Here is a 57,671-nt window from a genome sequence, read left to right on the forward strand (position 1 = left end):
GGTAGCCTCACTGGTCGTCAGCAGGACACGGGGGAGGCCGAGTTGGGAGCCGGAGAGCAGCTGGTGACCGTGGGGGCGGTGCTGATCGGAGCCCTCTCCACGCATGTCACCAACCACCTCATGGAGCGCAGCAGGAACCGTTACCAGCTGCTGACCCGCTGGGACGACAAGAAGATCGAGGCGTACGGCGAGTACGTGGACGCGGCGAAGATGCGGATCGCGTCGTCGGTCCGGCTGTACGAGTCCCGGGAGGGGCTCCGCGAGGAGCACCGGCCCGAGCTGGAGCTGCGCGAGGAACTCGCTGCGGCCTCCAGGCGGTGGGGCTCGGCCTTCGAGCGGGTCATGCTGCTCGGCGGCGACGAGGCGATCGAGGCAGGGCACGAGCTGAACGTGATGCTCGCCGAGATCGACTGGCAGGCCACGGGCCGGATCATCGGCACCCTGCCCGAGTGGCGCGAACGGCACCGGACAGCCTTCCGGCTGATCAACGCCTTCCACGACGCCGCCCGCGTCGACCTGGGCATACAGGGGAACGTCACCGGCGGGAAGCACCCCCAGCGCGACCTGCTGCTGCCGGAGACACACAAGGCCCAGGAGAGCTGACGCCTCCGCCGTGTGTCTGGCTTCTTCACGGCCGGCGTGGCACCCTGCCCGCGCCCGGGAACGAGGAGGCGGAGATGACCGGCCCTTCGGCGGAGACGCTCAGCAAGCTGCACTCCACGCGTGCGCGCAGTGCCTACGAGCGTGCGGTGGCCGTCTGCCGACATGCGGGGATCGGCACCGACGCGGCGCAGACCGTCCCGACGAGCCCGGTCGGCCGGGCCGCGAACGCGCTGCGGCTGTCGGCCCGGTCCCTCGCCGCGCTCGCCGGCACCGCACCCGACCCGGCGGCCGCCGCCCGCTGCGCCCGCAACGCCGCCGCCACTGCGGCACTGGCCGCCCAGATGGCCGGCGCCCTGGACGACCGCCCCGAGACGAGTGCCGCGCTGCGCGCCGCCCTCACCGCGTCACAGGCGGCGGCGAAGGCGGCCGGCGGCGCGGCGGCAGGACAGGACCCCGCCCTGAACGAGGCGGCCGACGACGCTGAGGAGCACGCGGTCCGGACGGCACACGCGGCGGGCTGGACACGACAGGCCTGATATCCCGCCGACCCGTGTCGGCCGGCGGTCCCGTGCCGTTCGGCACCGGTCCCTCCCCACGTGGGGACCGGTGCCGAACGGCGCGGGTGATATCGGGCCGCACCCTGTGGCGAAAGGGCCGCCCGGTCGGCGAGAGCGGCTGCCGTCATCGCGCCACTCCGGCGGGTCACCGCCGGTGGAAGCTGTCCGAGAACATGCGGTGCCGTGAGCCGTCTCTGGCTGTCTCTTCCAACGCTGAGCAGGTCGGCCTGTCCGGGCGCCGCCCGATCACCGCGTTGCTGCGGCGAAATCCTGCCAGTCGAGGTGCATAGCTGAGGAGGCCGACCCGTCCGGTCCGATGCTTCGCCGCAGGTCAGGCGTATAAAGTGAGTTTTCCGGTCCGGATGTCCGGCAGCGGCGGAAGTAAGGGGTGGAGAGCCTTGGGTCCCGACACAGGGGCACGCACAGCTTTCGCGGAACGGCTCGCGCTGCTGTACAAGGAGGCCGGTAATCCTCCACTCAAACGCGTCGCCGACGCGGTCGACCGACTGCATCGCGTCGACGAGCGGGGCCGTCCGGTGCGGGTCTCCGCCCAGCGGATCAGCGACTGGCGGCGGGCGAAGAACGTACCCGCGCAGTTCGCCGCTCTCTCCGCCGTCCTCCATGTCCTCATCCCGCAGGCCCGCCGCTCCCAGCCGGCACCCGTCTCCTCCGGACTGTACGACCTGGCCCAGTGGCAGAAGCTGTGGGAGCGGGCCGTGGCCGACCCGGCCGGCGAACTGCCCGGGCCGGAGACGGCGGAGGAGACGGAGGCACCGCCACCGGTCGACAGCGTCTGCCCGTACCGGGGTCTGGCCTCCTACCGGCGCGAGGACGCCCGCTGGTTCTTCGGCCGGGAGCGCAGCACCGACGCACTGGTCGCCCAGCTCCGCGCCGCGAAGGACGGCGGCGGTCTGGTCGTACTGGTCGGCGCCTCGGGAGCGGGCAAGTCCTCGCTGCTGAACGCCGGTCTGGTCACCGCGCTACAGAAAGGCGCCCTGGCCGACGAGGACGGCAACCCGCACAAGATCCTCCAGCTCGTGCCGGGAGCGGACCCGGTCAAGGAACTGACCCGCCGCATACCCGAGCTGGCCGATGTGGCGGACCAAGGCGACCCCGAGACCGTACGGGAAGCCCTCACGGCCTGGGCCCGCCGTGAAACCGAGGATGTTTCACGTGAAACATCGCCCTCGGCAGCCGCCACCGCCCGTCCGGTCCTGATCGTGGACCAGTTCGAGGAGACCTTCACCCTGTGCGCCGACGAGGCGGACCGGCGTACCTTCGTCCGCCTCCTCCACGCGGCCGGCAGGTCCGCCGACCCCGCGGAACCCGCCCCCGCCCTGGTCGTCCTCGGCATCCGAGCCGACTTCTACGAGCAGTGCCTCGGCTACCCCGAACTGGCCGATGCGCTCCAGCACCGGCACATGGTGCTCGGCCCGCTGACCACCGCCGAGCTCCGTGAGGCCGTGACCGGTCCGGCCAAGGCGGTGGGCCTGGAACTGGAGCCGGGCCTTGCCGAGCTGATCGTCCGGGAGGTGAGCGCCGACGGCCCGCGCGGCGCCCATGACGCGGGAGTCCTCCCTCTTCTCTCCCACGCCCTGCTCGCCACCTGGCAGCGCCGCAAGGCGGGCCGCCTGACCCTGGCCGGCTACCGGGCGGCCGGCGGCATCCAGGGCGCCGTCGCCGCGACCGCGGAGCGCGCCTGGTCCAGCCTCGACCCGGCCGCCCGCACCGCCGCCCGGCTGCTCCTGCTCCGTCTGGTCCGCCTGGGCGAGGACACCCAGGCGACCCGCAGACGCGGCACCCGGCGCCAGCTGGCCGCCGAGTCGACCGACCCGGGCAAGACGGAGGAGTCACTCGAAGCCCTGGTCCGGGCCCGGCTGGTGACCCTCGACGCGGACACGGTCGAGATCACTCACGAGGCGCTGCTGCACGCCTGGCCCCGGCTGCGCGAGTGGCTCGACGAGGACCGCAACGGCAATCTGCTGCGCCAGCGCCTGGAGGAGGACGGCCGGGCCTGGGACGCCTCGGGCCACGACTCCGCGCTCCTCTACCGGGGCTCACGGCTCGAACAGGCCCACACCTGGGCGAAGTCGGCCGATGACACCTCCCTGGCCCGCAGCGCGATGGAGTTCCTGGCGGCCTCGGTACGGCTGCGCCGGCGCACGGTGTGGATCAGCCGGACCGCCGTCGCCGCACTGGTCGTGCTGGCGGTGCTGGCCGCCGGCTCAGCGGTGATCGCCCGGCAGCAGCGGGACGACGCGATGTTCGAGCAGGTGGTCGCGGAGGCCGACCGGTTCCAGTACTCGGACCCCTCGCTCTCCGCCCAGCTCGACCTGGTCGCACACGGCCTGCGCAAGGACGACGAGGGCGCCAACAACCGCCTGGTGTCCATCGTCAACGCCCCGCTGGCCACCCCGCTGCTCGGCCACACCGGCGCCGTCTACCTCACCACCTTCAGCCCCGACGGCAAGGTCCTGGCCAGCGCCGCCTACGACCGCACGGTCCGGCTGTGGGACGTGAGCGACCCGACCCGGCCCAAGCCCCTCGGCAAGCCGCTGCTCGGCCACACCAGCTGGGTCTCCAGCGCGGTCTTCAGCCCGGACGGCAGGACGCTGGCCAGCGCCGGCGACGACGGCACCGTACGCCTGTGGGACGTCTCCGACCCGAAAGACCCGGTGTCCCTGGGCACCCCGCAGGCCGGCCACGACGGCACCGTCTACCTGGTCGCCTTCAGCCCCGACGGCCGCACCCTGGCCGCCGCGGACGAGGACCGCACCGTACGCCTGTGGGACGTCCGCGACCCGCGCCACCCCGCGTCGCTGGGCACCCTGACCGGCCACACCGAGGCCGTGCGTTCCATCGCGTTCAGCCCCGACGGCCACACCCTGGCCGCCGGCGGCGACGACAACCGGATCCTCCTGTACGACGTCTCCGACCCCCGCCGGGCCCGGCGCATAGGCACCCCGCTGACCGGGCACACCGCGACCGTGCACTCCGTGGCCTTCAGCCCGGACGGCCACACCCTCGCCAGCGGCAGCAAGGACGACACCGTACGGCTGTGGGACGTCACGGACCCGAAGCACGGCAAGGCCCTCGGCGCCCCGCTCACCGGCCACACCGGGCCGGTCTGGTCGGTGGCCTTCAGCCCCGACGGCTCCATGCTCGCCGCGGGCAGCGCGGACTCCACGGCCAGCCTGTGGAACGTCGACAACCCGGCCTTCCCCTCCCAGGTGGGCGAGCCGCTCGCGGGCAGCAGCGGTGAGATGTACGCCGTCGGCTGGAGCCCCGACGGGCACACCCTCGCCACCGGCAGCGGGGACGGCAAGGTCCGGCTGTGGTCGATCCCGGGGTCGGACATGATCGGCGGGATCGGGACGTTCAGCCCGGACGGGCGGATCCTGGCCACCGGCGGCGGGGACGGGAGGGTCCGGCTGTGGAACGTGAGCGCCCCGGTCCGGCCCACGTCGCTGGGCGAGCCGTTCTCGGCCGTCGACGTGGACCTGCGGTCCATGGCGTTCACGCCCGACGGCCGCACCCTCGTCATCCTGACCGGCTCCAGCAACACCGTGCAGCTGTGGAACGTCGCCGACCCGGCCCACCCGGTCCGCTACAGCGAGCCCCTGAAGCTGCGCACCCGGTACGCGGGCGCCGACGCTCTGGCGCTGAGTCCCGACGGCCGCACCCTGGCCGCCGACTACGACGACCGCACGATCGAGCTTCTGGACATCAGCGACCCGGCTCACCCCCGGGCCCTGGGCGAGCACCTCACCGGCCACACCGGGTACGTCAACGCGCTCGCCTACAGCCCCGACGGGGCCACCCTGGCCAGCGGCAGCGCGGACGGCACGGTCCGCCTCTGGAACGTCTCCGACCCCGCCCGCGCCAGGTCCCTGGGCACCCCGCTCAAGGGCCATCTGGGCCCGATCAACACCCTCGCCTACAGCCCCGACGGGGCCACCCTGGCCAGCGGCAGCGACGACGACACGGTCCGCCTGTGGAACGTCTCCGACCCGGCCCGGGCGACCCGCCTGGGCGCGGCCCTCACCGGCCACACCGAGGCGGTCGTGTCCCTGACCTTCAGCCCGGACGGCAGGACCCTGGCCAGCGGCGGCAACGACAACACGGTCCGGCTCTGGAACGTGTCGTCCCCGTCCTCCGCACACCCCATCGGCCAGTCCATGAGCCCCAACGCCAAGACGGGCAACTTCCTCTCCTTCAGCCCGGAGAACCACATGCTGGGCGTCTCCAGCGGTGCCGACACGGTCCGCCTCTGGAGCCTGGACGTCGACCAGGCGGTCACCCGCATCTGCTCGGTCACCCACAACGTCCTGACCCCGGCCAAGTGGAGTGAGTACCTCCCCCGCCTCGCCTACGACCCGCCCTGCGACACCTGACCGCGCTTGAGTGATCCCGATCACAACTGCTCACTACGGCCGAGAAGTTGACTCCCACCGCACAGGCCACCTTGTTAGGCTGGCCACAGCCCGATCGCTGGTGCATCCCCCGTCGCCAGCGGTCGGGTCTTTTCGTGCGCCGAACTCAGCCGTCCGTCACGGTCGTGGCGAGGATGTCGCTCTGCGGCGAGTAGTTCGCGGCCGCGTCATAGCTGCGGGCCCGGTACTCGTAGGTGCGCCCGTCGCCGGGCAGCGCGTCGCAGACGGTGGCCGTGGCCGGGTCGAGGCGCGGGTCGAAGGCCTTGTGCAGCACGACCGACCAGGCGGCCGTCCCCGCCTCGCGGCGCTCGACCTCGAAGCCGATGAAGTCACGGATCGGGGCCGGCGTGTAGTCGGTGACGGTCGCCTTCACCCCGCTCTCGCACATGCCCAGGCTCAGGTCCGGGGCGTAGGCGGGGGCGATGCCGTCGGGGATGTCCAGCCAGAGCTCGTTCGTGGCGTTGGCGTCGAGCCAGTTGGGGTTGTAGGTGGTGGTGCCGCCGTCATTGGTGACGAGGACCCGGTAGTGGCGGGTCTCGCCGTCGGCGGTGACGGGACCGGTGGTCCAGGTGCCGGCCTTGGTGGTGCCGAGCGGGACCCACTTGTAGGAGCCGTCCACCCGGTCGTTGCTGAGGACTGTGTAGTGGTCGAACTGCGGCTCGGTGTTCAGGGGCCACTTCAGGGTGACCTTGCCGGTCGCCCTGTCGTAGGTGCCGGTGAGGGAGGTGACGACCGGCAGCGGCTGGACGATGGTGTCCTCGCTGCCCGTCGAGGTGTTGCCCGCCTTGTCCCTGGCCCGGACCTCGTAGTAGTACGGCGTGCGGTCGTCGGGGTTGACCAGGGGGTCGGTGAAGCTGCGGGCGGTGGTCGTGGTGACCTTCGTCCAGGTGCCGGAGCCGACGGGCCGCCGGTAGAGCGAGTAGTTCGCCAGGTCCATCTCCTTGTTGGCGGACCAGGAGACGGTCGTCCTGCGGACCCTGGTGTCGTAGGCGGTCTTCACTCCCGTGGGGGCGAGCGGCTTCGTCCTGTCGTACGTGGCCGAAGTACGGGGCGTGTACGAGTACTTGATCTTCGCGGCACCGGTCCAGTTCACGTGGTCGACGCGGAGGGTGTGCCTGCCGGAGCCGACGGTGAGATCGACGCTCTTCGAGCGGGCGGTGTCACCGGTGTTCTTCCACAGGTCGATCCTGCGGACGCCGTCCAGGTAGACGCGGACGCCGTCGGTGGCCGAGGCGGTGAACGTGAAGGGGCCGCCGGAGCCGAAGTCACGGGTCACCGACCAGCGGACGCCGAAGCCGTTCGACGGCACACCGGAGGCCGGGCTGCCGGACCAGCTCTCGCTGATCCCGCTGTCGCAGTCGGTCCGCACCGGGGATCCGGAGAACGAGGTGTTCTTGTAGAACGTCCGCTTGTAGACGTTGGCGGAACAGGTGACACCGGCGGCCTCCGCCTGCGGAACGGCGGCCAGCAGACCGCCGAGGACGACGGCGGACATGACCCCACCGGTCCGGACTGCGGCACGACTCTTCAGATACACGGAAACCCTTCACGCTGTACGGGCAGGACGCTCAGCGTGAAGACTCACCACCGGAAAACAAGGTTGCACGGCACACCGATGCCGACCGAAAACGCCGAAGGCCCCCGATCCGTCCGGACCGGGGGCCTTCGTACTGGTGGGGCTAACAGGATTTGAACCTGTGGCCTCATCCTTATCAGGGATGCGCTCTAACCAACTGAGCTATAGCCCCGCCGCGCTTTGCGGGGTGTGTCCCGCGCGCTGACTCCTGAAGATTAGCGCACGACCGGGGCAGTCCCAAAATCGGTTGTCGGGGGACCGTCAGGAGAGGTTTGAACCCCGGTTACTCGTCCTCGGCCAAGGTCAGCTCGATGCCGCCGACGAAGCCCGCGGAGAGGTTGTAGATGAACGCGCCGAGGGTCGCCAGCGCCGTCGCGAGGACGACGTCGATGACCGCGATGATCGACGTGAACATCAGGACGTGCGGCAGGGAGAGGAACGACTGCAGGTCGAAACCGTTCGACTCGTTGGAGCCGGTCGCCTCCGAGATCGTGCCGCCGACCGTCGAGAACACACCCATCGCGTCCAGGACCATCCACAGCACCGCGGCTGCCACGATCGAGCAGATGCCGAGCGCGATGGAGAGCAGGAAGCTGACCTTCATCACCGACCAGGGATCCGCCTTGGCGACCCGCAGACGGGCCTTGCGGGTGCGCGGGGCGGTGGGGCGCGCACCCGCACCGGTACGCGGCCGCCGTACCGCCTCCGCGGGCGCCTGCGCGGCCTGCGCCGCCGGGTAGGCCTGCGGCGGGTGGTAGGGCCCGGCAGGCTGCTCCGGGCGCCGCTCCCCGGGCAGCGGGGACGCGGCCTGCGCCGGCTGCGCGGGCGCCGTCCGGTCGCCCGGCGCGGCCGGGCCTCGGCTGTCGGTCACGGTTCCCCCCTGGGTCCCCTCCGCGTCCGGCGCGGCCTTCGCAGGCGCCTTGATCGCCTTCAGCTGGGTGGTGTGCGTGTCCATCGGCTGCGCACCGCCCTCGGTGCCCCCGCCGGACGCGGCGGAGCCACGGCCGCCGCCGTCCGCCTCCGTACCCGTCGAGGTACCGGCCGATCCGGCGCCCGTGGCTCCGCTCACGATGACTCACTCCTCGTGCCTACTCGGCCGAGGGCGCCTCACCCTCGTCCGTGCCGGTGGTCACGGCATCCTCGGCGATCTCGTCCACGGCGTCCTCGCCGTCGACTTCCTCCGCCTCGCTGCCGGCCTCGGCGTTACGTGCGATACCGACGACGGCATCGCGCTTGCCCAGGTTGATCAGTTGGACGCCCATGGTGTCACGGCCCGTCTCCCTGACCTCGTTGACTCGCGTACGAATCACACCGCCGGACAGGGTGATGGCGAGGATCTCGTCGTTCTCCTCGACAACCAGCGCGCCGACGAGCGAACCCCGGTCCTCCACGATCTTGGCGGCCTTGATGCCGAGGCCGCCGCGGCCCTGGACGCGGTACTCGTCGACACGGGTCCGCTTCGCGTACCCCCCGTCGGTGGCAGTGAACACGAACGTACCGGGTCGAACAACATTCATCGACAGAAGTTCATCGCCCTCACGGAAACTCATGCCCTTGACACCGGAGGTGGCCCGGCCCATGGGGCGCAGAGTGTCGTCGGAGGCGGTGAACCTGATCGACTGTGCCTTCTTGCTGATCAGAAGCAGATCGTCGTCGGCCGAGACCAGTTCGGCGCCGATCAGTTCGTCGTCGGAACCGTCCTCGCGCTCACGCAGGTTGATCGCGATCACACCGCCGGTGCGGGGCGAATCGTAATCCTTCAGAGGCGTCTTCTTGACCAGCCCGCCCTTGGTGGCCAGCACCAGGTAGGGCGTCGCCTCGTAGTCGCGGATCGCGAGGATCTCGGCGATCGCCTCGTCGGGCTGGAAGGCCAGCAGGTTCGCCACGTGCTGACCGCGCGCGTCACGGCCGGCGTCCGGCAGCTCGTACGCCTTCGCCCGGTACACCCGGCCCTTGTTGGTGAAGAACAGCAGCCAGTGGTGCGTGGTCGAGACGAAGAAGTGGTCGACGATGTCGTCTTCCTTCAGCTTCGTACCGCGCACACCCTTGCCACCGCGCTTCTGCGCCCGGTAGTCGACCGTCTTGGTCCGCTTGACGTAACCGCCGCGCGAGACCGTGACGACGATGTCCTCCTCGGCGATCAGGTCCTCGATGGACATGTCACCGTCGTAGGGCACCAGCATGGTCTTGCGGTCGTCGCCGAATTTCTCCACGATCGCGGCCAGCTCGGTGCTGACGATCGCGCGCTGGCGCTCCGGCGAGGCCAGGATCGCGTTGTACTCGGTGATCTTCGCCTGGAGCTCGTCGTGCTCCTGGATGATCTTCTGGCGCTCCAGGGCGGCCAGCCGGCGCAGCTGCATCTCCAGGATGGCGTTGGCCTGGATCTCGTCGATCTCCAGGAGCCCCATCAGGCCGGTGCGCGCGATCTCGACCGTCTCGCTGGCCCGGATCAGCGCGATGACCTCGTCGATCGCGTCCAGCGCCTTGAGCAGACCGCGCAGGATGTGCGCCCGCTCCTCGGCCTTGCGCAGCCGGAACTTCGTACGGCGGACGATGACCTCGATCTGGTGCGTAACCCAGTGCCGGATGAACGCGTCCAGAGACAGGGTGCGCGGCACACCGTCGACCAGCGCCAGCATGTTGGCGCCGAAGTTGGTCTGCAGGTCGGTGTGCTTGTAGAGGTTGTTGAGGACGACCTTGGCGACCGCGTCCCTCTTGAGCACGATGACGAGCCGCTGGCCCGTGCGCGACGAGGTCTCGTCACGGACGTCCGCGATACCGCCGACCTTGCCGTCCTTCACCAGGTCGGCGATCTTCTGCGCGAGGTTGTCGGGGTTCACCTGGTACGGCAGCTCCGTGACCACCAGGCACTGGCGGTTCTGGATCTCCTCGACCTCGACGACCGCGCGCATCGTGATCGAGCCGCGGCCCGTGCGGTAGGCCTCCTCGATGCCCTTGCGGCCGACGACCAGCGCGCCGGTCGGGAAGTCGGGGCCCTTGATCCGCTCGATCAGCGCGTCCAGGAGCTCCTCGTGCGAGGCCTCCGGGTTCTCCAGGTACCACTGGGCGCCGGCCGCGACCTCGCGCAGGTTGTGCGGCGGGATGTTGGTCGCCATGCCGACCGCGATGCCGGCGGAGCCGTTGATCAGCAGGTTCGGGAAACGGGCGGGCAGGACGGTCGGCTCCTGGGAGCGGCCGTCGTAGTTGTCCGTGAAGTCGACGGTCTCCTCGTCGATGTCGCGGACCATCTCCATCGACAGCGGCGCGAGCTTGCACTCGGTGTACCGCATGGCCGCCGCCGGGTCGTTGCCCGGCGAGCCGAAGTTGCCGTTGGAGTCGACGAGCGGCATGCGCATCGACCAGGGCTGGGCGAGGCGGACCAGGGCGTCGTAGATCGAACTGTCGCCGTGCGGGTGGTAGTTGCCCATCACGTCGCCGACCACGCGCGCGCACTTGTAGAAGCCGCGCTCGGGGCGGTAGCCGCCGTCGTACATGGCGTACAGCACCCGGCGGTGGACGGGCTTGAGACCGTCCCGGACGTCCGGCAGCGCACGGGACACGATGACGGACATCGCGTAGTCCAGGTACGAGCGCTGCATCTCCGTCTCGAGCCCGACGGGCTCGACACGCATCGCCAGTTCGCCGCCCTCTTCAGGGGTGACGGGAGTGTTCTCGTCGGTCATTGCTGGTGAAGATCCTTCCCTGTGCGGTCAGCTGAGACCGACTCAGATGTCGAGGAAGCGGACGTCCTTGGCGTTGCGCTGGATGAACGCGCGGCGGGCCTCGACGTCCTCGCCCATCAGGACCGAGAACAGGTCGTCGGCCTGGGCGGCGTCGTCCAGGGTGACCTGGCCGAGGACCCGGTGCTCCTGGTCCATGGTGGTCACGCGCAGCTCCTCGGCGTTCATCTCGCCGAGACCCTTGAAGCGCTGGATCGAGTCCTCGCGGACCCGCTTGCCGCGCTGGCGGCCCATCTCGATGAGCGCGTCACGCTCGCGGTCCGAGTACGCGTACTCGACGTCGTCCCGGCCCCACTTGATCTTGTAGAGCGGGGGGCGGGAGAGGTACACGTGCCCGGCCTCGACCAGCGGCCGCATGAAGCGGAACAGGAAGGTCAGCAGCAGGGTGGAGATGTGCTGGCCATCGACGTCGGCGTCCGCCATCAGGATGATCTTGTGGTACCGGAGCTTCGAGATGTCGAAGTCCTCGTGCACACCGGTGCCGAACGCGGAGATCAGCGCCTGGATCTCCTGGTTCTGCAGGATCTTGTCGATCCGCGCCTTCTCGACGTTGAGGATCTTGCCGCGGATCGGGAGGATCGCCTGGTACTGCGGGTTGCGGCCGGACTTGGCCGAGCCGCCGGCGGAGTCACCCTCGACGATGAAGATCTCGCACTTGGTGGGGTCGTTCGACTGGCAGTCGGAGAGCTTGCCCGGCAGGGACGCCGACTCCAGCAGCCCCTTGCGGCGCGTGAGGTCCCGGGCCTTGCGGGCCGCCACGCGCGCGGTGGCCGCCTGGATGCCCTTGCGGATGATGTCCGCCGCCTCGACCGGGTTGCGGTCCAGCCAGTCGTTCAGGTGCTCGTAGACCGCCTTCTGCACGAAGGTCTTGGCCTCCGTGTTGCCCAGCTTGGTCTTCGTCTGGCCCTCGAACTGCGGCTCGCTCAGCTTGACCGAGATGATCGCTGTCAGACCCTCGCGGATGTCGTCGCCGGTGAGGTTGTCGTCTTTCTCCCGGAGCAGCTTCTTGTCGCGCGCGTACTTGTTGATCAGCGAGGTCAGCGCCGCGCGGAAGCCCTCCTCGTGGGTGCCGCCCTCATGCGTGTGGATGATGTTGGCGAACGAGTACACACCCTCGCTGTAGCCGCTGTTCCACTGCATGGCGACCTCGAGGGACAGGCTCTTGTCCTTGTCCTCCGCCTCCAGGTCGATCACCGTCGGGTGCACCACGTCGCCCTTGCGGGAGTTGAGGTACTTCACGAAGTCGACGATGCCGCCCTCGTAGTGGTACGTGACCGTCTTGACCTCGGACTTCTCGTCCGCACCGGCCTCGTCCGCCCCGGCGACGGCCTTCGCCGACTCACGCTCGTCGGTGAGCCGGATCGTCAGACCCTTGTTGAGGAACGCCATCTCCTGGAAACGCCGCGACAGCGTCTCGAAGGAGTACTCGGTGGTCTCGAAGATGTCCGGGTCCGCCCAGAACGTCACCGAGGTGCCGGTCTCGCCCGTCTCCTCGTGCTGCGCCAGCGGAGCCGTCGGGACGCCCAGCTTGTAGTCCTGCGTCCAGCGGTGGCCGTCGGTCCTGATCTCGACCGAGACCCGGGAGGAAAGGGCGTTCACGACGGAGACACCGACGCCGTGCAGACCACCGGAGACCGCGTAACCGCCGCCGCCGAACTTGCCGCCCGCGTGCAGCACGGTCAGCACGACCTCGACGGCCGGCTTGCCTTCGGACGCCACGATGCCGACCGGGATGCCACGGCCGTTGTCGACGACGCGCACGCCGCCGTCGGCCAGGATCGTCACGTCGATCGTGTCCGCGTGGCCCGCCAGAGCCTCGTCGACTGAGTTGTCCACGACCTCGTACACGAGGTGGTGCAGACCGCGCTCGCCGGTAGAGCCGATGTACATACCGGGTCGCTTGCGGACCGCGTCCAGCCCTTCGAGCACGGTGATGGCGCTGGCGTCGTAGGAGGCGGTGACCTCACCGTTCGCGCCGGCGTCGGTGGACGGGATGTTCTCGTTGGGGTTGCCGGAATCGGCCACGAAGCGCCCTTTCTGGCACAGCACGAGCCGGGCTCGTCGGCGGGTTGCCGGAGCGGCTGCGGCATGTTGCGTTGGTAAGCCTTGATCAGCGTTGCTCAGCTTTTCCCGGACGGTCCCCACGTTCGGGGCGGGATTGGCTTCCAGTCTACCGGTAGCGCCGACAGTGATGGGGGTTTGCCGGTACCTGAGTCCGCATGTGCCGCCCTGAACCCGCCTCCGCCGACTCCCGATATGCGGATGGGGGCCCAAAGAGGCTCACGGCGGCACTCAGCGCTTCCGGCTGTCAACCCTTGGCTACTCCGGGGTCAGGTCGCGATTCGCAACCGCGTGTGGTTGTACGACGATCAGCCGAGGGGGCCGCACGACAGCTCCGCACCCGGCTCATGGCGTGACGTAAGTCACCCGTACGTCACCCGTAGGTATCGCCCGGACCCATGCTCCCAGGGGCCCGCAACGGGCCGTAGCGCCGGGTGGGACCCCCCGGATTCAGCACCTTGATCATGCGCACGGTGCCGTGCCCGAGGTCCTCGTTCAGACGGGCCACCAGCGCCGGCGCGAGATGCCGCAACTGGGTCGCCCACGCCGTCGAGTCGCACTGCACGACCAGCACCCGCTCGTCCTCGTCGTACCGCTGCGGCACACAGTGCTTGGCCAGGTCCTCGCCGACGATCTGCGGCCAGCGGCCCATCACCCCGCCGACCGCGGCCGGCGTCTCCCAGCCGCGCTCGGTGATCAGCCGGTTGATGGCGGATCCGAGCGCCATGGGGTCACGGCCGTCGGCACGCGCGCCGGAGCGCAGACCGCCGCCACGGCGCGCCTGCTTCTTCTGCTGCGCCGCGTCACCACGCGCGCGTGCCGCCTCCTTCGCCGCGCGCAGCGCCACGCGCGCGAGGTCGACACCCGAAGGCTCTGTCTTGTCACCCTTGGGGGCGGGTCCGTCGGTGCTCATGCGCGCTCCACCGTCCCGTCCGCCACCGCATACCGCGTCCCCGTGAGGATGTGCGGTACGTCGTCGTCCACAGCGGCCGTCACCAGCACCTGCTCCCCGGGCGCGACCAGCTCCGCCAGTCGCTCCCGGCGCCGGGCGTCCAGCTCGGCGAAGACATCGTCGAGCACCAGCACCGGCTCGTTGCCCTCGGCGCGCAGCAGGTCGTACGACGCGAGGCGCAGCGCCAGCGCGTACGACCAGGACTCGCCGTGCGAGGCGTACCCCTTGGCCGGCAACTGCCCGAGCTTGAGGACCAGGTCGTCGCGGTGCGGGCCGACCAGGGTCACCCCCCGCTCGATCTCCTGCTTGCGGGCGTCCGCCAAGGCCGCCATCAGCTGGCCGTACAGATCCTCGCGGGTGTGGGCCTCACCGGGCGCGGACGGCTTGTACTCCAGCGCGACCGGCCCGCCGCCCGGCGCCAGCTGCTCGTACGCCTTGTCCGCAAGGGGCTGGATCGCGGCGACCAGGTCGAGCCGCTGGGCGAGCAGCTCGGCACCGACCCGCGCGAGATGCTGGTCCCACACGTCGAGCGTGGACAGATCCATGGACCGCCCGCCGTGCCGCCGCGCCAGGGCGGCGGTCTTCAACAGGGTGTTCCGCTGCTTCAGCACCCGCTCGTAGTCGGACCGCACCCCCGCCATCCGCGGCGACCGCGTGGTGATCAGCTCGTCCAGGAAGCGCCGCCGCTCACCGGGATCGCCCTTCACCAGAGCCAGATCCTCGGGCGCGAACAGCACGGTCCGCACGATGCCCAGCACATCCCGGGGCCTGACCTGCGAGGACCTGTTGATGCGGGCACGGTTGGCCTTGCCCGGGTTCAGCTCCAGCTCGACCAGCTGCTGCCGGTCGCCCTGCCGGACCTGCGCCCGGATGATCGCGCGGTCGGCGCCCATCCGGACCAGGGGCGCGTCGGAGGCGACCCGGTGGCTGCCGAGGGTGGCGAGATAGCCGACCGCCTCGACGAGGTTGGTCTTGCCCTGGCCGTTGGGGCCGACGAAGGCGGTGACGCCCGGGTCGAGCGGGACCTCGACCCGGGCGTAGGAGCGGAAGTCGGCCAGCGACAGATGCGTGACGTGCATGGGTGTTTCGCCGACCTCCCCGTGACCTGCTGATTCGTCTCTGCTCGGTACTGCTTCTCGGTGCTACTTCGCCTCTACGGCGTGGCCGCCGAACTGGTTGCGCAGCGCGGCGATCATCTTCATCTGCGGCGAGTCCTCCTGCCGGGAGGCGAACCGCGCGAACAGCGAAGCGGTGATCGCGGGCAGCGGCACCGCGTTGTCTATGGCGGCCTCCACAGTCCACCGGCCCTCACCGGAGTCCTGTGCAAAACCCTTCAGCCTGTCCAGGTGCTCGTCCTCGTCGAGGGCGTTCACAGCGAGGTCGAGCAGCCAGGAACGGATGACCGTCCCTTCCTGCCAGGAGCGGAAGACCTCGCGCACGTCCGTGACGGAGTCGACCTTCTCCAGGAGCTCCCAGCCCTCAGCGTAGGCCTGCATCATCGCGTACTCGATGCCGTTGTGGACCATCTTCGCGAAGTGGCCCGCGCCGACCTTGCCAGCGTGCACCGAACCGAAGTCGCCCTCGGGCTTCAGCGCGTCGAACACCGGCCGCACCTTCTCGACGTCCTCGGCGGCGCCGCCGTACATCAGCGCATAGCCGTTCTGCAGGCCCCAGACACCGCCGGAGACACCGCAGTCGACGAAGCCGATGCCCTTGGCCGCCAGCTCCTCCGCATGCCGCTCGTCGTCCGTCCAGCGGGAGTTGCCGCCGTCGACGACCACGTCACCGGGCTCCAGCAGCTCGGCCAGCTCGTCGATCGTGGACTGGGTCGGCGCCCCGGCCGGAACCATCACCCACACCACGCGGGGCCCGCTCAGCTTGCCCACAAGCTCTTCCAGGCTATGGACATCGGCGAGGTCCGGGTTGCGGTCGTATCCGACGACGGTGTGGCCCGCACGGCGGATCCGCTCGCGCATGTTGCCGCCCATCTTGCCGAGTCCGACGAGACCGAGCTCCATCAGTTGTGATCCTTAAGGTTGCGGTGTGGCAGGAGAGGCACTTGCGTACCAGCGCCGAGCCTAATCGCGACCCTTTGTGCACAGTTGTGGGGTATAGCCGCTCACCTGGGGAAACTCACCGGGTCACGGTGCCGGTCACCCACAAGGAGCGACCCGCACCGTGCACAGCTGTGGACAACTCAGCCGCTGAGACGCACCGGCATGATCAGGTACTTGTACGCCTCGTCCGCCTCGGCATCCAGCGCCGGCTTCCCGCTGAGCAGCGCGGGCTTGGTGGAGGTGGTGAACGACAGCTGGGCGACCGGCGAGTCGATCGCGCTCAGACCGTCCAGCAGGAACGTCGGGTTGAAGGCGATCGAGATGTCGTCGCCCTCCAGCTGCGCGTCCACCCTTTCCACAGCCTGTGCGTCGTCGCTGGAACCGGCCTCCAGGATCAGCACGCCCTGCTCGAAGCTGAGCCGCACCGGGGTGTTCCGCTCGGCGACCAGGGCCACACGCTTGACGGCCTCCACGAAGGGGGCGGTCTCGATCACGGCGACGGAGTTGAACTCGGTCGGGAACAGCGTGCGGTACTTCGGCAGGTCGCCTTCGAGCAGCCGGGTGGTGGTACGGCGGCCGGCGCCCTCGAAGCCGATGAGCCCCTCGCCCGCGCCCGAGCCGGACAGGGCCAGGATGACGCTGTCGCCGCTCGTGAGGGCCTTGGCGGTGTCCAGGAGCGTCTTGGCGGGCACCAGGGCGACCGCGGAGGCCTCCGGGTTCTCCGGCTTCCACAGGAACTCGCGGACCGCGAAGCGGTAGCGGTCGGTGGATGCCAGGGTGACGGTGTCGCCCTCGATCTCGATGCGCACACCGGTGAGCACCGGCAGGGTGTCGTCACGGCCGGCGGCGATGGCCACCTGGGAGACGGCGGAGGCGAAGACCTCGCCGGGGACCGTGCCCGTCGCGTTCGGCATCTGCGGCAGCGAGGGGTACTCCTCCACAGGCAGTGTGTGCAGCGTGAACCGGGAGGATCCGCAGACCACCGTGGCCCGTACACCGTCTGTGGAAATCTCCACCGGTCGGTTGGGGAGCGCACGGCAGATGTCGGCGAGCAGCCGGCCGGAGACCAGCACGGTGCCCTCCTCCTCGACCTCGGTCTCGACGCTGACCCGCGCGGAGACCTCGTAGTCGAAGCTGGACAGGCTCAGCTGGCCGTCCTCGGCCTTCAGGAGCAGGCCGGCGAGGACCGGCGCCGGCGGACGGGCCGGGAGGCTGCGCGCAGCCCAGGCCACTGCCTCCGCGAGTACGTCGCGTTCCACCCGGATCTTCACCTAAGCCGCCTCCTGCTGTTGCCGGCGCTTCTCGCCCTGCTTCGCCTTCGTCGTCTGACTCGGTGTCGTGGTCCCCGGGGAGGGGAAGAACACCGGGGACCAGTCTGACGCACCGCACTGACAGCTGGTGCCTCTCGGGGTCAAGTCGTGACGAGGCGCGGTCAGAGGCCGGAGAGCGAGTTGTGCACAGGGCCCTCTTCGAAACGGATTCCCAGCTCTCTCTAGTTGTCAGTAGTAGTAGGGGCTGTGGATACCGTGGATAACCTCGTTTGCCCAGCTCAGGGGCGGGATTTTGTCCACTGCCCCTGTGGGTGGGACCGGTGGACAACTCGGTGTCTCTGTGGAGAACAGAAAGTTCTGCACACACCATGCACAGCCCGAGGGGACTTCTCCCCAGCGCCGTCCCCAGCTTTACCCACCTTTCCCACAGGCCAACCCGGCACCTTCGTGTGACGCCTTTCACTCGCCTCGGTGAGCAGGCGCGTCGCGTTGCCGAACAGTGGACAGTCATGTGGAGAAGCTGGGGATCACTGGGGACAACCACCCCTCGCCCTGTGGGCTACCGGTGGACAACTTCATACACACCCTGTGGATCATTTCGTCGTCCACAGTCTGTGGAGATCCGTCATCCACGATTCCACAGCCACTTGAGCTGCCCTGATGCTCTTTCAACCCCCAGCCTGTGGACGACGTTCGGGACAACTTCACAGTCCCCAGGGTGTGGACGCAAGAAAGTCGGCAAATCTGTGGAGGACGGCCGTAACCAGCTGAGTATTCGAACAGCGGAGGGCGTTTCCCTCCGACTCCGCGAGGGCAACGCGCCCCGTCAGGGGCGCTGGGGGTACCCCCAGCCAGCCGAAGGCTGGGGGAGGAACTGCGCGACAAGCCCCCACCGGGCCCTGCAGTGACCCACTGCCGAACCGCCCCAGGACACCAAAAGGCGCCCCCGGGATCTCTCCCGAAGGCGCCTGGAGGGCCGTACAGCTACCCGTTCTTGATGCGGTTGGTCAGCTCGGTCACCTGGTTGTAGATCGACCGCCGCTCGGCCATCAACGCCCGGATCTTCCGGTCGGCGTGCATCACGGTCGTGTGGTCCCGGTTGCCGAACTGTGCCCCGATCTTCGGCAGCGACAGGTCGGTCAGCTCCCGGCACAGGTACATGGCGATCTGCCGCGCCGTGACCAGTTGCCGGCCGCGCGAGCTCCCGCACAGGTCCTCGACGGTCAGGCCGAAGTAGTCGGCGGTCGAGGCCATGATGGCCGTCGCGGTGATCTCCGGCGTGGTGTCCTGGCCGCCGGGGATCAGGTCCTTGAGGACGATCTCCGTCAGCCCGAGATCCACCGGCTGCCGGTTGAGCGACGCGAACGCCGTCACCCGGATCAGCGCGCCCTCCAGCTCACGGATGTTGCGGGAGATGCGGGAGGCGATGAACTCCAGCACCTCCGGCGGCGCGTTCAGCTGCTCCTGCACCGCCTTCTTGCGGAGGATCGCGATACGCGTCTCCAGTTCCGGCGGCTGGACGTCGGTGATCAGACCCCACTCGAAACGGTTCCGCAGCCGGTCCTCCAGCGTGACCAGCTGCTTGGGCGGCCGGTCGCTGGAGAGCACGATCTGCTTGTTCGCGTTGTGGAGCGTGTTGAAGGTGTGGAAGAACTCCTCCTGCGTCGACTCCTTGTCCGCGAGGAACTGGATGTCGTCGACGAGCAGGATGTCCATCTCGCGGTAGCGCTTGCGGAAGCTGTCGCCCTTGCCGTCGCGGATCGAGTTGATGAACTCGTTGGTGAACTCCTCCGAGCTCACGTACCGCACGCGCGTGCCCGGGTAGAGGCTCCGCGCGTAGTGCCCGATCGCGTGCAGCAGGTGCGTCTTGCCGAGCCCGGACTCCCCGTAGATGAAGAGGGGGTTGTACGCCTTCGCGGGCGCCTCGGCGACGGCGACCGCGGCCGCGTGCGCGAAGCGGTTGGACGCGCCGATGACGAACGTGTCGAAGAGGTACTTCGGGTTCAGGCGCGCGGTCGGCTCGGCGGGCCCGCCGGCCGGTGCGGGCTTCGAGCCCAGCGAGCTGGGCCCGCCGGCGCCGGGCAGGTCCGGGCGTCCGGGACCGCCCCGGTGTCCCTGGCCGGCCCCGCCGGGGGGCTCGGGCAGGTCACGGCGGCCGGTGTCGCGCTGGTCGTAGTCGGACCGGTCGTAGTCGGGGCGCTTGTCGTAGTCCGGGCGCTTGTCGTAGTCGGGGCGCTTGTCGTAGTCGGGGCGCGGCGGTTCGTACTCGGCGCGCTGCTGTTCGTACGGCGGCCGGTCCATCGGCTGCTGGGGCCGGTAGTCCTGGGAGTAGGAGTCGCCGTAGCCGTCCGAGCGGTAGGTGTCCTGGGACGGTGAGGCATAGGGGTCGCGTTCGGGGAAGCCGAGCCGCGGCTGCTGCCAGCCGTACTCGTCCTGGCCGGGGCGCGGCCAGGCGCCGGGCTCGGGGCGCTGGTACTCGGAGGGGTAGGCCGGGCGGGCGGTGGGGAGCTGGTCGCGTCCGCCCTGGTCGTCGGCGCGATGACGGCCGTAGCCGCCCTCGTACGGGGACGAGGGGAGCTCGGGCTCCTCGTATCGTTGCTGCACGGGCGGGGCCGGCGGAGCCGGGGGCTCGCCGGCCGACTCGTCCACGGTGATCGCGATCCGGATCGGGCGGCCGCACTCGCGGCTCAGGGTCTCGCTGACGATGGGGGCGAGACGGCCTTCCAGTACGTTCTTCGCGAATTCGTTCGGTACGGCGAGAAGGGCGGTGTCCGCGACGAGTGCGAGCGGCTGGCAGCGCCGGATCCAGTGCTCGTCCTTCGACTCCACACCCTGACCGCGGCCCTCACCGAGGAGCTGCTCCAGTACTCGTGGCCACACTGCGGCAAGATCGGCAGGTACGTCAGCCACAGGGCACGCTCTCTCACAGGTCCCACGAACGTGTGGTTCGAGGACGGGTCGGGATGAATATCGGGTCGGGCGGGGATAAAGGAACGAATCGGAGTTCAGCCACGGTAGTCAGCGTGGCGGGTGCGGTTCAAGTTGTTGTCCCCAGCCTGTGGATAGTGTCTCTCCGTCACCGCTGGTTTGACCGAATGGCGTAGCCCCGCGTACCGTAACCAGGTCGAGTTGTCGATGGCTGCTGCCGCCTGCCTCCGATGGGCACAGATCGCTGAAGGTGATCGGGAAGCGGTGCACTCGGGCGTGATGCGAGCTACTCGTGGGCGCACGGTGACAGCCAGGACGGCACCCGCCACCACCGATTTGATTTCTGGAGCCCCCGAGTGAGCAAGCGCACCTTCCAGCCGAACAACCGTCGTCGCGCGAAGACCCACGGCTTCCGCCTTCGGATGCGTACCCGTGCCGGCCGCGCGATTCTCGCGAACCGTCGTGCCAAGGGTCGCGCCAGCCTTTCCGCCTGATCCTGATCAGGTCATGACGTCGTGCTGCCTACCGAGCATCGGCTGAGGCGGCGCGAGGACTTCGCGACCGCGGTACGACGGGGTCGCCGGGCTGGTCGCCCGTCCCTTGTCGTCCACCTTCGTAGCGGTGCCACGGACCCGCACGCGCCTGGGGAGAGCGCTCCCCCGACGCGTGCGGGTTTCGTCGTGAGCAAGGCAGTGGGTGGTGCGGTCGTGCGCAACAAAGTGAAGCGCAGACTGCGCCATCTGATGCGTGACCGAGTCGCCCTGTTTCCCCCCGGTAGCCTGGTAGTCGTACGAGCGCTGCCCGGAGCGGGCGACGCCGACCATGCACAGCTGGCCCGAGACCTGGATGCCGCCGTCGAGCGGCTGCTGGGAGGGGGCGCGCGATGAAGTACCCGCTGCTGGCTCTGATCAAGCTGTACCAGTGGACGATCAGTCCGCTGCTCGGGCCGGTGTGCAAGTACTACCCGTCGTGCTCCCACTACGGCTATACGGCCATCGACCGGCACGGTGCGATCAAGGGGACGGCACTCACGGCCTGGCGCATCCTGCGGTGCAACCCGTGGTCGCTGGGTGGTGTGGACCATGTCCCGCCGCGCAAGCGCCCGCGGTGGCACGAAATGCTGCGTGACGCCTGGCGTGCACGCAAGGGCGGGCCCTCCGCCGCCGAACCGGCCACCGAGGAGAAGGCTCTCTCCGATCTTCCTTCGAGCCCGGCCGCAGAGACTTCGTCCCATGCCCAAGGAGCATGATTAGTGGACACGATTGCCAGCCTGTTCAGCTTCATCACGACACCCGTTTCGTGGGTCATCGTCCAGTTCCATTCCGTGTACGGGAAGATCTTCGGTCCCGACACGGGCTGGGCCTGGGGCTTGTCCATCGTGTCCCTGGTGATCCTGATCCGCATCTGCCTGATCCCGCTCTTCGTGAAGCAGATCAAGGCGACCCGGGCCATGCAGACGCTCCAGCCCGAGATGAAGAAGATCCAGGAGCGCTACAAGAACGACAAGCAGCGTCAGTCCGAAGAGATGATGAAGCTGTACAAGGAGTCGGGTACCAACCCGCTCTCCTCGTGCCTTCCCATCCTGGCGCAGTCCCCGTTCTTCTTCGCCCTGTACCACGTGCTCAACGGCATCGCGACGGGCACCACGATCGGTGTCATCAACGAGTCGCTGCTCGCCAGCGCCCGTAAGGCCCATATCTTCGGTGCCCCGCTCGCCGCGAAGTTCACGGACGGTTCGTCGAAGGTGGAGGCGCTCGGCGCCTCCCTCACCGACGTCCGGGTCGTCACCGCAGTCATGATCGTCCTGATGTCGGCGTCGCAGTTCTACACGCAGCGCCAGCTGATGACGAAGAACGTCGACACCACGGTGAAGACGCCCTTCATGCAGCAGCAGAAGATGATGATGTACGTCTTCCCGGTGATGTTCGCCGTCTTCGGCATCAACTTCCCGGTCGGTGTTCTCGTCTACTGGCTGACCACCAACGTGTGGACCATGGGCCAGCAGATGTACGTCATCCGCAACAACCCGACCCCGGGTTCCAAGGCGCAGGCCGCCTACCTGGAGCGCCTCACCAAGCACGTCACGCACCACGGCAAGACCCGTCGCCGCAGTGAGAAGACCATCATCAAGGCGATCGTCGCCAAGGGCCGCGACCGTAACGAGTTCGAGCGCAAGTTCATCAATGCGCTGACCAAGTCGGGTCTTGTGGCCCAGACCGACGGCACCGTGGTGAAGGGTGAGGCCCCGGCCGTCGAGCAGACCGAGGACGGCGTCACGACCGCTGCCACCGCCAAGCGCCAGCAGCCCAAGCGCCAGACCAAGGCCCAGCGTCAGTCCGGCGGCCCGAAGGCGGCCGACGACGCCACGTCGGACTCTGCGGAGAAGACCACTTCGCTGGAGAAGTCCGACGAGCCGCAGGACGCCAAGCCGGCCGCCGGGCAGTCTCCGAAGGCCGGCTCCAACGGCCGCAGCAGGGCCCAGTCCGGTCAGCGCAAGGGCGGTCCGCAGCGCCCCAAGTCCCCGTCCAAGAAGTAAGAAGGAGCCCATCCCGTGACGGAAGGCACCACCTCCGCCGCTGCCGAGGGTGCAGACACCCTGACCCGCCTGGAGCAGGAGGGTGAGATCGCGGCGGACTACCTCGAGGGTCTGCTGGACATCGCCGACCTCGACGGCGACATCGACATGGACGTCGAGGCCGACCGGGCCGCCGTGTCGATCATCAGCGACGCCGGCGGCCGCGACCTGCAGAAGCTGGTCGGCCGTGACGGCGAGGTGCTGGAGGCGCTCCAGGAGCTGACCCGCCTGGCCGTGCACCGGGAGACCGGTGACCGTAGCCGTCTGATGCTCGACATCGCGGGCTACCGTGCCAAGAAGCGCGCCGAGCTCTCCGAGCTGGGTGCCAAGGCCGCCGCCGAGGTGAAGAGCACCGGTGAGCCCGTGAAGCTCAAGCCGATGACTCCTTTCGAGCGCAAGGTCGTGCACGACGCGGTCAAGTCCGCCGGACTGCGCAGCGAGTCGGAGGGCGAGGAGCCGCAGCGGTTTGTCGTCGTGCTTCCCGCCTGATCGGTCCCCACGTTTCACCGGCCCCGTCTGCCCGCAGGCGGGGCCGAACTTTGTCAGCCTGGTAGTTCTGGTGGCTGGTGCACGGAGCACCGGCGCTGTACGGAAGGACGGTCCCCGTGACGGAGGCTGCGGAGCTCCCCCCGGCGCCCGAACAGGCGCGGGAAGTGTTCGGCGAGCGCTACGCCGATGCGGTCCGCTACGCGGAGCTGCTCGCCGAGGCAGGCGTGCAGCGTGGTCTGATCGGCCCACGGGAAGTGCCCCGCCTGTGGGAGCGGCACCTGCTGAACTGCGCGGTGCTCTCGGAGGCCGTCCCCGAGGGGGTGACGGTGTGCGATGTGGGCTCCGGTGCCGGCCTGCCCGGTATTCCGCTGGCGCTGGTCCGGGAGGACCTCAACATCACCCTTTTGGAGCCTCTGCTCCGGCGGACCAACTTCCTCACCGAGGTCGTCGAATTGCTGGGGCTGAACCATGTGACCGTCGTGCGCGGTCGTGCCGAGGAGGTCATGGGCAAGCTGCCTCCGGTGCATGTGGTGACGGCCCGTGCCGTGGCCCCGCTGGACCGGCTGGCCACGTGGGGTATCCCGCTGCTGCGTCCCTACGGCGAGATGCTCGCCCTGAAGGGGGACACGGCGGAGGAGGAGCTGAAGGCCGCGGCGACCGCCCTGACCAAGCTGGGGGCGGTCTCCACGTCGATCCTGCATGTGGGTGAGGGTGTGGTGGATCCGTTGTCGACCGTCGTGCGTGTGGAGGTCGGGGAGAGCCCGGGCGGTGTGCGTTTCGCGGCCAAGCGGGCGAAGGCCGCTCGTACGGGGAGGGCGCGTAGGCGCCGCTGATCCGTCCTGAGGACGTGACGTACTCCACACAAGCTGCCAAACCTACGCATGACGGAGTGTCGCGGCTTTTCGGTACCGCGCGCTGTGCATCGTGTTTCACGTGAAACGTCGCTCACTGCTGCACGGCATCATCGGTCGGACCCGCGCTGCGGCCGAACCGCGCGACCGAAAGCCTCTCGGGGCCCTCGGGGAAGGGGCCTCCGGTGACACTCCGTCGCCCGTGGGGGGCACGGAGTTGTCCACAGAGGTGGATTTCTCCACAGAACAACAGGCCTCACTGGTTCACGACCCCGAAGACATGGGAGGCTCTGTTCATTGCGAGCCTGAAGTCGAGGAGAGTGAATCCTTGCGGTCCGACGCCAACATCGCGGGACCGATGACCGATCCGGTCCCCGGCCCCCGTACCGAGTCGATGGGGGCGGATGTTTCACGTGAAACACCGCCTCCGATGGACGACACTCCCATCGGTCGTGCTGCCCAACTCGCGGTGGAGGCTCTGGGCCGCGCCGGCGAAGGCCTGCCGCGTCCGGAGCAGACCAGAGTCATCGTGGTCGCCAACCAGAAGGGCGGTGTCGGCAAGACGACGACCACCGTCAACCTTGCTGCATCGCTGGCCCTGCATGGTGGCCGTGTCCTGGTGATCGACCTCGACCCTCAGGGCAATGCGTCCACTGCGCTGGGGATCGACCACCACGCCGAAGTCCCGTCCATCTACGACGTGTTGGTCGAGAGCAAGCCGCTGGCCGAGGTCGTCCAGCCGGTGGTGGACGTCGAGGGTCTCTTCTGTGCCCCCGCCACGATCGATCTCGCCGGTGCGGAGATCGAGCTGGTGTCCCTGGTGGCACGGGAGAGCCGGCTTCAGCGGGCGATCCTGGCGTACGAGCAGCCGCTGGACTACATCCTCATCGACTGCCCGCCCTCGCTCGGCCTCCTGACGGTCAACGCTCTGGTCGCGGGTGCCGAGGTGCTCATCCCGATCCAGTGCGAGTACTACGCGCTGGAGGGGCTCGGCCAGCTGCTGCGCAATGTCGACCTGGTACGGGGGCACCTCAACCCCGACCTGCATGTGTCGACCATCCTGCTCACCATGTACGACGGCCGGACGCGTCTCGCCTCCCAGGTCGCGGACGAGGTGCGCAGCCACTTCGGCGACGAGGTGCTGCGGACGAGCATTCCCCGCTCGGTCCGTATCTCCGAGGCTCCGAGCTACGGGCAGACGGTATTGACCTACGATCCTGGATCGAGCGGTGCCCTCTCCTACCTTGAGGCGGCCCGAGAAATCGCGCTGAGGGGTGTCGGTGTCAGCTACGACCCGACGCAGGCCCATATCGGCGCACAGACGAACCCGAGCATGGTGGAGGGGATCCAGTGAGCGACCGACGGAGGATTGGCTTGGGCCGTGGTCTCGGCGCACTGATCCCTGCTGCCCCGACGGAGCGGACCCCGGCTCAGACCGCTGTGGAGGAGGCGGCCGTCGCTGCCCCCTCAGCAGGCCCGTCGCTGACCGACCGCGGGGTCGCTGCGGCCAAGGTGGCCATGCTGCCGCCTGTTTCTCAGGAGCCCGAGGAGCCGTCGGTGTTCGGCGGGGGCATGGAGACCCCCGCTCCTCCGATGGGAGCCCATTTCGCGGAGATCCCCCTCGACGACATCACGCCCAACCCGCGTCAGCCCCGTGAGGTCTTCGACGAGGACGCGCTGCACGAGCTGGTCACTTCCATCCAGGAAGTCGGCCTTCTCCAGCCTGTCGTCGTACGGCAGTTGGGTCCCGCGCGTTACGAGCTCATCATGGGCGAGCGGCGCTGGCGGGCCTGCCGTGAGGCCGGCCTGGAGGCGATCCCGGCGATCGTCCGGGCGACCGACGACGAGAAGCTCCTTCTGGACGCGCTGCTGGAGAACCTGCACCGGGCTCAGCTGAACCCGCTGGAAGAGGCTGCCGCCTACGACCAGTTGCTGAAGGACTTCAACTGCACCCACGACCAGCTGGCCGACCGCATCGGGCGCTCCCGCCCCCAGGTCTCCAACACCCTGCGGCTGCTGAAGCTCTCGCCGGCGGTCCAGCGTCGTGTTGCCGCCGGTGTCCTGTCGGCCGGGCACGCCCGGGCGCTGCTCTCCGTCGAGGACTCGGAGGAGCAGGACCGGCTCGCCCACCGGATCGTGGCCGAGGGGCTGTCGGTCCGGGCCGTCGAGGAGATCGTGACCCTGATGGGTTCGCGGCCCCAGTCGACACAGCGCGCCAAGGGGCCGCGGGCCGGTGCCCGGGTCTCCCCGGCGCTGACCGATCTCGCGACCCGGCTCTCGGACCGTTTCGAGACGCGGGTCAAGGTCGACCTGGGCCAGAAGAAGGGCAAGATCACCGTCGAGTTCGCCTCGATGGAGGACCTTGAGCGGATCCTCGGCACGCTCGCCCCGGGCGAGGGGCCGGTGCTCCACCAGGGCATTCATGACGGCGACTCCGCAGGCTCCGAGGAGTCCGGGGACTGACCGCCCCGGGTGTTTCCCGCCCGGTGGGTGTTCTGTCGTTCAGAGAGCGGATCGTGTCCGGTGTGTACCGGACACGATCCGCTCTTTGCTTTCAGGCGGTATCGATGGAATCGCTGTGTGGATACGATGCGACGGGTATGGCGCATCCACCTGACAGCTGGCAGCACCTCTGAGTGGGAGGCGGGGGCCATGCGATCGATGAGCCGCATCGGACTGATGAGCGCAGGCCTGGGCTTGGGCGCTACCGTCGGATTCGTCGGCAGTCTGCTCAGGGAACACAGCGCTCTGACAGCCGCTCGTGGCGCTGCGGGCGAAGGAAGCGAGGAACAGCCTTCATGGGGCGTCGGCTCGTACCGCTCACCCTGGACAACCTTCAGGACCTTCCCAAGCGCTGTCGCTCGTGTGTCTTCTGGGAGCTGGACCCCGTCAGCGGCGAGGCAGCGGTAAGGGCGGGCACGCCCGCGATGGAGAAGGAAGCGTGGATCTCCGCCGTCCTGCTCGACTGGGGATCGTGTGGCCGGGTGGTCTACGTCGATGACGTACCGGTTGGCTTTGTGCTCTACGCTCCGCCCGCCTACGTCCCGCGTTCCACGGCGTTCCCCACGAGCCCGATCTCACCGGATGCCGTCCAGCTCATCACCGGCTTCATCATGCCCGGCTATCAGGGGCAGGGGCTTGGACGTGTGATGGTCCAGACGGTCGCCAAGGATCTGCTGCGACGGGGCTTCAAGGCGATCGAAGCCTTCGGTGACGCCCGCTACAAGGAGCCGGCCTGTCTGCTGCCCGCCGAGCATCTGCTGGCCGTGGGCTTCAAGACGGTCCGGCAGCATCCTGCACATCCCCGGCTGCGGCTGGAGCTGCGAACGACGCTCTCCTGGAAGGAAGACGTGGAGCTGGCGCTCGACCGGCTTCTGGGGGCCGTACAGAAGGAACCGGCGCTGCGGCCGCTGTGAGCGGTGTGTCGGAGCGGCCTTGGGAAGCGGTGTTTCGCAGGCGGTGTTTCGCAGTCGGTCTTTCAAAGCGAATGGGCCAACCCGTGGGGGTTGGCCCATTCGTGTTTCACGTGAAACATCACTCGGCGATGAAGTCCTCGAGGTCGCGGACGAGCGCGGCCTTCGGCTTGGCGCCGACGATGGTCTTGGCGACCTCGCCACCCTGGTACACGTTCAGGGTCGGGATCGACATGACGCCGTACTTGGCCGCCGTCGTCGGGTTCTCGTCGATGTTCAGCTTGACGATCTCGATCTTCTCGCCGTGCTCGGCGGCGATCGCCTCGAGCGACGGGGCGATCTGGCGGCACGGGCCGCACCACTCGGCCCAGAAGTCCACCAGGACGGGCTTGTCGCTCTTGAGGACGACCTCTTCGAAGTCGGCGTCGGTCACATGCTTCAGGGTGCCGGCCACGGCGGGCTCCTTTTTCTTGATGGTGCGGTGGGGCGGAAGGGGGATGGTCAGACGGAAGTCTTCTCGGGTTCGGCCTTCTCCTCGTCCGCGAGGGCGGAGAGGAAACGCTCGGCGTCGAGAGCGGCGGAGCAGCCGGTACCGGCCGCGGTGATCGCCTGGCGGTAGGTGTGGTCCACCACGTCACCGGCGGCGAACACACCCGTCAGGTTGGTGCGCGTCGAGGGCGAGGCGACCTTCAGGTAGCCCTCCTCGTCGAGGTCCAGCTGGCCCTTGAACAGTTCCGTGCGCGGGTCGTGGCCGATCGCGATGAACAGGCCGGTCACCGGCAGGTCGGAGAGCTCGCCGGTCTTGACGTTGCGCAGCTTCAGGCCGGCCAGCTTCTGCTCGCCCTGGACCTCGGCGATCTCGCTGTCCCAGGCGAACTTGATCTTCGGGTCGGCGAAGGCACGCTCCTGCATCGCCTTGGAAGCGCGCAGGGTGTCCCGGCGGTGGACGATCGTCACGGACTTGGCGAACCGCGAGAGGAAGGTGGCCTCCTCCATCGCGGTGTCACCGCCGCCGATCACGGCGATGTCCTGGTCCTTGAAGAAGAACCCGTCACAGGTGGCGCACCAGGAGACACCGCGGCCGGAGAGCGCGTCCTCGTTCGGCAGGCCGAGCTTGCGGTGCTGGGAGCCCGTGGTGACGATGACTGCCTTCGCCTTGTGGACCGTGCCGGCGGTGTCCGTGACGGTCTTGATCTCACCGGTCAGGTCGACGGAGACGATGTCGTCCGGAACCAGCTCCGCACCGAAGCGCTCGGCCTGCGCACGCATGTTGTCCATGAGGTCGGGGCCCATGATGCCGTCGCGGAAGCCGGGGAAGTTCTCCACCTCGGTGGTGTTCATCAGCGCACCGCCCGCGGTGACGGCGCCCTCGAACACGAGGGGCTTCAGCGACGCGCGCGCGGTGTAGAGCGCCGCCGTGTAGCCGGCGGGCCCGGAGCCGATGATGATCACGTTACGGACGTCGCTCACGGCTTGATTCCTCGTCTCTGGTCTACGTCATTCGACCGGTGGGAGTTTCTCTCGAAAGCTCTCACCCCACCCAACGGATCCTACGGGGCGCGCATTCCCGGTGTGTCCGGGCACACGGGCCTCCCATACCGTACGGATTTCCGCGCCAGGACGAGGCGATGCGTTCCGTGCTCAGCGGTCGTGCCGGGGAACGCTCAGGGGTATGCCAGAGACTCCGTCAGCAGAACCTTGCCGGGGGAGGCGGACTGCTGGTCGACGCAGGAGGCGTCCACCACGAAGGCCGTCACCCGGGTGTTGTCGGAGCTGTCGGGCAGCACGACGAGGTAGGCGTCCTTCCCCTCGTACGTCCCCTTCTTCGCACCGAGGATGCTGCCGCTCTGGCTGATGCCGTGGCGTACACACACAGGCACCGACGCCGAAGGCTGGATCAGGGTGTTGGGGCTGTTGGTCGAACCGGGACCGGTGGACTGCCCCTCGATGTGGAAATGAGGCTTCTGAGAGCCCCGGGGGGTGCTCTGCCTCGTGCCGAGGAGGTTCTTCACCTGGCTCTGGAGGGTGCTCTCGGAGAAGGTTCCGGCGGAGGTCGTGGGTTTGCCCTGGGCTGTCGTCGGTGCATTGCCGCCGAGCGACTGGAGGAAGAAGGAACCAGCGCCCAGGACGGCGGCGGTGAATACGGTGCCGAGGACGACGGTCCGGCGGCGTCGGCCGCGGTCACGTTCATGGCCCTTGCGGCCGGGGCCGGTGGAGGCGCCCGGTCGCCCGGCGGGGCGGTCTCCCGGGGGTGACATCTCGCGGGGCGATGTTTCACGTGAAACATGCGCCTCGGACGCCGTCTCGGATGTCGTCGTGCTCAGCAGCGCCTCGGCGGCGAGGGCGGCATCGATCCGGTCCGCGATATCGGCCGGCATCCGCGGCGGACCCGGCAGCGTACCCAGCAGGCCCTGGATCTCCTCCAGCGAGGCGTGGACGTCGGCGCAGAGCTCGCACCCGTCCAGGTGCCGTCGTACCTCCGCGGTACGGGCAGGTGGGAGCAGGCCTTCGGTGAGGTCGGAGATCTCCGCGACGTCCGGGTGCCCGGTCGTGTCTGTCGTGGAAGTCACGCTCGCCCACCTCCGCCCTTCACTGCGGCTGAATCATTCGGCCCGGTGCCCTGTGGGCCTCTGTCCTGGGGCCCCGCTGCCGGTGGGACGGATGTCCCCTCCGCCCGGTTCCGTGCCGGGTCCGAATCATTTTCGTCACCGGTGTTTTCCGGCCGAAGGTGCGTGAGCAGCGGCAGGAGTCTGGCTCTGCCGCGAGCGCAGCGGCTCTTCACCGTCCCTGTGGGTACATCGAGGATCCGGGCCGCTTCGGCGACCGGATAGCCCTGCATGTCGACCAGGACGAGGGCGGCACGCTGGTCGTGCGGCAGTGCGCCGAGAGCTTCGAGGAGCTGGCGGTGCAGATCGTTCCGTTCGGCCGGAGCGGAGGCCGATTCATGCGGCTCGAGCAGTTGCTCCAGCCGCTCGGTGTCGTCGACGGGGGAGGTCTTCCGGGAGGCCGCCTTGCGGGCCCGGTCGAGGCAGGCATTCACCGTGATCCGGTGCAGCCAGGTCGTGACGGCCGACTGGCCCCGGAAGGTGTGGGCGGCCCGGTAGGCGGACACCAGGGCGTCCTGGACGGCGTCAGCGGCCTCCTCGCGGTCCCCCAGGGTCCGCAGGGCGACCGCCCAGAGCCGGTCCCGGTGCCGCCGCACGATCTCACCGAAGGCATCGGGGTCGCCTTCCACATGCCGGGCGAGCAGATCCTGATCGCTCACTCCGTCGTATCCGGCGCCTTCCGTCATCTGCCCCCTCCGCCTTCGGTGCCTCCGGTGAGACGTCAGCCTGTGAACTTCACTTCGGTGATGGCCTGCTTGTAGCCGGCCTGTGCGTACGCGGCGGAGTCCGGACCCGAATTCGGTACGGCGGTCATCCACACGAGCACGTACTGGCTCTTCACCTTCTTGGTGACCTTCACCGTGGCGGTGTCACCGGTGGTGGTGACGCTGCCGATCTTCGTCAACGAGCTGACCGGCCCCGGGGACAGCGAGTCGGCGGCGTACAGCGCAATCGTCGTGTGATCGCCAGAGTAGCGAAGGGAGATGGTTCCCGTGGCGAGTTCCTTCGCGGAGCCCAGGTCGTAGACGATGCCCACGCCTGGCTTGTACGGCGCCAGCTCCGGGCCGCTCAGGAAGGTGTTGGTCCTCCAGTACGTCGAGGTGCTGCCGTCATACGTCTTGCCGACGTCCTTGGGATGCTGGGCCTCACCCTCGGCGATGTACTCCTGGGCGTTCTCGATCTTTATCGCGGCGGCGGGCGTGGGGCTGGGACTGTTCTTGTCGCCGTCGTCCGTGGTCTGGGTGTTGTTGCTGTCGGACTTGTCGCTCTGGTCCATCAGGGCGTCCGCGAGCTGCCAGCTGCCCAGGCCCAGGGCGGCGATCAGGAGGGCGGAGACCGCCCACTTGAGGGCCTTGCCGGTACGGCTCTGGAGCGGTGGCGGCGGTGCCTGGAGGGGCTGCGTCACGCCGGGCGGCGTGGGGCGGCCGTAGGTGCCCTGCTGGTACGTGGTGCGCTGGTACTCGGGCGGTGCCGTGAACGCCGGCTCCGGCGGACGGATGCGGGGCATCTCGCCGATCGCCTTCACCAGTTCCTCCGGCGTGGTGCACGCGGACTCATGGCGGGAGGCGGTGGCGCCGTCGTTGACGAGAGCCCGCATGGCGAGCTCGGACAGGCCGCGGTGGACCCCGGCACGCACCTGGTCGGGTGCGATCAGGCCGATGTCCTTGGGCAGCCCGGCCAGACCGTAGGCGTCGCTCTCGTACGGCCAGCGCTGGGTCAGCGCCGCGTACAACAGGGCGCCGATCGCCTCGGTGTCGGTGCGCTGCGGGGTGTCGGAACTGATGCCGCGCAGTGCCGCGTTCACCGCGAGGCCGCGGATACGCCACTGGCCGGTGGAGGTGCGCAGCACCGCGTTCGGGTTGAGACGGAGATGGGCCAGGCCCTCGCGGTGCGCGGCCGCCATGGCGGAGGAGATCTGACTGACCATCTGGTAGGCGTCGTGCGGCTCCAGCGGGCCGGCCGCCAGCAGCGCGGTCAGTTCCGTTGCGTCCGGCAGCCACTCGTGGACGACATAGACGAGGTCGTCCTCCTCGACCGCGTCCAGGACCTGCACGAACCGCGGGTCGCCGAGCAGCGCGGCGGAACGGGCGGCGGCCAGCACGGCACGAGTACGTGCGTGGTCGGAGGGCAGGATATGGACACCGACGGCACGCCGCAGTTTCTCGTCGACCGCACGCCAACTGCTGAAACCGTCCAGACGGGTGACGCACTCCTCGAGACGGTAGCGTCTGGCGAGTTTGTGACCGCTGTGCAGTTCGGGAGGTGAGGCCTTCTTCCCGGGGTCCGCGGTCGTGCCGCTCCCCTGTGCCTCGTCGCTGTCCGTGTCCCGCTCCGGGTTCTGTGCCACCCCGTCGGCCGTGGACTGCCCCGCCTTGGCGGTCAGCGGCTCGTCACCGCTGTTGTCTGCCACGTCGACGGCAGCTGTGCTCCGTTCCGCCACCGTCGTTCCCTGCCTCCCCATCCGTTGCACGCTGTCCGACGCCGAATCCAATTGTGCCCACAGTCCCCCGCTATGCACGACACGCGGCGGCGGACGATGGTTGTGCGCTTACCCCCGCCTCAGCGCCCCAGGCGCCCCCGCACCATACCCACGAGGGAGTTGAGTTCCTCGATGCGCATGCGGCGCGCGGCCACGTAGAAGACGCCGAGCAGGATGGCCCCGCCGGCCAGCAGCGCGGCGAAGGAACCGATCACACCCTGCCCCAGAGTGTGGCCGATGCCGTAGCAGGCCGCACCACTGAGCAGCGCGGCCGGTACGGAGGCGATGCACAGCCGGGCGTAGGTGCGGGTGACACGGGAGCCGTCCAAGTCGCCGCCGAGCCGCTTGCGCAGCCGCTTCCAGGCGACCCCGACGCCGATCGCGTAGGCGAGACCGTAGGAGGCGGCCATGCCGGCCACCGCCCAGCGGGCCGGGAGCAGGAAGTAACAGGCGACCGAGGCACCCGCGTTGACCGCGGCGACGATGACCGTGTTGTAGAAGGGGGTGCGGGTGTCTTCGTACGCGTAGAAGGCACGCAGGACGACGTACTGCACCGAGTAGGGGATCAGGCCGAGGGCGAAGGCCATCAGCATGAAGCCCATGTTGGTCGCCTCGCTGATGCCCGAGGAGCCGAAGATCAGGGTGCACATCGGGATGCCGAGGGCCAGGAAGCCGAAGGCGATGGGGACGATCGCGACGGCGGTCGTCCTCAGGCCCTGGGAGATGTCGTCGCGGACGGCGCCCGTGTCGTTCTCGGCAGCCGAGCGGGAGATCCGCGGCAGCAGGGCGGCCATCAGGGAGACCGTGATGATGGCCTGCGGCAGGCCCCAGATCAGCTGGGCGTTGGCGTAGGCGGCGAAGCCGGTGCCGTCGACCGGGGAGTGCTTGCCGGCCGAGGTCGACAGCTGGGAGACGACGAGTGCGCCCGCCTGGTTGGCGAGGACGAACAGCACGGTCCACTTGGCGAGGGTGGCGGCCTTGCCGAGGCCGTGGCCCTTCCAGTCGAAGCGCAGCCGCAGCCGGAACCCGGTCTCGCGCAGGTAGGGGATCATCGCCAGGGCCTGGACCACGAGGCCGAGCAGCACGCCGATGCCGAGCAGCCGCTGGCCCTCCGGCGGGATGGTGGTGACCTTCATCCCGGAGTGCGCGGCGGTGCCGTACACCCAGATGAACAGGCCGAGGGTGACGATGATGACGATGTTGTTGAGGACCGGTGTCCACATCATCGCGCCGAACTTGCCCCGCGCGTTGAGGATCTGACCCATCACCACGTGGATGCCCATGAAGAAGATCGAGGGCAGGAAGTAGCGGACGAAGGTGATGCCGACCGCGTTGGCAGCCGGGTCGCTGGCGACCGAGTCGGACAGCAGACGGATGAGGAAGGGCGCGGCCGCGATGGTGGCAGCGGTGAGCAGGCCCAGCGCCACCATCACGAGGGTCAGCAGACGGTTCGCGAACGCCTCTCCGCCGTCCTCGTCCTCCTTCATGGCGCGCACCAGCTGCGGCACGAAGACGGAGTTGAGGCCGCCGCCGACGGTCAGGATGTAGATCATCGTGGGCAGCTGGTAGGCGACCTGGAACGTGTCACCGAGCAGACCCACGCCCAGCGCGGAGACGATCAGCGCGGAGCGGACGAAGCCGGTGAGCCGGGAGACCATCGTGCCCGCCGCCATCACGGCGCTGGACTTCAGTAGCCCTCCGGCCTTCCCGCTCTTCTTCGCGGGGGCGGGCGCGGGGGCCAGCGGAGCCGCGGTCCGGGCGGGCGCCGGGGGCGCTGCGGGGGTGGCGCCGAGGTTCAGGGTCTGGTCGGTGGCGGGCGTCGGATACTGCGGGGCCAGGGACGGCCCACCCGGGGCGGCGGCCGGTCCCGGCACCGACGGGGGCTCCGGGGGCAGGTGTCCGCCGTCCTGCCGGGGATCCCGGTAGCCGCCCTGCTGCTGGTCCCTGAACAGGTGCGCGAAGGCGTCCGGCTCGTGGTGCTGCTCACCGGAGTGCGTGACCAGGTCGTCGACGCCCACGAACTGAGTCGTGCGCGGGTCGTCGCCGTAGGGCAGGTACTGGGACGGGCCCTCCGGCTCCGGCGCCGGGGTCTGGGCCCACACGTGCGGGTCGGGGGCGTACGGCGACTGGGCGGGCTGTCCGTATAGCGGCTGCTGCGGGTAGGTGCCCGGGGGCGGCGGGGGGTGCGCGGCGCGGTCGTAGAGCGCCTCGGCGACCGGGTCCTGGGCGGAGAGGTCCTGCGCCCGGTACGGGTCCTGGTCGTAGGCGTCCTGGAGGTACATGTCAGCCGCGTGCTGCGGCGGGACCTGGCCGGCCTCCGGCGGCGGCTCGGGGTAGCCCGAACCGGCCGCGCCTTGGCCGCGTTCACCGTCGTACGGCGCGTTCATGGTTACCCCACCTCATCGTCCCGGGCCACACCGGCCACGACATCGCTCAACGGTCCACTCTCTCACCCGTCCCGGACGGGTCGGTGCTTTCCGGTGCGGTGTCCGGCGTCGGGTCACTCGGCTGCTCCGGGTCGTCTGCCCCGGACCGCGCCTCGGACTCCCCCTGGTGGCGATGGTCACCTGCGTCGGGGTTCCCCGGCCCGCCGGTGTCCTCGGCGCCGTCGCTCTCCGGGGCGTCGGGAGCGTTCGGAGCGTCCGGGGTGTCGTCGCCGGTCGCGTCCGGGCCGCCGCCCTCCTCGGCCTGGCGGGCTGCCGCCCGCTTGCGCTGGGTGTACATCCGGAAGCCGGCGAGCACCAGCAGCAGCACCCCGCCGCCGATGACCAGCATCACGGTGGGCGTGACCTCGGTGACCTTCACGTCGAAGCGGACGGGGTCGCCGTACTCCTGGCCGTCCTCGGTGTAGAGCTGGGCGATGACCTCCACCCGGCCGTTGGCGTTGGCCGAGGTGGAGAACTTCACCGACTGGCTGTGGCCGCCGGAGACCTCGACGGGCTGCTCGTAGTAGGGCTTGCCGCCGATCTCCAGGCGGGTCGGCATCGTCGAGGTGAGCCGCAGGACCAGGTGACCGACGCCCTGGACCAGGTTGTTCTGGACGGTCACCGGGATGGTGGCACTGCGGCCGGAGAGCTTGGTCTCGGACTTGTCGATGAGCTTGACCTGGTCGGTGAGGCTGTCGAGCCAGGACTCCACGCCGGTGCGGAAGCTGTCCGCCTCGCTGCCGCTGCCCCGCCACGACGTGGACATCTCACGGTCTATGGCCCGCCCGAAGGGGGTCACCACCCGCGACTGGTTGGTGAGGATCACCTGGAAGTTGTCGAGCTTGTCCTGGGTGCGGGCGATCTGCTCGAAGGCCGTCCGGGGCAGCTCCTGCTTGCGCAGCGAGGAGGGATAGGCGGACGAGGAGGGGATCTTCGTGGTCGCGCCGGGGTCGGGCTTGTCCTTGGCGGCCGCGGCGAGGTCCTGGAACTGGGACCAGTTGCTGTCCTGCAGCGCGGTGATCGCCGTCGCCATCGCCTGGGCCTGGCTTGCCGACGGCATCCGCTGCGGGGCGACGATGATGCTGCGCTGTTTGTCCGTCTGGTCGTTCAGCGCCAGGCTCTGGGCCAGGAACTGCTGCACCGCGAGGGTGGCCGAGTCGGCCTTCGTGAGATCGCCCTCGAACGCCGTGGACAGCCGGGCATCCGCGACCACCGCGGTCGTACCGCCACCGATGGGGCGTGCCGCCGACGGTGTGTAGGACAGCCCGCCGGTCTCCTGGAGGCTGTCGCTGCGGGCGATCACCTTGTCGGCGCCGGCCGAGGTGGCGACCTTGATGATCGACGGGTCGACGGCGCCGCTCACGGGCCAGGCGAAGTCGGTGTTCGGTGTGACATGGAGCACGGTCTGTACGGTGGTGGTCGCGACGTCGGTGGCGTCCTTGAGGTGGCTCAGCGAGCCGGTCACGCTGGTGCCGTTGTGTGCGAGGGAGGCCAGGTCCGGGTCGGCGAAGGGAAGGGCCACGACCTCCTTGTCCGCCACCGCGTCCTGCAGGTCGGCCAGGAACTGCTTGGCCACCGCCTGATGGGTACCGGCCGTGGTGGTGTCGCCGGCGCCCTGGATCCGGTAGCTGCGCGTCATCGCGTCCACGGAGGCGAGCAGGTCCGGGTCGATCACCCAGGTGACGTCCAGGTCCTTGCCGAGCGCCAGCATCTGGGCCAGCCGGCCGCCGGGGGAGATCTCCTTGGTGAGGTCGTCGTCGAGGAAGACCGGCGTCTGCAGTTCGCCCGCCCCTGTCTTCGCCGTCACATGGACGGTGGAGATCAGCGGCCACAGATATGTGGCCTTCGTCTTCGTGTCGGCCTCGGAGGACTGCCACGGCAGGAACGTGCGCTGGATGCCGAGCACCTGGTCCCACGGCTGTGCGGCCGTCTGGCCGGACAGCGAGACACCGAACTGGTACACCCCGTCCTGGCCGAGGTCGAGCTTGTCGACCGGCACGGAGAGGCTGAAGTGCTCGGCGACCCCCGGGGCGAGCGAGTCGAAGGGCTCGGTGTACTTGCCGCCGACCGCGGTGCCGAGGCTCGACTGGAGGTCGTCGGGGTGCTGCGCAGCGGACTCGATCGCGGAGCGCGTGCTGAGCTGAGCACCCACGCGCAGGTCCACCTGGGCGTCCGTGACGGCCTGCTTGCCGTTGTTGGTCACCGTGCCGGAGACCGTCAGCGTGTCCCCGTCGGCGGGGGCGCTGGGGCTGAGAGAGTCCAGGGCGACGGACACCGTGTCGGAGCCGGCCGCCTGCGCCGGAGCCGCGGCGGGCAGCTGCATCAGACCGGCCAGCAGAGGCGCGCCCGCGAGCAGTGCCCCGGTCCGCCGCAGCCAGCGGCGGGCAGGTGAGGGCGTCCCCTGGAAGTCTGCCGCCTCGGCCACGCGCTCGTCCGTCCCTCGTCGTCGTCAGTGGTCGTCGGAATGTGCGTCCACGCATGGTAACGAGGCGCGCTGAATGGAAGTGCCGCGGTCTGCTCCACAAGATCGGGAGAGGAGACCGGCCCATCCCCTATGTTCAGTATCGCGGGGAGATTCCGGTAAGCGTCTATCGCTGCGCTTGTGGGGATATGGAGTGAGGTGTCTCACCCTCTTTATGTGGAGGCGGTGTAAGGGGCGCCTGCGGAATATGGCGGCGCTTCGGGCGGCCCGGGCCACGTACCCTGTTCTGTTGTGCCGAACGCCAATGAAGACTCTTCCAATGCCCTGAGCCAGGCGCAGCAGCGCGCGGTGAGTGAGCTGCTGCGGGTGGCGCCCGTCGCCGACGACCTCGCCCGCCGATTCCAGGAGGCCGGGTTCTCGCTTGCCCTGGTCGGCGGCTCGGTCCGGGACGCGCTGCTGGGCCGGCTCGGCAACGACCTGGACTTCACCACCGACGCCCGCCCCGAGGACGTGCTGAAGATCGTCCGGCCCTGGGCGGACGCCGTCTGGGACGTCGGTATCGCTTTCGGCACGGTCGGGGCGCAGAAGGACGCCCGCGTCGGAGACGCTGTTCGGCACTTTCAGATCGAGGTCACGACCTATCGTTCCGAGGCCTACGACCGCACCTCGCGCAAGCCCGAGGTGTCGTACGGGGACTCCATCGAGGAGGATCTCGTCCGGCGTGACTTCACGGTCAACGCAATGGCGGTGGCGCTGCCGGAGAAGGAGTTCATCGACCCGCACGGCGGTCTCGAGGACCTGGCGCTCCGTGTGCTCCGCACCCCGGGGACGCCCGAGGAGTCCTTCTCGGACGACCCGCTGCGGATGATGCGGGCCGCCCGTTTCGCCGCACAGCTCGACTTCGAGGTCGCCCCCGAGGTCGTTGCCGCGATGAAGGACATGTCCGGACGTCTGGAGATCGTCTCGGCCGAACGGATCCGGGACGAGCTGAACAAGCTGGTCCTCTCCGCGCACCCCCGCAAGGGACTGACGCTGCTCGTCGACACGGGCCTCGCCGACCATGTCCTGCCCGAGCTGCCGGCCCTGCGTCTGGAGAGCGACGAGCACCACCGGCACAAGGATGTCTACGACCACACGCTGATTGTCCTGGAGCAGGCGATGGCGCTGGAGGAGAACGGTCCCGATCTGACTCTCCGCCTCGCCGCGCTGCTGCACGACATCGGCAAGCCGCGCACCCGCCGTTTCGAGAAGGACGGCCGGGTCTCGTTCCACCACCATGAGGTGGTCGGGGCGAAGATGACCAAGAAGCGCATGACGGCCCTGAAGTACTCCAACGAACTGGTGAAGGACGTCTCACGGCTGGTCGAACTCCATCTGCGCTTCCACGGCTACGGGACCGGGGAGTGGACGGACTCGGCGGTCCGCCGCTACGTCCGCGACGCAGGACCGCTTCTTGACCGACTGCACAAGCTGACCAGGTCCGACTGCACCACCCGCAACAAGCGGAGGGCGGCGGCGCTCTCTCGCGCCTATGACGGCCTGGAAGAGCGCATCGCCGAACTTCAGGAGCGGGAGGAGCTGGACGCGATCCGCCCGGACCTCGACGGCAACCAGATCATGGAGATCCTGGGGATCCGGCCGGGCCCGGAGGTCGGCCAGGCCTACAAGCACATGCTGGAGCTCCGGCTGGAGAACGGGCCGATGGAGCATGACGCGGCGGTGGCCGCGCTCAAGCAGTGGTGGGCCGAGCAGGGCTGAGCGTGTGGATCGAGGTCATGTTTCACGTGAAACATGACCTCGATCCACACGGGACGAGGGGCGATGTTTCACGTGAAACATCGCCCCTCGCTGCTACTCCCGTACTTCGAGCAGTCCTTCAACGCGGGCCATGGTCACAGCAACGGCTGCGTAGACGACCGCGACCGTGATGACGAGGCTCGCCGAGCGACCGTCCGGCGGCAGCATCAGGGCGGCGACACCGGCGGCCCCGACGAAGGCGACGTTGAAGAGCACGTCGTACACGGAGAAGATCCGGCCGCGGAAGCCGTCGTCGACGGAGGACTGCACGATGGTGTCCGTGGAGATCTTCGCTCCCTGGGTGATCAGCCCCAGGACGAAGGCGGCGACCAGCATGGGGCCGGTCGTGAACGGGAGGCCCAGAGCCGGCACCAGGACGGCGGCGGACGCCGCGCACACGACGATCCAACGGCCGGGACCGAGTCGTCCCGCGGCATAGGGCGTCACCAACGCCGCCGCGAAGAAACCGGCGCCGGAGATCCCCAGTGCCAGCCCCAGCAGTCGCAGGCCGTCGTCCGGATTCGAGGCGAGTGCATAGCGGCACAGCATCAGCACCAGGACCAGCAGTGCGCCGTAGCAGAAGCGCATCAGCGTCATGGCGAACAGGGCCCAGGCCGCCTCACGGCGCTCGGGCGCGGCGAGATGCCGTACCGCCGCCAGCAGGTCCCGGACGGTGGTGACGACGGCCGTGCCCAGGCGTGGCGGTGCCGACCGCCGGTCGGGGCCGAGCAGCCAGGGAGCCATGGTCAGTGAGGTGAGGGCCGCGCACAGGTACAGCGCGGCGCCCAGCACCACCACCGCGGCGTCGGAGTCCGAGGCCACCAGCCGTACGGCGAAGGCGAGTCCGCCGCCGGCGGTCGCAGCGAGGGTTCCGGCGGTCGGGGACAGGGAGTTGGCCAGCACCAGCCGATCGGTGTCGACCACCCGCGGCAGGGCGGCGGAGAGCCCCGAGAGAACGAAGCGGTTGACGGCCGTGACGCACAGGGCGGAGACATAGAAGAGCCAGTCGGGGACATGGCTCACCATCAGCGCTGCGGTGACCGAGGCCAGCAGCGCGCGCAGCAGATTGCCGTAGAGGAGGACCTGGCGGCGTCGCCAGCGGTCCAGCAGGACGCCGGCGAAGGGTCCCACGAGGGAGTACGGGAGGAGCAGGACCGACATGGCGGAGGCGATCGCGGCCGGTGAGGTCTGCTTCTCCGGGGAGAAGACGACGTAGGCGGCCAGCGCGACCTGGTAGACGCCGTCGGCGCCCTGGGAGAGCAGGCGTACGGCGAGCAGGCGGCGGAAGTTCCGCAGGCGCAGCAGGACACGCAGGTCGCGGACGACGGGCATGGGGCACAGCCTCACATATGGGACCGCACATAGGGGAAGGGTCCCCGGGTCGGATGACCCGGGGACCCTCACAGCCCTGGCAGGAGCGTTTTTTTGCGAGCTTTGGCTCTGGTGTGCGGTGGTGTCGGGTCAGCGCTCGACGTCGCCGCGGATGAACTTCTCCACGTTCTCGCGGGCCTCGTCGTCGAAGTACTGGACCGGCGGGGACTTCATGAAGTAGCTCGACGCGGAGAGGATCGGGCCGCCGATGCCGCGGTCCTTGGCGATCTTCGCGGCACGCAGGGCATCGATGATGACACCGGCAGAGTTCGGGGAGTCCCAGACCTCGAGCTTGTACTCCAGGTTCAGCGGGACATCGCCGAAGGCGCGGCCCTCGAGGCGGACGTACGCCCACTTGCGGTCGTCGAGCCAGGCGACCCAGTCGGACGGGCCGATGTGGACGTTGCCCTCGCCGAGCTCGCGGTCGCGGATCTGGGAGGTGACGGCCTGCGTCTTGGAGATCTTCTTGGACTCCAGGCGCTCACGCTCGAGCATGTTCTTGAAGTCCATGTTGCCGCCGACGTTCAGCTGCATCGTGCGGTCCAGGACGACACCCCGGTCCTCGAACAGCTTCGCCATGACGCGGTGCGTGATGGTCGCGCCGACCTGCGACTTGATGTCGTCACCGACGATCGGGACACCGGCCTCGGTGAACTTGTCCGCCCACTCCTTGGTGCCGGCGATGAAGACCGGGAGGGCGTTGACGAAGGCGACCTTGGCGTCGATGGCGCACTGGGCGTAGAACTTCGCCGCGTCCTCGGAGCCGACGGGCAGGTAGCAGACGAGGACGTCGACCTGCTTGTCCTTGAGGACCTGGACGACGTCGACCGGCTCGGCCTCGGACTCCTCGATGGTCTGGCGGTAGTACTTGCCGAGGCCGTCGAGGGTGTGGCCGCGCTGCACGGTGACACCGGACGTGGGCACGTCACAGATCTTGATGGTGTTGTTCTCGGAGGCGCCGATGGCGTCCGCCAGGTCGAGGCCGACCTTCTTGGCGTCCACGTCGAACGCGGCGACGAACTCGACGTCCTTGACGTGGTAGTCGCCGAACTGGACGTGCATCAGGCCGGGGACCCTGGACGCCGGGTCGGCGTCCTTGTAGTACTCGACTCCCTGCACCAGCGACGCGGCACAGTTGCCCACGCCGACGATGGCTACGCGAACCGAACCCATTCCGGTTGCTCCCTGTGTGTACGAGTGAGGCCCTGAGCGGGTCTCACGTGGCGGTGTCGTCGGGCAGATCCGGCCGGAGGGAATCCCCGGACCGGGGCAGGCTGCCCGGCGCTCCATTGGTGGTGTTCTGCTGAGCGGCTCCCCCGGACGCAGAACCCTTCAGGTCCCGTCCGGCCCGCTCGCTCTCGATGAGCTCGTTCAGCCAGCGCACTTCGCGCTCCACGGACTCCATCCCGTGGCGCTGGAGCTCAAGCGTGTAGTCGTCGAGGCGCTCCCGGGTGCGCGTCAGCGAGACGCGCATCTTCTCCAGGCGCTCCTCCAGCCGGCTGCGGCGGCCCTCCAGCACTCGCATCCGTACATCGCGCGAGGTCTGCCCGAAGAAGGCGAACCGCGCGGCGAAGTGCTCGTCCTCGTACGCATCGGGGCCGGTCTGGGAAAGGAGCTCCTCGAAGTGCTCCTTACCTTCGGCCGTCAACCGGTAGACGATCTTGGCGCGGCGGCCGGCGAGCGGCGCGGCGAGGGCGTCCTCGGCGGTGTTTCCCGGTTCCTCGATCAACCAGCCGTTGGTGACCAGCGTCTTGAGGCAGGGGTAGAGCGTCCCGTAGCTGAACGCCCGGAAGACGCCCAGTGATGTGTTGAGCCGTTTCCGCAGCTCATAGCCGTGCATCGGGGACTCGCGAAGCAGGCCGAGTACGGCGAACTCGAGGATGCCGGAGCGCCGGCTCATCGTCGCCTCCTTCTCGTCCGCTGGTCGCTTATCTCGCTCTGATGTATCGACTCGATACATCCCGACGATAGATCGGGCTGACCTATGCGACAAGAGGAGCGACGGTGAACGGGATCACATCACCGATTCGCAGGAGGCAAGTTGCCTGATTTGGTGTGAACTTCGGGGCCCGGCGAGTTTTGGCGGTGCGTAGTCTGTGCGGCATGCAGACCACCGGGAACCAAGTGACGCCTGGGGGGCGTCGATGTCCTCGGTGCCGTACGGGTGAATGCAGGACCGACCACATCCGTACTTCGGGGGGACCGGAAACCAGCCGCCGTTTCCAGGCGCGCACGGGTGCGCCTGCCCGAGGAGTAATCGTTCGATGAGCGAGCACCGTCGCAAACCGCCGCAGCCGCAGGGAGGCGGAGACGGACGTGCCGCGGCCCGACGCGGCCAGTACGATCCGTCCTCCGGCCGCCGTGCGGCACCGCGAGGCGCCACCGGGTCTCCTTCCGACTATGGGTTCCGTTCCTACGGGACGGACTCCCAGGGCTCGGGTGGTGCAGAGCGCCCCTATGGCAGCCGTGCCGAAGCACGCCGGGCGGCGCAGAGAAACACGGGAGGCCGCCGCAGAACGGCCGACAACGGGAGTCATGGTCCGGGCGGTCCTGCCGGGCCAGGGCGTGGCAGAGGCCGCGCGTCGATGGCGCCCGGCAAGAAGCGCCTCATCGACTACCCCAGGGCGCACAAGTTCGGCTGGCGCCGCTGGGTGCCCTCCTGGAAGCTCGTCTCGGGGCTGTCCCTCACCTTCCTCGGCAGTCTGGTCGCCCTGGTCGGTGTCGGCTACGCCATGGTGGGCGTCCCGAGCGAGAACACGGCGGCCCAGTCCCAGAACAACGTCTACTACTGGGGCAACAACCAGCAGATGGTCGCGACCGGTACGGGCGTGAACCGGCAGAACGTCACCATCGACCAGATCCCCGAGGCCATGCAGTACGCGGTGATCTCGGCGGAGAACAAGAGCTTCTACACGGACTCGGGCGTCGACCCCATGGGTATCGCCCGTGCCCTGGTCAACATGGCCCGGGGTGGCCAGACGCAGGGTGGTTCGACGATCACACAGCAGTTCGTCAAGAACACCTACCTCAGCCAGGACCAGACGATCACACGCAAGTTCAAGGAGATGTTCATCTCCATCAAGGTGGGCACCAAGCTCACCAAGCCGGAGATCCTCCAGGGCTACCTGAACACCTCGTACTTCGGCCGGGGCGCGTACGGCATCCAGGCCGCCGCCCAGACCTACTACGGCGTGAACGCCAAGGACCTCACCCCCAGCCAGTGCGCGGTCCTGGCGTCGCTGCTCAAGGGCGCGACCTACTACGACCCCGCGGGCAACCCGGACATCGACCCCTCGGCCACCAAGCAGGCCAACTACAAGCGGTCGCACGACCGCTGGGCCTGGATCCTCGAGGAGATGCACAAGGACGGGCACCTCAACGACGCCGACTACCAGCAGGCCATAAAGACGTACCCCCTGCCCCAGGGCCGCAAGGCGGTCAAGGGCATGACCGGCCAGATCAGCTACCTCGCCGACACGGCCAAGAAGTACGTCCTCGCACACTCCAACATCACCGAGGCGCAGTTCGACCAGGGCGGCTACCAGATCTACACGACCTTCGACAAGGACAAGGTCAACGCGCTCAGCGCGGCCGTGGCCAAGGTGCAGAAGGCGCGCCTGGACCCGAAGAACCGCGAGAAGGACAAGTACGTCCAGTTCGGTGCCGCGTCGGTGGTGCCCAACGACGGCAAGGTCGTCGCCCTGTACGGCGGTGCGGGCTACGAGAACAACCACTTCACCAACAACGCCGACACCTCCGGCGTCCCCGTCGGTTCGACGTGGAAGCCGTTCGTCCTGGCCGCGGCCATGCAGGACGGCACGTACAAGACCGACGGTGTCGGGGTGTCGCCGCTGAGCAAGTACAACGGCGACGACAACCTCAAGGTGCAGCGGCCGGACGGCACGTTCTACCTGAACAAGGACAACTCGATCTTCCGTCAGCGGAACGAGAGCACCCACGCCTGGGGCTACATCACCCTGCGCAAGGCGATGGAGCAGTCGATCAACACGCCGTTCGTGCAACTGGGCGTGGACGTGGGACTCACGAAGGTCCGTGAAATGGCCCACGCCTCCGGAATCCTGAACGACAGCATGTTGCAGGGTCTGAACCCGTCGTTCGCCATCGGTACGTCCACCCCCAGTGCCATCCGCATGGCCGATGCCTATGCGACCTTCGCGGCGTCCGGCGAACACGTGGAGCCGTATTCCGTGACCGCGGTCAAGTACGGCGGGCAGCCGCTGAACGGCTTCGACAAGCCGAAGGCGTCCAGGGCCATGGACGAGAACGTCGCGAACAACGTCACGGACGTCCTGCAGAACGTCATCCAGAACGGCACGGGCCAGAACGCCAAGGCCCTGGGCCGTACGGCGGCGGGCAAGACCGGTACCACCGACAGCAACAAGTCGGCCTGGTTCGTCGGCTACACCCGGCAGCTGGCGACGTCGGTGGCGATGTTCCGTGAGAACCCGAAGGACGCCGAACTGCTCTCCATGAACGGCACCGCCGGCGTGGAGTCCATCCACGGTGGTGACATCCCGACCTCGGTGTGGACCGAGTACATGAAGGCCGCGCTGAAGAACTCCAACGACCTGGCCTTCCCCGAGGCGACCAAGATCGGTCAGATCTCCGACGAGGCGGGGGCTCCCTCCCCGACGCCGACGATCAGCATCACGCCGAGCGAGACGCCGAGCGCCACGCCCAGCGCCACGCCCAGTGAGACGGTCACCGCGCCGTCGCCCAGCGCGACCGAGACCTGCCAGTTCGCCTGGAACTGCTCGACCGACGGCGGCGACACCGGAAGCACGTCCGGTACGACCTCCTCGCCGACAGCCACGGAGACGACCGGCAACGGAAACAGCAGAGGCAATGCCAATGGCGGAAACCTCTTCGGCGGGTCGACCGGCTAACCGCGAGACCCTTGACCGGTTGGTGACCATTTCGCCCGCCGAAGCATGTTTCACGTGAAACAGGGGCCGCTGCATCCGACGAGGTGCGGCGGCCCTCGGCGTATTCCTAGAGAGGTACGGCAGGATGGGCCCCATGCCCAGTGCAGAGACGACGCCCGCGGGCGTGCGCGAGCCGGAGCCGGTGCGGCCGACCAGGGAAGACGAGATCGCCGCGGCAGGCAGTGAGCTGATCGGTGGCCCCATCGGGCGGCGTGTGCTGCTCGGGACGTCCTGGTGGACGCCCCTGCGGGTCGTGGTGCTCGTGGCGATCGGGATGTTCGCCCTCGGAATGGTCCAGAAGGTGCCCTGCTACGACAGTGGCTGGTTCTTCGGGGCGAGCTCCCAGTACACCCACGCCTGCTACTCGGACATCCCGCACCTCTACCAGGGGCGAGGCTTCGCCGACGGCCTGGTGCCCTACTTCGACAAGCTCCAGGGCGACATGGACTACCTCGAATACCCGGTGCTGACCGGTGTGTTCATGGAGGTGGCCGCGTGGCTCACGCCGGGCAGCGGCAGCATCCAGCTCCAGGAGCAGGTGTACTGGTTCGTCAACGCCGGGATGCTGATGGTGTGCGCCGCCGTCATCGCGGTGTGCGTGGTCCGTACGCACCGCCGGCGCCCCTGGGACGGTCTGCTGGTCGCCCTGGCGCCCGCCTTCGCGCTGACCGCCACCATCAACTGGGACCTCCTGGCGGTCGCTCTGACGGCCGCGGCGATGCTGATGTGGTCCCGGAGCCGTCCCCTCGCCTTCGGGGTCCTCCTGGGGCTTGCCACGGCCGCCAAGCTGTACCCCGTGTTCCTGCTGGGGCCGCTGTTCCTGCTGTGCTGGCGCGCGGGCAAATGGCGGGAGTTCTGGATCGCCACGGGCGGTGCGGTGGCCGCCTGGCTCGTCGTGAACCTGCCGGTGATGCTCTTCGCCTTCGACGGCTGGTCGAAGTTCTACACCTTCAGCCACGACCGGGGCGTCGACTTCGGCTCGTTCTGGCTGATCTGGGCGCAGAACACGACCACCCCGCCGTCCACCGACTTCGTGAACAACGCGGCCATGGCCCTGGTGCTGCTCTGCTTCCTGGGCATCGCCGCCCTGGCCCTCACCGCCCCGCGCCGGCCGCGCTTCGCCCAGCTGGCCTTCCTGGTGGTGGCGGCCTTCATCCTCACCAACAAGGTCTACTCCCCCCAGTACGTCCTGTGGCTGGTGCCGCTGGCCGTCCTCGCCCGGCCGAAGTGGCGGGACTTCCTGATCTGGCAGGCGTGCGAGGTGGCGTACTTCCTGGGGATCTGGATGTACCTCGCGTACACGACCAGCGGAGACGCCCACAAGGGTCTCCCCACCAACGGCTACCACTGGGCGATCGCCGTGCACCTGCTGGGCACGCTCTACCTGTGCGCGATGGTCGTACGCGACATCCTCATGCCCGAGCGGGACGTGGTGCGCCGCTCCGGTGACGACGACCCCTCGGGCGGGGTGCTGGACGGCGCGGAAGACGTCTTCGTGCTCGGCTCCGCGGCCCGTCCCCCACGCCACGCCGTCCAGTTCGAGGGGCCGCAGGTGGAATGGGGAAGCCGATCCTCCGAGGACAGTTCGCTCTGAGCGAACGGCTCTCCCTGCTGGCCGAGGGCGGAGAAAAGGGCCGTACACGGAAGTCCGTGTACGGCCCTTTTCGCTGTCCTTTAAACCTCAGCGGTCCACGAGACGGTCGAACTGAGTGGTGGTGTGCCGCAGATGGGCCACCAGTTCCTCACCGACCTTGGGCTCCGGGGCGTCCGAGGGCACGAACAGGATCGACACCTGCATGTGCGGCGGCTCCGCGAACCAGCGCTGCTTGCCACCCCAGACGAACGGAGAAAGGTTCCGGTTCACCGTGGCCAGACCGGCCCGTGCGACGCCCTTGGCGCGCGGCATGACGCCGTGCAGGGCCTTCGGGGCCTCCAGGCCCACCCCGTGCGACGTACCGCCCGCCACGACCACCAGGAAGCCGTCCGAGGCCGACTTCTGCTGCCGGTAGCCGAACCGGTCGCCCTTGGCCACCCGAGTGACGTCCAGGACCGCCCCGCGGTACTCCGTGGCGTCGTGGTCCCCCAGCCACAGCCGGGTGCCGATCCGGGCCCGGAACCGGGTCTGCGGGAACTGCTGCTGGAGCCGGGCGAGTTCGTCGGCCTTGAGATGGCTGACGAACATCGTGTGCAGCGGCAGCCGGGCCGCGCGCAGCCGGTCCATCCAGCCGATGACCTCCTCGACGGCGTCCGAGCCGTCGGTGCGGTCCAGCGGCAGATGGATGGCGAAGCCCTCCAGCCGGACGTTCTCTATGGCGGAGTGCAGCTGCGGCAGGTCCTGCTCGCTGATGCCGTGCCGCTTCATCGTGGACATCACCTCGATGACCACCCGGGCACCCACCAGGCCGTACACGCCGTCGATCGACGACACCGAGCGGATGACGCGGTCGGGCAGCGGGACGGGCTCCTCGCCGCGCCGGTACGGCGTCAGCACCAGCAGGTCACCGCCGAACCAGTCCTTGATGCGCGCGGCCTCGTACGTCGTGCCGACGGCGAGGATGTCCGAGCCCAGACGCGTGGCCTCCTCCGCCAGCCGTTCGTGCCCGAAGCCGTAGCCGTTGCCCTTGCAGACCGGGACCAGGCCCGGGAACTGCTCCTGCACGTGCTTGTGGTGCGCACGCCAGCGCGCGGTGTCGACGTAGAGCGTGAGCGCCATGGCCGGACCCGGAACCCTTCTTGATGGCAGCGGTGTGTGTCAGAGGTATCGAAGCACTGAACGCGACGTCAGCGGCGCGACATGTAGATGTCGAGCGCCTTATGGAGCAGCTTGTTCAGCGGGAAGTCCCACTCGCCGAGGTACTCCGCGGCCTGGCCGCCGGTGCCCACCTTGAACTGGATCAGGCCGAAGAGGTGGTCCGTCTCGTCCAGCGAGTCGGAGATGCCACGCAGGTCGTAGACGGTGGCACCGAGCGCGTAGGCGTCGCGCAGCATCGTCCACTGCATCGCGTTCGAGGGGCGCACCTCACGGCCGATGTTGTCGGAGGCGCCGTAGGAGTACCAGACGTGCCCGCCGACGACCAGCATGGTCGCCGCGGACAGGTTCACCCCGTTGTGCCGGGCGAAGTACAGCCGCATCCGGTTCGGGTCCTCGGTGTTGAGGGCCGTCCACATGCGCTGGAAGTACGACAGCGGGCGCGGCCGGAAGTGGTCGCGCACGGCGGTGATCTCGTACAGCCGCTGCCACTCCGCCAGGTCCTGGTAGCCGCCCTGGACGACCTCGACACCGGCCTTCTCGGCCTTCTTGATGTTGCGCCGCCACAATTGGTTGAAGTTCTTGTGGACCTCTTCCAGGGAACGGTTCGCCAGCGGCACCTGGAAGACATAGCGCGGCTGCACGTCGCCGAAGCCGGCGCCGCCGTCCTCGCCCTGCTGCCAGCCCATCCGGCGCAGCTTGTCGGCCACCTCGAAGGCGCGCGGCTCGATGAAGTCGGCCTCGATGTCGCGCAGCCGCTTCACGTCCGGGCTCTGGATGCCCTGCTTGATGGAGTTGGCCTCCCAGCGCCGGATGATCACCGGCGGGCCCATCTTCACCGAGAACGCGCCCTGCTGCTTGAGATGGGCCAGCATCGGCTGGAGCCACTCGTCCAGATTCGGCGCGAACCAGTTGATGACCGGGCCCTCGGGCAGGTACGCGAGGTAGCGCTTGATCTTGGGCAGCTGGCGGTACAGCACCAGGCCCGCGCCGACCATTTCGCCGGTGCGCTCGTCGAACCATCCCAGGTTCTCCGAACGCCACTCCGCCTTGACATCGGCCCAGGCCGGGACCTGCATGTGGCTAGCCGCCGGCAGGCTCTGGATGTACGCCAGATGCTGTTCGCGGCTGATGGTCCTCAGGGTCAGGCTCATGTCGGGGCGCTCCTCGGGCTGGTGTGTCCCCATGGGTACAGGGGCTCCGGCTCTCGCGCCGAAGCCTACTGCGCCTTGCCCGCGGCCCGACCGGCCGTACGGTGCCTACGCCCCGGCCCTTGTGCGGCCGGGGCGTTCCGCGGTGGTGCGGGGTGCCGGAGGCCTACCCGAACAGCCCGCCGTTCGCCATGCCGATGAAGAAGCCGACGCCCGAGGCACCGAGACCCAGGATCAGACCGAAACGCTCGCGCGTGGTGATCGAGATCCACTGCCCGTACAGGCCGGTGAAGAGGCCGATCAGGCCGGTCCAGGAGCTGAGCAGGTGCAGGCCGTGGAAGAACGACGTGACGAAGGCGATCAACCCGAGCGCCAGGGTCGCCGCCATCAGCGAGTCCTGGAGCGGATGGGTCTTGCCGTCCGTGGCGAACAGGGATCCGGCGGTGTTGGGTCGCAATGCCTGTGCCATAGGGCACCTCCTGCGGAAGGCGGCGCATCGTAGCGCCGTACACACCCGATGTGAACAGATTGAGGGCCCCGGCCGCCGGATTTCAACCGGAAGCGGGTGTGCGGGTAGTCTTTACCGTCTGCACCGGTGTCTGCCCAGGCCGCGACCGGGGATCCCGCGGGACCCCCCCGAATGTCAGTGGCGGCCGATACCGTTGCGCACGCATCACAACCCTCCTGCCACGGAACGACCGTGGCCGCTGAGTCCAAAGGAGGTGGGTTCCACATGCGTCACTACGAGGTGATGGTCATCCTCGACCCCGATCTGGAGGAGCGCGCTGTCGCCCCCCTGATCGAGAACTTCCTCTCCGTCGTCCGCGAGGGCAACGGCAAGGTGGAGAAGGTCGACACCTGGGGCCGTCGTCGTCTCTCGTACGAGATCAAGAAGAAGCCCGAGGGCATCTACTCGGTCATCGACCTGCAGGCCGAGCCTGCGGTCGTGAAGGAGCTCGACCGCCAGATGAACCTGAACGAGTCGGTCCTCCGGACCAAGGTCCTCCGCCCCGAGACCCACTGAGCTTCCAGCTCAGCTGATCTCGGGTTTCGAGTAGCAGTAAGCAGCCAGCAGCAAACCCGCCGAGAGGTTCCCCCATGGCAGGCGAGACCGTCATCACGGTCGTCGGCAATCTTGTCGACGACCCCGAGCTGCGCTTCACCCCGTCCGGTGCGGCGGTCGCGAAGTTCCGCGTCGCGTCCACTCCCCGCACCTTCGACCGCCAGACGAACGAGTGGAAGGACGGCGAAAGCCTCTTCCTGACCTGCTCGGTCTGGCGGCAGGCGGCGGAGAACGTCGCCGAGTCGCTCCAGCGAGGCATGCGCGTCATCGTGCAGGGCCGGCTGAAGCAGCGGTCCTACGAGGACCGCGACGGTGTCAAGCGCACGGTCTACGAGCTGGACGTCGAGGAAGTCGGCGCCAGCCTGCGGAGTGCCACGGCCAAGGTCACCAAGGCCGCCGGTGGTGGCGGCCGCGGTGGCCAGGGCGGTTACGGCGGCGGTGGCGGCCAGGGTGGCGGCGGCTGGGGCGGCGGCTCCGGTGGCGGCCAGCAGGGCGGCGCCCCCAACGACGACCCCTGGGCCTCCGGCGCTCCCGCCGGTGGCGGCAACCAGGGTGGCGGCGGTTGGGGTGGCGGTTCCGGCGGCAGCGGCGGCGGTGGCGGCTACTCGGACGAGCCCCCCTTCTAGGGGCCAAGGGCTCGCATCCCCACTTCTTGATCACACAGGAGAAACACCATGGCGAAGCCGCCTGTGCGCAAGCCTAAGAAGAAGGTCTGCGCTTTCTGCAAGGACAAGGTCCAGTACGTGGACTACAAGGACACGAACATGCTGCGGAAGTTCATTTCCGACCGCGGCAAGATCCGTGCCCGCCGCGTGACCGGCAACTGCACGCAGCACCAGCGTGACGTCGCCACGGCCGTCAAGAACAGCCGTGAGATGGCGCTGCTGCCCTACACGTCCACCGCGCGCTAAGGGAAGGGTGACCGAAACATGAAGATCATCCTCACCCACGAGGTCTCTGGCCTCGGCGCTGCCGGCGACGTCGTCGACGTCAAGGACGGCTACGCTCGCAACTACCTGATCCCGCGGAAGTTCGCTATCCGCTGGACCAAGGGCGGCGAGAAGGACGTCGAGCAGATCCGTCGTGCTCGCAAGATCCACGAGATCCAGACCATCGAGCAGGCCAACCAGGTGAAGGCCCAGCTCGAGGGCGTCAAGGTCCGCCTGGCCGTGCGTGCCGGCGACGCCGGCCGCCTCTTCGGTTCCGTCACCCAGGCCGACATCGCTTCGGCGATCAAGGCTGCCGGTGGCCCCGAGGTCGACAAGCGTCGCATCGAGGTCGCTTCGGCGATCAAGACCCTGGGCGCCCACGCGACGTCCGTGCGTCTGCACCCCGAGGTTGCCGCCACGGTCAACATCGAGGTCGTCGCGGCCTGATGCTGCGCTCGGCTTGAGCCGTAGCTGAAAGGGGCCGCACCCGTGAGGGTGCGGCCCCTTTGGTTTGTCAGGGCTGGTGGTGTTTCACGTGAAACACCACCAGTGCATCGGTCAGCGCGTCGCGCCCGTCACGATCCAGCGTCCCGAGCGGGCGCGCAGCCAGAGCGTGAGCATTCGCACGGTCATCATCAGCGTCATGGCTGCCCAGAGGGGAGCGAGCCCGCCGCCGAAGGCGGGAACGAGCAGAGCCACCGGCGTGAAGACCGCGAGGGTCACGACCATGGCTCCGGCGAGATACGGCCCGTCTCCGGCGCCCATCAGTACGCCGTCGAGGACGAAGACCACGCCGGAGATCGGCTGGGAGAGCGCCACGATGAGCAGTGCGGGCAGTGCGGTGTCCTTCACGGCGGGGTCGCTGGTGAACAGCGGGAGGAACAGTGGCCGGGTGGCCATCACAAGCAGGCCCAGGGCCACTCCGATGGCGATGCCCCACTGGACCATGCGTCGGCAGGCCTCGCGGGCACCGACCGCATCCCCCGCACCGAGACAGCGCCCGATGATGGCCTGCCCGGCGATCGCTATGGCGTCCAGGGCGAAGGCCAGCAGGCTCCACAACGACAGCACGATCTGGTGGGCGGCTATATCGGCATTGCCCAGCCGCGCCGCCACAGCCGTGGCGATCATGAGGATGGCCCGCAGTGAGAGCGTCCGGATGAGCAACGGCACACCGGCCTGCGCCGAAGCCCGCATGCCGAAGGCGTTGGGGCGAAGCGACGCACCGTGCTTACGGGCTCCCCGGACCACGACGGTCAGATAGACCACCGCCATCCCGCACTGGGCGATGACGGTGCCCCAGGCGGAGCCGGCGATGCCCAGTCCGGCGCCGTAGACGAGCCCCGCGTTGAGTCCGGCGTTCGCGACGAAGCCGGCGACGGCGACGTACAGCGGGGTCCGGGTGTCCTGGAGGCCGCGCAGAACGCCGGTGGCGGCGAGTACGACCAGCATGGCCGGGATGCCGAACGAGGAGATCCTCAGATAGGTCGTCGCGTAGGGGGCCGCGGTGGTCGAGGCCCCGAAGACGTCAACGATGCCGGGAGCCAGGGGCAGCGCGACGGCGATGACCGCGGCACCGAGCAGCAGCGCCAGCCAGATGCCGTCCATGCCCTGACGGATGGCCGCCGGGAGATCGCCGGCGCCGACCCGGCGGGCGACGGCGGCCGTGGTGGCATAGGCGAGGAAGACGAAGACGCTCACCGCGGTGGTGAGGAGGGCCGAGGCGACCCCGAGACCGGCGAGTTGCGCGGTGCCGAGATGGCCCACGATCGCGCTGTCGGCCAGGACGAAAAGCGGCTCGGCGACGAGTGCGCCGAAGGCCGGGACGGCCAGTGCGACGATCTCTCGGTCGTGCCGCCGCCGGGTGGCCTGGGGGATCGCGGGAGCCTGTGGCATGGGCACCAATGTAATCGTCCACAGGTAAGAGATGCAATTGGATACTGACCCTTACTCTGTGCTGTGTGGTCCGTGCGTTCGCGCACCGTTCGAAGCGATCTTGATCCGAGCGGGAAAGTTTTTCTTCTGCACAGCCGGTGGATGGGAAAGCTGCAGGTCAGCGGTATTTGTTGACGGAGATCGAGGGCTTGTTCACAGCGCTGTCCACCGTGTCGTGCACAGGTTTTGGCGAGTTCTCCACAGCATACGGACCGTCGTCCACATGGCCTGTGGATAACCAGATTGGCTGACGGTGCCCGCGGGCCTAACGTGGTCCGGCGCCCGCTCCTTGTCACGGCCTCGGAAACCTCATAAAACCGACGCGTCCAGAACCGGAATGGGACGACTTAGTTGTCAGTGCCGTGCCGTACAAAAGAGGGCATGGCGAGGTCCGCCGGGCGGACGGGAGGAGGTGGCTCGGTGAGCATTTCCGAGCCCTTGGACGATCCGTGGGCCGACGCCGGTCCCAGTGATCGTCTTCCCGCTTCCCGTCGGCGCGGTGAGGGCGGCCGGGGCAGGGACGACCGGCACGACCGGGGCCGGGACAACGGGGACTGGGACGGCGGCGGCGCCACCTTCGAGCGGGTTCCCCCGCAGGACCTGGACGCCGAACAGTCCGTGCTCGGCGGCATGCTGCTGTCCAAGGACGCGATCGCCGACGTCGTCGAGATCCTCAAGGGCCACGACTTCTACAAGCCCGCCCACGAGACGATCTACCAGGCGATCCTCGACGTCTACGCGAAGGGTGAGCCGGCCGACCCCATCACCATCGCCGCCGAGCTGACCAAGCGCGGCGAGATCAACAAGGTCGGCGGCGCATCCTATCTCCACACCCTCGTCCAGACGGTCCCGACGGCGGCGAACGCCGAGTACTACGCGGAGATCGTCCACGAGCGGGCCGTACTGCGCCGTCTGGTCGAGGCCGGGACACGCATCACACAGATGGGATACGCGGCCGACGGCGACATCGACGAGATCGTCAACAGCGCCCAGGCGGAGATCTACGCCGTCACCGAGCAGCGGACCAGCGAGGACTACCTGCCGCTCGGCGACATCATGGAGGGCGCCCTCGACGAGATCGAGGCGATCGGCTCCCGCACCGGCGAGATGACCGGCGTGCCCACCGGCTTCACGGACCTGGACTCGCTCACCAACGGCCTGCACCCGGGCCAGATGATCGTCATCGCCGCGCGTCCCGCCATGGGTAAGTCCACCCTCGCGCTGGACTTCGCCCGGGCCGCGTCCATCAAGAACAACCTGCCCAGCGTCATCTTCTCCCTCGAAATGGGCCGCAACGAGATCGCGATGCGTCTGCTGTCCGCCGAGGCGAGGGTCGCCCTGCACCATATGCGGTCCGGCACGATGACGGACGAGGACTGGACCCGGCTGGCCCGCCGGATGCCGGACGTCTCGGCCGCCCCGCTCTACATCGACGACTCCCCGAACCTGTCGATGATGGAGATCCGTGCCAAGTGCCGCCGGCTCAAGCAGCGCAACGACATCAAGCTCGTGATCATCGACTATCTGCAGCTGATGCAGTCGGGCGGCAAGCGCTCCGAGAGCCGCCAGCAGGAGGTGTCGGACATGTCGCGAAACCTCAAGCTGCTGGCCAAGGAGCTGGAGGTCCCGGTGATCGCGCTCTCGCAGCTGAACCGTGGCCCCGAGCAGCGCACGGACAAGAAGCCGATGGTCTCCGACCTGCGTGAGTCCGGCTCCATCGAGCAGGACGCCGACATGGTCATCCTGCTCCACCGCGAGGACGCCTACGAGAAGGAGTCACCACGCGCGGGTGAGGCGGACATCATCGTCGGCAAGCACCGAAACGGCCCGACCGCGACGATCACCGTGGCCTTCCAGGGCCACTACTCCCGCTTCGTGGACATGGCTCAGACCTGATCAGCGCTGCCGGTGAAATGAACTCGACGCCGGTCCGTCCACCGGGTGGACTGGGAGCATGACGACATCCCAGGAAGAGCTGCTCCCTGCCACCCGACGGGCGCTGCTGCATCGGATCGCCGTTGCCCAGGCGGAAGGACGGGCGCCGTCACTGGTGGCGGCGGTCGTGCGGGGCGGGCGGGCTGTCTGGCACGGGGCCCGGACCTCGGTGGACGGGCACGGACCCGATGAGAACGTGCAGTACCGGATCGGCTCGATCACCAAGACATTCACGGCCGTTCTGGTGCTCCGGCTGCGGGACGAAGGGCTGCTCGACCTCGGCGATCCGCTGGAGAAGCATCTGCCGGGCACCGGTGCGGGGGAGGTGACGATCGCCGAACTCCTGGCGCACACCGGCGGGCTGGCGGCCGAGTCGCCCGCACCCTGGTGGGAGCGCACGCCGGGCTCGCTCCGGCCGGAGCTGAGCGACGTCCTCGGCGAACAGCCTCTCCTGCACCCTGTCGGCCGCCGCCACCACTACTCCAACCCCGGTTACACCCTGCTCGGCGCGTTGGTCGAGGAACTCCGCGCTGCCCCCTGGGAGGAGGCGCTCCGGCGCGAGGTGCTCGAACCCCTGGGGCTCGACCGTACGAGCGCCCAGCCGCAGGCGCCGCACGCGGGTGGCTGGGCGGTGCATCCCTGGGCCGACGCGATGCTCCCGGAACCGCTGGAGGACCTCGGCCGGATGGCGCCTGCCGGGCAGCTCTGGTCGACCACCGGTGACCTGGCCCGCTTCGCCGTGTTCCTGGCAGCCGGTGACGACCGGGTGCTGAGCGCCGAATCGGTACGGGAGATGCGTACCCCGGCGGCTCCCGCCGAGCCCTCCGACGTACTGGACGGTGCCACCTACGGCCTCGGCATGCAGATCCAGCGCCGCGACGGCAGGCTGCTCGTCGGGCACTCCGGCTCACTGCCCGGCTTCCTGGCCGGCCTCACCATCAGCGTGGAGGAGGACGTGGCCGCCGTGGTGCTGGCGAACTGCACCTCCGGCCCGCTGCTGTCGGCCGTCGGTGCCGACCTCGTCCGAATCGTCGCGGAGGCCGAACCGCGCATCCCCGATCCCTGGCGTCCCCTAGCTCAAGTCGACAAGGACGTGCTGGAGTTGGCGGGCCAGTGGTACTGGGGCACCCATGCCTTCGCGCTGCGGGTGACGGCCAACGGGCTTGTCTCGCTGGGTCCGCTCTCGGGCGCCGGCCGCCGGGCACGCTTCCGGGGCAACGGCGACGGCACCTGGACCGGTCTGGAGGGCTACTACGCCGGAGAGCTTCTACGGCCCGTACGACGCCCGGACGGCACCGTGAGCCACCTGGACCTCGGTTCGTTCGTGTTCACGCGTCAGCCGTACGACGAGACGGCTCCCGTGCCCGGTGGGGTGGATCCCGAGGGATGGCGGGGGATCGACTGACCGCCGACGGGTGTGGGGTGGCGGTGTTTCACGTGAAACACCGCCACCCCACTGTTCAGATTTCGAGCTTGAAGCCCGTGTGTGAGGCGGTGAAGCCGAGCCGCTCGTAGAAACGGTGGGCATCGGTACGTGACTTGTCCGATGTCAGTTGCACCAACTGGCAGCCCTGGCGGCGGGATTCGTCGATCGCCCACTCGATGAACCGGGTGCCCAGCCCGCTGCCGCGCTCATCGGAGTGGATCCGTACCCCTTCGATGATCGACCGGGTGGCGCCGCGCCTGGAGAGCCCGGGGATGACCGTGAGCTGGAGCGTGCCCACGACACGGCCCTCGCGTACGGCGACGACGAGTTGCTGGTTGGGATCGGCGCTGAGCCGCTCCAAGGCGTCCAGGTAGGGCGCGAGGTCGTCCGGTGACTCGCGCCGGACGCCGAGCGGGTCGTCGGCGAGCATGCCGACGATGGCTGGTATGTCGGCGGCGACCGCAGCACGGATTTCGAGATCTCCCATGCTTGCAGCCTATGCGGGCACGTTGAGCGACTCCACGACCCGGACCAGGGGAGCGAGCTCGGGGTTCCTGGCCGCCTCGTCGAGCGCCTCGCGCAGTGCCGAGTCATTGGTGGGGCGTGCCTCTTCGAGCAGTCGCAGCCCGTCCTCGGTGACGTTCGTGTAGATGCCCCGCCGGTCGGTCGGGCAGAGGTAGCGCTCCAGGAGGCCTCGGTCCTCAAGGCGGGTCACCAGCCGGGTGGTGGCGCTCTGGCTGAGGACGACCGCGTCGGCGACCTGCTTCATCTGCAGATGGCCCCCTTCGTCGTCGTGCTGCCTGCTGAGGACGTCGAGCAGGGAGTACTCGCGCACGCTGAGGTCGTGCTGCGCCTGCAGGGCGCGCTCGATGTGCGCCTCGATCCTCCCGTGCAGCAGGGAGAGGGCGCACCAGCCTTGCGCGAGGGCGG

The 57,671-nt window shown here is 68.8% G+C and carries 47 protein-coding genes and 1 tRNA gene (2 of these 48 cut by a window edge); 22 read left to right on the forward strand and 26 right to left on the reverse strand.

Going from position 1 to position 57,671, the window contains the following annotated elements; translation table 11 throughout:
• From EDD90_RS27770 to EDD90_RS27785, 4 genes are all read left to right on the forward strand, one after another.
• On the forward strand, nucleotides 1–5 hold the final stretch of the coding sequence (locus EDD90_RS27770; protein WP_123975708.1) for a DoxX family membrane protein. It extends 445 nt beyond the left edge of the window; the window shows 5 of its 450 coding nt (coding positions 446–450); its start codon lies off the left edge, out of view; its stop codon occupies nucleotides 3–5.
• A gap of 37 nt (nucleotides 6–42) precedes the next feature.
• Nucleotides 43–603 carry a hypothetical protein gene (locus tag EDD90_RS27775; RefSeq protein ID WP_123975709.1) on the forward strand — a complete coding sequence of 187 codons (561 nt, stop codon included), beginning with the start codon at nucleotides 43–45 and terminating at the stop codon, nucleotides 601–603.
• Nucleotides 604–677: 74 nt separating this feature from the next.
• A complete protein-coding gene (locus tag EDD90_RS27780; protein WP_123975710.1) occupies nucleotides 678–1,139 on the forward strand; it encodes a hypothetical protein in 462 nt (153 codons plus the stop codon).
• A gap of 383 nt (nucleotides 1,140–1,522) precedes the next feature.
• Complete coding sequence (locus EDD90_RS27785) at nucleotides 1,523–5,554, forward strand: AAA family ATPase (RefSeq protein ID WP_123981721.1); 4,032 nt, start codon at nucleotides 1,523–1,525, stop codon at nucleotides 5,552–5,554.
• A gap of 145 nt (nucleotides 5,555–5,699) precedes the next feature.
• Here the strand turns inward: EDD90_RS27785 and EDD90_RS57615 are convergent, their stop codons facing one another.
• The 10 genes from EDD90_RS57615 to dnaA form a co-directional block, all read right to left on the reverse strand.
• The gene (locus EDD90_RS57615) at nucleotides 5,700–7,088 is read right to left on the reverse strand and encodes a PA14 domain-containing protein (RefSeq protein ID WP_260328100.1); all 1,389 of its coding nucleotides are present in this window, start codon (nucleotides 7,086–7,088) and stop codon (nucleotides 5,700–5,702) included.
• A gap of 176 nt (nucleotides 7,089–7,264) precedes the next feature.
• A tRNA-Ile gene (locus tag EDD90_RS27800) sits at nucleotides 7,265–7,341 on the reverse strand.
• Between the two features lie 111 nt (nucleotides 7,342–7,452).
• Complete coding sequence (locus EDD90_RS27805) at nucleotides 7,453–8,238, reverse strand: DUF3566 domain-containing protein (RefSeq protein ID WP_123975711.1); 786 nt, start codon at nucleotides 8,236–8,238, stop codon at nucleotides 7,453–7,455.
• Nucleotides 8,239–8,257: 19 nt separating this feature from the next.
• Nucleotides 8,258–10,852 carry a DNA gyrase subunit A gene (gene gyrA, locus EDD90_RS27810; RefSeq protein ID WP_123975712.1) on the reverse strand — a complete coding sequence of 865 codons (2,595 nt, stop codon included), beginning with the start codon at nucleotides 10,850–10,852 and terminating at the stop codon, nucleotides 8,258–8,260.
• Between the two features lie 42 nt (nucleotides 10,853–10,894).
• Nucleotides 10,895–12,958, reverse strand: a complete 2,064-nt coding sequence (gene gyrB / locus EDD90_RS27815) for a DNA topoisomerase (ATP-hydrolyzing) subunit B (protein ID WP_123975713.1) — start codon at nucleotides 12,956–12,958, stop codon at nucleotides 10,895–10,897.
• 385 nt (nucleotides 12,959–13,343) lie between these two features.
• The gene (locus EDD90_RS27820; protein WP_123975714.1) at nucleotides 13,344–13,883 is read right to left on the reverse strand and encodes a DUF721 domain-containing protein; all 540 of its coding nucleotides are present in this window, start codon (nucleotides 13,881–13,883) and stop codon (nucleotides 13,344–13,346) included.
• A complete protein-coding gene (recF, locus tag EDD90_RS27825; RefSeq protein ID WP_123975715.1) occupies nucleotides 13,880–15,001 on the reverse strand; it encodes a DNA replication/repair protein RecF in 1,122 nt (373 codons plus the stop codon). The genes EDD90_RS27820 and recF overlap by 4 nt, the downstream gene beginning before the upstream one ends.
• Before the next feature lie 63 nt (nucleotides 15,002–15,064).
• Complete coding sequence (gene gnd / locus EDD90_RS27830) at nucleotides 15,065–15,940, reverse strand: phosphogluconate dehydrogenase (NAD(+)-dependent, decarboxylating) (protein ID WP_123975716.1); 876 nt, start codon at nucleotides 15,938–15,940, stop codon at nucleotides 15,065–15,067.
• Between the two features lie 179 nt (nucleotides 15,941–16,119).
• Nucleotides 16,120–17,250 carry a DNA polymerase III subunit beta gene (gene dnaN, locus EDD90_RS27835; RefSeq protein WP_123975717.1) on the reverse strand — a complete coding sequence of 377 codons (1,131 nt, stop codon included), beginning with the start codon at nucleotides 17,248–17,250 and terminating at the stop codon, nucleotides 16,120–16,122.
• A 984-nt stretch (nucleotides 17,251–18,234) separates the two neighbouring features.
• A complete protein-coding gene (gene dnaA / locus EDD90_RS27845; protein WP_123975718.1) occupies nucleotides 18,235–20,160 on the reverse strand; it encodes a chromosomal replication initiator protein DnaA in 1,926 nt (641 codons plus the stop codon).
• Between the two features lie 374 nt (nucleotides 20,161–20,534).
• Here dnaA and rpmH point away from each other — a divergent pair, with 374 nt between their 5' ends.
• From rpmH to EDD90_RS27890, 9 genes are all read left to right on the forward strand, one after another.
• Nucleotides 20,535–20,672: a 50S ribosomal protein L34 gene (gene rpmH / locus EDD90_RS27850; RefSeq protein WP_015659252.1), complete on the forward strand. Its 138-nt coding sequence runs from the start codon at nucleotides 20,535–20,537 to the stop codon at nucleotides 20,670–20,672.
• Between the two features lie 21 nt (nucleotides 20,673–20,693).
• Nucleotides 20,694–21,065 (forward strand): ribonuclease P protein component, encoded by a 372-nt coding sequence (gene rnpA, locus EDD90_RS27855; RefSeq protein ID WP_123975719.1) that lies wholly within the window; start codon nucleotides 20,694–20,696, stop codon nucleotides 21,063–21,065.
• Nucleotides 21,062–21,427, forward strand: coding sequence for a membrane protein insertion efficiency factor YidD (gene yidD, locus EDD90_RS27860; RefSeq protein ID WP_123975720.1), 366 nt, complete (start codon nucleotides 21,062–21,064; stop codon nucleotides 21,425–21,427). Before rnpA ends, yidD begins: the two co-directional genes overlap by 4 nt.
• 3 nt (nucleotides 21,428–21,430) lie before the next feature.
• Nucleotides 21,431–22,714, forward strand: coding sequence for a membrane protein insertase YidC (gene yidC / locus EDD90_RS27865; protein WP_123975721.1), 1,284 nt, complete (start codon nucleotides 21,431–21,433; stop codon nucleotides 22,712–22,714).
• A 15-nt stretch (nucleotides 22,715–22,729) separates the two neighbouring features.
• Nucleotides 22,730–23,242 (forward strand): R3H domain-containing nucleic acid-binding protein, encoded by a 513-nt coding sequence (locus tag EDD90_RS27870; RefSeq protein ID WP_062721178.1) that lies wholly within the window; start codon nucleotides 22,730–22,732, stop codon nucleotides 23,240–23,242.
• A gap of 116 nt (nucleotides 23,243–23,358) precedes the next feature.
• Nucleotides 23,359–24,075 carry a 16S rRNA (guanine(527)-N(7))-methyltransferase RsmG gene (gene rsmG / locus EDD90_RS27875; protein WP_123975722.1) on the forward strand — a complete coding sequence of 239 codons (717 nt, stop codon included), beginning with the start codon at nucleotides 23,359–23,361 and terminating at the stop codon, nucleotides 24,073–24,075.
• A 298-nt stretch (nucleotides 24,076–24,373) separates the two neighbouring features.
• Entirely contained in the window at nucleotides 24,374–25,447 is a 1,074-nt protein-coding gene (locus EDD90_RS27880; RefSeq protein ID WP_123975723.1) for a ParA family protein, read from the forward strand.
• Nucleotides 25,444–26,556: a ParB/RepB/Spo0J family partition protein gene (locus EDD90_RS27885; RefSeq protein WP_123975724.1), complete on the forward strand. Its 1,113-nt coding sequence runs from the start codon at nucleotides 25,444–25,446 to the stop codon at nucleotides 26,554–26,556. The genes EDD90_RS27880 and EDD90_RS27885 overlap by 4 nt, the downstream gene beginning before the upstream one ends.
• A 335-nt stretch (nucleotides 26,557–26,891) precedes the next feature.
• Nucleotides 26,892–27,509: a GNAT family N-acetyltransferase gene (locus EDD90_RS27890; protein ID WP_123975725.1), complete on the forward strand. Its 618-nt coding sequence runs from the start codon at nucleotides 26,892–26,894 to the stop codon at nucleotides 27,507–27,509.
• Between the two features lie 118 nt (nucleotides 27,510–27,627).
• Here the strand turns inward: EDD90_RS27890 and trxA are convergent, their stop codons facing one another.
• The 7 genes from trxA to EDD90_RS27925 all read right to left on the reverse strand — a co-directional run bounded on the left by trxA (nucleotide 27,628) and on the right by EDD90_RS27925 (nucleotide 37,442).
• Complete coding sequence (gene trxA, locus EDD90_RS27895) at nucleotides 27,628–27,960, reverse strand: thioredoxin (RefSeq protein WP_123975726.1); 333 nt, start codon at nucleotides 27,958–27,960, stop codon at nucleotides 27,628–27,630.
• Nucleotides 27,961–28,007: 47 nt separating this feature from the next.
• The gene (trxB, locus tag EDD90_RS27900; RefSeq protein ID WP_123975727.1) at nucleotides 28,008–28,976 is read right to left on the reverse strand and encodes a thioredoxin-disulfide reductase; all 969 of its coding nucleotides are present in this window, start codon (nucleotides 28,974–28,976) and stop codon (nucleotides 28,008–28,010) included.
• A 194-nt stretch (nucleotides 28,977–29,170) separates the two neighbouring features.
• Complete coding sequence (locus tag EDD90_RS27905; RefSeq protein WP_123975728.1) at nucleotides 29,171–30,076, reverse strand: anti-sigma factor; 906 nt, start codon at nucleotides 30,074–30,076, stop codon at nucleotides 29,171–29,173.
• Nucleotides 30,073–30,798, reverse strand: a complete 726-nt coding sequence (gene sigM / locus EDD90_RS27910; RefSeq protein ID WP_123975729.1) for an RNA polymerase sigma factor SigM — start codon at nucleotides 30,796–30,798, stop codon at nucleotides 30,073–30,075. Before sigM ends, EDD90_RS27905 begins: the two co-directional genes overlap by 4 nt.
• Before the next feature lie 35 nt (nucleotides 30,799–30,833).
• Nucleotides 30,834–32,552, reverse strand: a complete 1,719-nt coding sequence (locus tag EDD90_RS27915; RefSeq protein ID WP_123975730.1) for a protein kinase family protein — start codon at nucleotides 32,550–32,552, stop codon at nucleotides 30,834–30,836.
• Nucleotides 32,553–32,671: 119 nt separating this feature from the next.
• The gene (gene murJ, locus EDD90_RS27920) at nucleotides 32,672–34,978 is read right to left on the reverse strand and encodes a murein biosynthesis integral membrane protein MurJ (protein WP_123975731.1); all 2,307 of its coding nucleotides are present in this window, start codon (nucleotides 34,976–34,978) and stop codon (nucleotides 32,672–32,674) included.
• Between the two features lie 46 nt (nucleotides 34,979–35,024).
• A complete protein-coding gene (locus EDD90_RS27925) occupies nucleotides 35,025–37,442 on the reverse strand; it encodes a DUF6049 family protein (protein WP_123975732.1) in 2,418 nt (805 codons plus the stop codon).
• 288 nt (nucleotides 37,443–37,730) lie between these two features.
• On the opposite strand from EDD90_RS27925, the gene EDD90_RS27930 reads away from it, so the two are divergent.
• Nucleotides 37,731–39,197: a CCA tRNA nucleotidyltransferase gene (locus tag EDD90_RS27930; RefSeq protein ID WP_123975733.1), complete on the forward strand. Its 1,467-nt coding sequence runs from the start codon at nucleotides 37,731–37,733 to the stop codon at nucleotides 39,195–39,197.
• Between the two features lie 93 nt (nucleotides 39,198–39,290).
• On the opposite strand, the gene EDD90_RS27935 is transcribed toward EDD90_RS27930, so the two are convergent.
• The 3 genes from EDD90_RS27935 to EDD90_RS27945 all read right to left on the reverse strand — a co-directional run bounded on the left by EDD90_RS27935 (nucleotide 39,291) and on the right by EDD90_RS27945 (nucleotide 42,507).
• Nucleotides 39,291–40,568 carry an MFS transporter gene (locus EDD90_RS27935; protein ID WP_123975734.1) on the reverse strand — a complete coding sequence of 426 codons (1,278 nt, stop codon included), beginning with the start codon at nucleotides 40,566–40,568 and terminating at the stop codon, nucleotides 39,291–39,293.
• Nucleotides 40,569–40,697: 129 nt separating this feature from the next.
• The gene (locus EDD90_RS27940; RefSeq protein WP_123975735.1) at nucleotides 40,698–41,780 is read right to left on the reverse strand and encodes an inositol-3-phosphate synthase; all 1,083 of its coding nucleotides are present in this window, start codon (nucleotides 41,778–41,780) and stop codon (nucleotides 40,698–40,700) included.
• A gap of 43 nt (nucleotides 41,781–41,823) precedes the next feature.
• Nucleotides 41,824–42,507: a PadR family transcriptional regulator gene (locus tag EDD90_RS27945; protein ID WP_123975736.1), complete on the reverse strand. Its 684-nt coding sequence runs from the start codon at nucleotides 42,505–42,507 to the stop codon at nucleotides 41,824–41,826.
• Nucleotides 42,508–42,871: 364 nt separating this feature from the next.
• Between EDD90_RS27945 and EDD90_RS27950 the strand changes: the two genes are divergently transcribed.
• Entirely contained in the window at nucleotides 42,872–45,514 is a 2,643-nt protein-coding gene (locus EDD90_RS27950) for a transglycosylase domain-containing protein (RefSeq protein ID WP_185149248.1), read from the forward strand.
• Between the two features lie 133 nt (nucleotides 45,515–45,647).
• On the forward strand, nucleotides 45,648–47,147 hold the full coding sequence (locus EDD90_RS27955; RefSeq protein WP_185149249.1) for a glycosyltransferase family 87 protein: 1,500 nt from the start codon (nucleotides 45,648–45,650) through the stop codon (nucleotides 47,145–47,147).
• An 87-nt stretch (nucleotides 47,148–47,234) separates the two neighbouring features.
• Here EDD90_RS27955 and EDD90_RS27960 read toward each other — a convergent pair whose 3' ends face one another.
• The 3 genes from EDD90_RS27960 to EDD90_RS27970 form a co-directional block, all read right to left on the reverse strand.
• Nucleotides 47,235–48,266 carry an alanine racemase gene (locus tag EDD90_RS27960; protein ID WP_123975738.1) on the reverse strand — a complete coding sequence of 344 codons (1,032 nt, stop codon included), beginning with the start codon at nucleotides 48,264–48,266 and terminating at the stop codon, nucleotides 47,235–47,237.
• Between the two features lie 68 nt (nucleotides 48,267–48,334).
• Nucleotides 48,335–49,456: a peptidoglycan bridge formation glycyltransferase FemX gene (gene femX, locus EDD90_RS27965; RefSeq protein ID WP_123975739.1), complete on the reverse strand. Its 1,122-nt coding sequence runs from the start codon at nucleotides 49,454–49,456 to the stop codon at nucleotides 48,335–48,337.
• A 163-nt stretch (nucleotides 49,457–49,619) separates the two neighbouring features.
• Nucleotides 49,620–49,922 carry a hypothetical protein gene (locus tag EDD90_RS27970; protein ID WP_123975740.1) on the reverse strand — a complete coding sequence of 101 codons (303 nt, stop codon included), beginning with the start codon at nucleotides 49,920–49,922 and terminating at the stop codon, nucleotides 49,620–49,622.
• Nucleotides 49,923–50,186: 264 nt separating this feature from the next.
• Here EDD90_RS27970 and rpsF point away from each other — a divergent pair, with 264 nt between their 5' ends.
• The 4 genes from rpsF to rplI all read left to right on the forward strand — a co-directional run bounded on the left by rpsF (nucleotide 50,187) and on the right by rplI (nucleotide 51,892).
• Nucleotides 50,187–50,477 carry a 30S ribosomal protein S6 gene (gene rpsF, locus EDD90_RS27975; RefSeq protein WP_005482942.1) on the forward strand — a complete coding sequence of 97 codons (291 nt, stop codon included), beginning with the start codon at nucleotides 50,187–50,189 and terminating at the stop codon, nucleotides 50,475–50,477.
• A 74-nt stretch (nucleotides 50,478–50,551) separates the two neighbouring features.
• Nucleotides 50,552–51,142, forward strand: a complete 591-nt coding sequence (locus tag EDD90_RS27980; protein WP_123975741.1) for a single-stranded DNA-binding protein — start codon at nucleotides 50,552–50,554, stop codon at nucleotides 51,140–51,142.
• A gap of 48 nt (nucleotides 51,143–51,190) precedes the next feature.
• The gene (gene rpsR, locus EDD90_RS27985) at nucleotides 51,191–51,427 is read left to right on the forward strand and encodes a 30S ribosomal protein S18 (RefSeq protein WP_006381652.1); all 237 of its coding nucleotides are present in this window, start codon (nucleotides 51,191–51,193) and stop codon (nucleotides 51,425–51,427) included.
• Between the two features lie 18 nt (nucleotides 51,428–51,445).
• Nucleotides 51,446–51,892, forward strand: a complete 447-nt coding sequence (rplI, locus tag EDD90_RS27990) for a 50S ribosomal protein L9 (RefSeq protein ID WP_123975742.1) — start codon at nucleotides 51,446–51,448, stop codon at nucleotides 51,890–51,892.
• Nucleotides 51,893–52,003: 111 nt separating this feature from the next.
• Here the strand turns inward: rplI and EDD90_RS27995 are convergent, their stop codons facing one another.
• Nucleotides 52,004–53,341 (reverse strand): MATE family efflux transporter, encoded by a 1,338-nt coding sequence (locus tag EDD90_RS27995; RefSeq protein ID WP_123975743.1) that lies wholly within the window; start codon nucleotides 53,339–53,341, stop codon nucleotides 52,004–52,006.
• 459 nt (nucleotides 53,342–53,800) lie between these two features.
• Between EDD90_RS27995 and dnaB the strand changes: the two genes are divergently transcribed.
• Both dnaB and EDD90_RS28005 read left to right on the forward strand, forming a co-directional pair.
• Nucleotides 53,801–55,276 carry a replicative DNA helicase gene (gene dnaB, locus EDD90_RS28000; RefSeq protein WP_123975744.1) on the forward strand — a complete coding sequence of 492 codons (1,476 nt, stop codon included), beginning with the start codon at nucleotides 53,801–53,803 and terminating at the stop codon, nucleotides 55,274–55,276.
• Between the two features lie 58 nt (nucleotides 55,277–55,334).
• Entirely contained in the window at nucleotides 55,335–56,720 is a 1,386-nt protein-coding gene (locus EDD90_RS28005; protein ID WP_123975745.1) for a serine hydrolase, read from the forward strand.
• Nucleotides 56,721–56,775: 55 nt separating this feature from the next.
• On the opposite strand, the gene EDD90_RS28010 is transcribed toward EDD90_RS28005, so the two are convergent.
• A complete protein-coding gene (locus EDD90_RS28010; protein WP_123975746.1) occupies nucleotides 56,776–57,228 on the reverse strand; it encodes a GNAT family N-acetyltransferase in 453 nt (150 codons plus the stop codon).
• Nucleotides 57,229–57,237: 9 nt separating this feature from the next.
• Nucleotides 57,238–57,671 carry the 3' portion of a MarR family winged helix-turn-helix transcriptional regulator gene (locus EDD90_RS28015; RefSeq protein ID WP_123975747.1) on the reverse strand. Its footprint extends 25 nt past the window's final position, so only the last 434 of its 459 coding nucleotides appear in the window; its start codon lies beyond the right edge, outside the window; its stop codon occupies nucleotides 57,238–57,240.

It is taken from the genome of Streptomyces sp. Ag109_O5-1, assembly GCF_003814875.1.
GTDB classification, from domain to species: Bacteria; Actinomycetota; Actinomycetes; order Streptomycetales; family Streptomycetaceae; genus Streptomyces; species Streptomyces sasae.

Bases quoted from the DNA above. Each gene is read 5' to 3' on its own strand.
- EDD90_RS27995 (WP_123975743.1), bottom strand. From the start codon at position 53,341: ATGCCACAGGCTCCCGCGATCCCCCAGGCCACCCGGCGGCGGCACGAC.
- rpsF (WP_005482942.1), top strand. From the start codon at position 50,187: ATGCGTCACTACGAGGTGATGGTCATCCTCGACCCCGATCTGGAGGAG.
- EDD90_RS27890 (WP_123975725.1), top strand. From the start codon at position 26,892: ATGGGGCGTCGGCTCGTACCGCTCACCCTGGACAACCTTCAGGACCTT.
- EDD90_RS27940 (WP_123975735.1), bottom strand. From the start codon at position 41,780: ATGGGTTCGGTTCGCGTAGCCATCGTCGGCGTGGGCAACTGTGCCGCG.
- gyrA (WP_123975712.1), bottom strand. From the start codon at position 10,852: ATGACCGACGAGAACACTCCCGTCACCCCTGAAGAGGGCGGCGAACTG.
- EDD90_RS57615 (WP_260328100.1), bottom strand. From the start codon at position 7,088: ATGTCCGCCGTCGTCCTCGGCGGTCTGCTGGCCGCCGTTCCGCAGGCG.
- EDD90_RS27955 (WP_185149249.1), top strand. From the start codon at position 45,648: ATGCCCAGTGCAGAGACGACGCCCGCGGGCGTGCGCGAGCCGGAGCCG.
- EDD90_RS27945 (WP_123975736.1), bottom strand. From the start codon at position 42,507: ATGAGCCGGCGCTCCGGCATCCTCGAGTTCGCCGTACTCGGCCTGCTT.
- EDD90_RS27960 (WP_123975738.1), bottom strand. From the start codon at position 48,266: ATGGCGCTCACGCTCTACGTCGACACCGCGCGCTGGCGTGCGCACCAC.
- EDD90_RS28010 (WP_123975746.1), bottom strand. From the start codon at position 57,228: ATGGGAGATCTCGAAATCCGTGCTGCGGTCGCCGCCGACATACCAGCC.
- sigM (WP_123975729.1), bottom strand. From the start codon at position 30,798: ATGACGGAAGGCGCCGGATACGACGGAGTGAGCGATCAGGATCTGCTC.
- EDD90_RS27950 (WP_185149248.1), top strand. From the start codon at position 42,872: ATGAGCGAGCACCGTCGCAAACCGCCGCAGCCGCAGGGAGGCGGAGAC.
- EDD90_RS28005 (WP_123975745.1), top strand. From the start codon at position 55,335: ATGACGACATCCCAGGAAGAGCTGCTCCCTGCCACCCGACGGGCGCTG.
- EDD90_RS27820 (WP_123975714.1), bottom strand. From the start codon at position 13,883: ATGAGCACCGACGGACCCGCCCCCAAGGGTGACAAGACAGAGCCTTCG.
- rpsR (WP_006381652.1), top strand. From the start codon at position 51,191: ATGGCGAAGCCGCCTGTGCGCAAGCCTAAGAAGAAGGTCTGCGCTTTC.
- gnd (WP_123975716.1), bottom strand. From the start codon at position 15,940: ATGGAGCTCGGTCTCGTCGGACTCGGCAAGATGGGCGGCAACATGCGC.
- EDD90_RS27785 (WP_123981721.1), top strand. From the start codon at position 1,523: ATGTCCGGCAGCGGCGGAAGTAAGGGGTGGAGAGCCTTGGGTCCCGAC.
- EDD90_RS27880 (WP_123975723.1), top strand. From the start codon at position 24,374: ATGGGAGGCTCTGTTCATTGCGAGCCTGAAGTCGAGGAGAGTGAATCC.
- EDD90_RS27935 (WP_123975734.1), bottom strand. From the start codon at position 40,568: ATGCCCGTCGTCCGCGACCTGCGTGTCCTGCTGCGCCTGCGGAACTTC.
- EDD90_RS27980 (WP_123975741.1), top strand. From the start codon at position 50,552: ATGGCAGGCGAGACCGTCATCACGGTCGTCGGCAATCTTGTCGACGAC.
- yidD (WP_123975720.1), top strand. From the start codon at position 21,062: ATGAAGTACCCGCTGCTGGCTCTGATCAAGCTGTACCAGTGGACGATC.
- EDD90_RS27970 (WP_123975740.1), bottom strand. From the start codon at position 49,922: ATGGCACAGGCATTGCGACCCAACACCGCCGGATCCCTGTTCGCCACG.
- rplI (WP_123975742.1), top strand. From the start codon at position 51,446: ATGAAGATCATCCTCACCCACGAGGTCTCTGGCCTCGGCGCTGCCGGC.
- EDD90_RS27780 (WP_123975710.1), top strand. From the start codon at position 678: ATGACCGGCCCTTCGGCGGAGACGCTCAGCAAGCTGCACTCCACGCGT.
- femX (WP_123975739.1), bottom strand. From the start codon at position 49,456: ATGAGCCTGACCCTGAGGACCATCAGCCGCGAACAGCATCTGGCGTAC.
- murJ (WP_123975731.1), bottom strand. From the start codon at position 34,978: ATGAACGCGCCGTACGACGGTGAACGCGGCCAAGGCGCGGCCGGTTCG.
- recF (WP_123975715.1), bottom strand. From the start codon at position 15,001: ATGCACGTCACGCATCTGTCGCTGGCCGACTTCCGCTCCTACGCCCGG.